Consider the following 54,559-nt stretch of genomic DNA (forward strand, 5'->3'; position numbering starts at 1 on the left):
GGTTAAACTCTTACCCGAAATTAAAATCTGCTGCCTCTTGCTGTCCGGCAGGCAACCCCTATCACCCAGGCGTTCCGTTTTAAATCTTACTCCACAATAAAACTTTCCGAGGCAAAGTTGCTGTAATACCGGCCTGCTTCCGCTACAAATCTCAGGACACAATAATCAGGATCGGTGACGCCCAACGGATAATACAGCGTATCTCCTTCACGCCAGATCATTGCTTTGACAGCCGCGTCTTCCAGCACTTCCATCTTCCCTTTTAGCATGACGCCGCGAAAAAAACGCCTGTCGCAAAAATACAGGCTGGCTTTTGAATTTTCCCTGTATTGTCGTACCCGTAAGGACGAGGTATTGGTCGTTAAATAGAACTCCCTGATTCCAATCCGCTGGCGGGGTGCCAGCATGGCTTTCATATTGGGAAATCCTTCTTCATCTACCGATCCGATAAAGGCAATACTTTGCTTATCAATCAAATTACCAATCGTTTTTTCCACGTCGCGCACCGTAACCACTCCCACAATATATTGTTACCTTCATTATAGCGTTGTGGACAAGAGTGGTATATTACCCACTTTTTCGTGGGGTAAGCTGCCACATATCCATTCAATATTGACCCGTCCCAGCATAGCGATACAGTAAACATAGAATTTGATACTCAGACTATCGTCAAGCTTTCGGCTCAAAATATTCATAGCAATCTTATTCGAGTCCTCGTAAATCCTCCTGCCTACTTCCACACTATCGCTACATACTCCTGTCTTCCCAAGGCGCACAAAGACAGACAAAAAGTTTGTCAAACTGACAAAATCAGTCATTATTTAACTTATTCTTATTGACTGCAGGGAGTTTATGAATTAAGATTATTTTAAGGTTAAATTTTCCGATATTGCCCTGCATTACCAATATCACCTAACTCTTCATGCATACAACGATGTATCAGCCAAAGCGTTTCGCTTCATTGGATTTGGCTGATTTTTTGTTATATAAGAACCGATCAATTCGTCCGGCCAAACACGCTCTTGGTCTGCTTACCGGCGGTTTACTATAGCAAGGTAATCTATAGGCCAAAATTTATCACTTCAATTCTAGGATTTTAAGAGCTGCCTCGCAGCGGCTCCGGTCTTTTCGCACAAGGGATATGAAGCGCTTTATGATTTTATATTCATCATCAAAGGCTCGTATCATGTGTATGCCACGCTGCTTGCTTTCTCCGGGCATGAGCTTCGGCCTGCCGCTTCCTTTGCGATGGCCGCCATTGTTTTTCCGTCCGTCAACCTTCTCCAAATTATCGCCTCCCGAAAACGCTTTACGGTATATTATATCATAAAATGTTCTCAAGTCCACCGTAATCATACCATTCAGCCGTCGAGAGCATTAAAATTCTTGCCACCGTCGTAAAGCTCGTATTCCTTGACCTCCTGATCTGTCAGGTCGCGGTCATAATCGACGTGCCCATAGTATGTGATCCCATTCGGGAGTTCCCCGGGATCGTCGCTGAAAGAGAAAAAGCCTTTAGGCTGCGTCCCAATAGATACGGGGCGCTGCGTCAGATAGTATCGGTGCAACATCAAATCTCCTCCATTTCTGCCAGCTGCTTCTTCACCTGTCCGGCAGCGTAAATCCCGTTCCCAGTCGCCTGCCGCACCCACGCTTTACGTGACGGCGACCACTTGAAAGAGTGTCGCTTCAAAATCCCAATCACCGCTGGCTCTGGCTTGCCGTCAAACAGGAACTGGCAGCGATTGTCGTAAATGCTATATGTGTATAAGTCTGTCTCCTCGTCAGGCGTTTCCTGAACCTCCTGAAGCTTTTTTAGATTCTCGATACGCTTCTTCACGTTGCTGATGTTCGCATTGTTATTTGACAGCTGATAAGGCGCATATCCAATACGACCAAAGCAGCTCGGCGTTCTCAAGCCTTCGATTTCTTTGTCAGTGTAGCCCTGCTCCCGGAGCTGTGCATCGCCTTTTTCAGTGTCCTTCAATCGGATTGAGCGGTTGGCCGCTTTCATATTGCTCTGCAGTGTCTCGAGCTTTTCCAGCTTTTCTTCCAGCTTCTTGATCGCGTCGGGATCGTCGGCGCTGATTCCGCCCCGTCCGGTAGCCTCCGCTTTTTCTTCGTAGTAGTCGGCCTTCTTTCCAGCCTCGTAAGCCTTTTCACCGGTCTTGAAAATCCTGTCACGATAGGCCCGGTCGGCGCGCTCTGAATGATGGCCAACCAATATCGGCTGACCAAACGGGATTCGGCTTGCCATCTTGCGTGATTCATCCCAGCGGGCGCTGCTCTCGGCCCTAGCTGCTGCCGCCTTCTTTTCATAGTATTCCTTACGGGCCTCCACCTTTTCCTCATAAGCATTCATATTATCTTCCTCCTTAAATTTTGCGTGCCTGCCGGGCTTGTGACCGGCTCGCCGCATTAACGGCCCCGAAAAGCCGCCACTCTGCGATAAGCGTTCACTCCTCAATCTTGAACGTAACTTCATGTCCGATATTCTCTTTCACGAGAACCTTCTTCATGTCTGCCACCATCATGTTGTTGTCCAGCGCCGCCTGAATTACCTCCACCAATTTCTTACCGTCCAAGTACGCCCACAAAACTCTCTTTTTCATCCTCATTTCAATCATCCTTTCTTGTTCCCTTTTCTTGTTCTCTTTCGATAAATCAATTATAGCTCGCATTCAATTATTTGTAAAGTGTTTAATCAATAAATATAATAATTATTTTTAGTGTTATACAGGCATTATAAAAGAGACATAGCGTATTTAATGTATTTGAAATAATAATTTACACAAATAAAAATAGCCGAGGCATAAAGCCCCGGCTATCCGCAGTAATTCGTACTACCACTAAAATGGTTCACCACTCAACCACATTGTAAAGAATCGTTACTCCGTCTGGGCGGCAGCCGTCGAAGTGTACCAAACCTTCGGCACGCCCTTGCTCGTAGCCAATCGTTGGATATGCTCTGCCGTCAACCGCTGTTACTCCGGCCTTTATTCGGTGATCTTTGCGCAGGTTGATTTTGTATACGTCAACTTTTTGTTGGTCTGCCGGAAGCGCCTGCCCGGTCTCGTCCTGCGTTATCGGCGTTACAACTGTCCTGTCAGTCTGTTCAATCGCTGCTGCCGGAAGCGTCGTGTCTCCGGCAGTGATCCGCTGTTGCACATCATCCGCCGCTGCCTGCACTGTCGGGGCTGTTACGTGGAACGTGATGCTTGGCTTAACCGTGCTACCTGCTGCTTGAATCTGACCAATCTTGTCAGCAAGCATCGTAGCGTTATCGGTGCTGATCTGTAGCTTGTCCTGCAATCCTTTGATACTCTGCTCCTGCTCCTGTGTCACCTGCTGGGCTTCGTGCAGTATCTCCTGCTGCCGCTGCTGCCAACGGAAAAACCATAATGCCCCGCCGATAACAAGCAGGGTAACAATGAGTAGCGTCAGCAATTTCTTCCAATTCTTTTCTATGTATTCCATTTCATCCTCCCTCATCATACAGAAAAAATCCCCAGCGCCTCAAAAGAAGCACCGGGGATTCATCATAAAACAATCAAGCCGTAACCTGCTCCGGCGTTGTAGCGGCTGCGTCCTGCGTATCAGCAGGAATGGCCGCCGTTTCTTTTTCTGCCATCTTATCAATCAGCTTTTCAGATACCCAGAAAGCGATGCTGATTACGCCCGGAATGAATACGCCATCGCGGAACTTAACCCAGCCGGATTCTGCTGCTGCGTCCTCTTTCAGCTTCGCCGTGAATGGGTCAGCTACTTCTTTCAATGCTGGCAGAACAACATCACGAATACCCGTGATGATTGCGTCCTTCACATCACCGCTCAAGAGTTCCTCCGCTGCTGCCTGTACCTGATTTTTAAATTCTTCCATAGTCATTTGAAATTCCTCCATTTCATTTTCTCAATTAACATTTTACAAACAAGTCAAATCCCAATTTCACATTTTAGATTCTCACTTATTATCTTCCTGCTGCCTGTACCAATTTGCTTTCCCGCGGATGATGTCGCCGCCCCGGCTGCCGTCGGTCGCGTCCGGGTTGTAGGACGGGCTTTCGTCGGTGCCGAGATACTCAAGGTCTCCCCGCGTGTCTCCGTCGCCGTAACTGTCATTCCACCAAGCATAGGGATTGTGGTAGCCGGTCTCGCCGTCCTCATTGTTCGCGGCTTCGCCGTGCGTCAAAACGCATTCCTTGCTGATCGTCAGCCACAAGCCATCTGCCAAGGCACAAACAACCTGTGCCATAGCCTCAATCTGTGCAGCCGTCGGCGGTTCGTTGCCAAGGGACTGTGATCCCGAACCTACCCCGCAAGCCAAGGCAACGCCAATAGCTCCGGTGTTACGCTTCCACGTATGGTTCTTGACTTCGCTCAAATCGTCGGTACTAACATAGATGCTGCCGTCAGCGTCGATATTGACGTGATAATCAGAAAAAAACTGGCCGTAATGACCGGCGCTCCAATGCAGATAAATCTTTGGCACGCGGTCGTATGATCCGGCTGCGTCCCAAATAGACTGCCGGGCCTGCTCTGCCATAGATTTTAATTCTGCAATCGTAACTTTCCTCATTCGGATTCCCCCTCCTTAGTCTTTCGCTTTTCGGGCAGGTGCTTCCCACCCATATAGCCGACTAAGCCGCTTCCCAGTGACATAGCCAACTCGTTCATCCCAAGAAATATAGCAGATACTAGGGCTATCACAAGCCCCAATCCTACTATCATCTCCGTATTGATTATTCTCTCCAACATAATCACCTCAACAAAGCCACGCCAGCGCTAATGATGGCAGATACAATCGTAGCCATAATAGCTGCCTTCTGCATCGCTCGCCTATCACGCTCTTTCTCTCGCTCGTCTATGCTATCAAGACGGTGGGTATTACTTTTTGAGCGGCTGTCTACAGCAGCCAACCGCTCGCCGAACTGGCGAATGTAGTCGATGGACTGTTGGATATACTGGATCTGCGTCTCAATCTTTGATAGCCTCTCTGAAAGAGAAACGCGAAATTCTTGATCGTCCATCGTGCTTCCTCCCCGCATCAGATGTATCTGTAGTAATCGCTGTAGTGCTGCCCGTAGTTGTCTGCCAGCTTGTCTCCCATGAAGTCCTGCACGTCTGTACGGTACTTCTCCGGCACGGATTCAACCGTGCGGCTGCCTCTCGTAATGACCGCAGCGTAAATGCGGAGCAAAGGCCAATTACGCGTGGTAGTGGTTGTGGTTGTGGTAGTAGTCGTTTCTGCCATTATTTTGCACCCCCTTCCATGAGACTAAGAACCTGCGCCTGCAGGTCTTCAATCTCCTGATCTTTCTTATTGACCTTTTCGGTCAGAGCAACAATAGTATCTTGAGCGTCAGAAAGATTCCTAGTAGTGTCTTTCTTCTCCTGCTTCGCCCGGCGGCGGACGGCGTTGCTGTTCTGTGTAAACATATCAATTCCCCCTTATTCATTGAAGATGCAGGCCAAAGATTCGAGGTAATTCGTCCGTGCTGCCCAATCGTAAGATACGGCCAGCGAATCGCCTTTAGAACCAGTAACCAGAAGCACATCGGTGTTATCCTTGTACTTCCATACGGCCGTTGCCGGTGTAACAACAATCGTTTCCGGCTTCGCGTGGTGCGCCAGCTTAAAGCTCTGCTGCTCACCGGTTGCCGTGCCAAGAGCAACATTTTTTTCAGTGCCGGTATTCTGCTTGAGCGATACCTTGACTGTCCCTACGCTGCCCTTCGGATCTGCGTCCTTCGTGGCGACGTAGTCGTACTGATCGTCAACCAAAGAATTATCGTTCTTGTCCGGGTACTGCGTATCATGTGTCATAGGCACAAAGGTTTCGGCGCTCCAACCGTGGATATAGTCCGTCGTAACTGTCTCGCCCTTCGGTGCGGTGTAAGTTACCTGTCCGTCGGTCGGGCTGTATGAGTAGTCAGCGGCGTTCTGCACCGTGCCGTCAAAGTAAAGCGCGAACCCATGAGAAGCAAGGTTATCTGTATGCGCCAGTTTGACTGTATGCTGCGCTCCGTCGCCGGTACCCAGCACTTCGCCTGTCACGTAGGAAGGCGGCTCCCGCAGCGATACAAAGGCCGAAATCTCCGTATCTTGCACAATCGGGTGCTTAACCATCAGATGAGCGCGGCCAATCGTATTGACGAAATCATAGGTCTTGGTGATACATACGCCGGTACCCTCACTGAATACCGCCACGTTATCAGTCCGGTGCTTGATGCTGACGCTGTTTATCTTCGCGATACTGGTTCCGGGCGTAGGTGCATTCAGAACCGCCTTGAACTTGACCGCTTTTGCGGTTGCCGCCGGGCTGGTGACAAACTTCGTATAGTCTGCATAGGCTCCCCACGTTCCGCCTGCGTCCTGAATAGATGCAAGCAGAGAAACGGTGCCACCTGATACCTCGGTCTTGCTTACGTCAATACTCAATATTTCCACGGCTCCGTCGCTCTCTGAAAGAGTGATCGCGTCGCTCTCCACTGTTTCCTGCGTTACCGTGCTGCCGGTCGCGCCGGAAATCTTGATGGACGTGATGGAAGGCGAAGCCGTGGCCGTGTCCCCCATCGAAATAGCTACGGCGAAATTGACCGTATTCCCCGCCATCGGTGCCAGTGCCGTGCTGGTGAGTGCCTCCAATTCAGCCTTCGTGTTTCCCTCCGTCAGAAGCGTTGCCGCCGTCATATCCTGCGTGGTGAGGTCTTTCCATGCGCTGGTGCTGGTATCGTACTTTTTGTACGTCCCATCATCAACCTTCACCCCGAATCGCATATCGCAGCCGGTTGGAATGTCTGCCGTTATCGCGATCCCCGTTACCGTGGAAAAAGACGAGCAATCGCGCTGACTGGCAGTCGTAGTCTTGATAAGTGCTGTTCTTGCCATTTATTTATTCCCCTTTCTTAGCACAAGCCAGCGCAGCGTAGAGGCCGCTGTCTTATGTGCTTTACAGTGTTTTGTGTAACCCAAAAAGGACGCTACGCGGGAGCGCACGTCCTCAATACTGGCCTTTCCGTGCCTGTACTTATAAGACAGGCCTTTGAATCTGATCTTCGCTGCTTTGATGTTCCTTTTTCGCGGCAGTATACGGGACTTGAAAGTCCTGTAGCCGGCAAAATCAACTCCATGATTGGCCGGGAAAATAGCTGTTTTGGGATTGAGCTTCAGCTTAAGATGGCATTCAATGAACCACTTCACATCAGCAAGAATGCTTTTCAGCTCCGCCTTATTCGTCGAAACAAATATGAAATCGTCCATGTATCGCAGGTACATCTTCGCCCGTATGCACTCTTTCGCAAAGTGATCGAGCGGGTCAAGATATATGTTGGCGCATAGCTGGCTCGTTAGCGCTCCTATTGGCAACCCCTTTTCAGTATCGCCATTGAAACCGTCAATAAGTCTGTCCCATGCCTCCAGCAATCTCTTGTCGCTTATCGTCCTCCTGATCTGCCGCTTTAGCACATCATGGTCGATGGATGGATAGTATTTCGATATATCGCATTGAAGAACATAAACATGGTCGCCTTGCCTCGCTGCCCGTCGGATGAACCGTTGTAGACGTGCCACCGCTTTATGAGTTCCTTTGCCATCTCGGCAAGCGTAACTGTCATAGATGAATTTCTTCTCAAAAAGTGGTTTCACGATGCGCACCAGTGCATGATGAAATACCCGGTCTCGGAAGGTCGGCGCGTTTATGATCCTGCGTTTTACCTCCGTCCGGCACTCGAACTCATAATACTGTTGCGGCCGCCATTCTCCGGTGTTCAGCTCGAAAATCATCTGAAAGATGATCCTCTCAATCCGGCTACCTATGCTCATGATCTCCGCTTTATACCGTCGTCCTTTCCTTGCTTCAAGATACCCGCTGTAGATATTGTCGAAGTTGACAACCTTCTCCCAAAGATTATTGTATCTAACCAAATTGAATCCCCATTATAAAAATATTCCGTGCCGCCGCTTTTCATAGAGGCGCGGTTTTGGCTGTTATTTTCCCTTTTGTAGGATGGACGGCACTCCCAAATAAATAGGCGCTGGATGGAGGGCCGTAACCCTTCCACCTTCTGGCCGTGCGATTATTTGCGACGCGAAGGCCGATGTTCGTGTTGGAGTTCGACGACGTATTGTTGACGTTGAACACAAAAGCCCCATTCTGCGAGCCGTTGTCCCAGTTGCCGTTGAAAAAGTACCGCCCAAAATCATTATTTTTTTGCTGCTTTCTCTTTGTAGTATTTGACGAGGCCGCCAATGATGCGGCCTGCTTCGTCAAGACTTCTCATCCATTCGCCCAATTTTCCGTTGGATATGTACCCGAAGGTGTTTGCCTCTCGTACCAGCGTCCGTAGATATTCAACCTCAATGTCAATATCCTGCAACGTGGTCTTTTTGAAAAACTTCAATCGCAATCGGATGATATTGTGCATGGTTTCGTCAACAGCATTCTTGATCTCGGCGCACAACAAAAACCGCTCTTTTTTCGGAAATTGCATGAGCGCGTTGTGCGTGTATTGCTGTATCTCCTCAAATTTTGTCTGCAAAATAAGAGGGTTTCTTGCTCTGTCAAAATTGGTATGTTGCACCGCGATTTCCTTTCAGGCCGCCGCTATCGCGGCAGCCGCCAGCGTTCAGATTGTCAGGTTTCAGTCTCCATACTTTGCGACGCGAAGGCCGAGGCCCGCGTCGGGGTACGACGACGTATTGTAGACGCCGAACACAAAAGCCCCACACCGCGAGCCGTTGCCCCAGCAGCCGCTCTGATAAAGCACACAGTTAGCAGCTACCCAGCAATAATCGCTGAACGTACCATTACTCTCTGTGCCATCAGAAGAAACAGGAATGAAAACATCGTTGAGGTCAAAGTTGGTTCCACTGGCCTCCGAAACTTTCTTTATCCATCCGGCAGAAGGAACAACGCCAGTGCTTACATAGGTGCCGTCGCCGTTCTTTGAGAAGATCTGCAATATGGAGCTGGCATCCGTTCTGGCTCCGTCGGTATGTTCCCATACGTTTCCCCAGAACTCATGAATACCATGCCACTTTGCGGCCGTGTTGCCGGTGGCCACAGCGGCGCTGCTCGAAACATTGCCAGCGGCGATTGCTGTCTGCACATTCGGCGTGCCAAGCTCAATCATCATAAGCATAGAAATAGCTGCACGCTCATAGATCGTCTGCAGGTGCCAGCCGTACTGCTCGCTGCCGCTTGCTCCCGTGTTACGCGCTGCACAAGCAGAAATGGCGGCCGGATTGTCAATGCTCACCCAAGGTGTCTGTCCCGACTTGCTGCCAGCCTTGCCGCTACCTGCATTGTATGCCTCGTATGCTCCAATATAGAAACATGACATTTCAGCGCCATTATGGACGAACGCCGGGTGAACATGATAGCCAGTGCGCTGCCGGTCTGAAATCCACCAGCACTTTTTCCCGGCCTGTACTGCTCCTGCCGGTGCCAGCCCTACTTTGACGTAAAACTTAGGAATCTTAACCATTTCCTGACCGTCAATAGTGACTGTCTCAATCCCGGAGTACGGATAAATCTTTGCAAAATCAGTTGTCATTATAAGTTATCCCCTTCCTCGTCAACCTGCTTCCAAGTGCCGCTGCCGCCGCCCTCGGCTACGAGTGCGATACCTACAACCGCAGTACCAAGCACGAACTTGCCGTTCTCAAGGTCGGCACCGTCCACAGTGAAAGCATCAGCGTTATCAAAGGTAAGCGTGGTATCTAAATTCTTCGACGTATTGCTGCCGCTGAAACTATGGTTTGAATCCCATTCATCTGTCCGAACGTTGCCACCGCCATACGCTCTGCCGTTGTATATGGCCACGGATGAGCGATAGAGCTTTGCCCGGCCATCTGTGTACTGATTCTTGACCGTGCCGGTCAAAATAACGCGCTTTATGCTGCCGGAAACATTCAGGCTCTTGACCTGAACCTCCTCAATTTTCTCACCGTCTGTCAGCTGGTAGTGAGCGCCAATAATAAGGCCCTCGGCGCTGGTTACGTCGATAGAATCATCGCCGGAGACAACGGAAGTAACCGTGGCAACCGCCTGATCTATCTCATCAGCGCTGCCGTTGAACGTTTCAGCAATCATACCGTCATAGCCCTCCGGGGCCATGTTCTGTGCCTCAAGAGACAGCATGACGTTTGCCGTCAATCGTTCAAGATGATTGATCCGCGCTACGCTCTTTGAGAAATCAAGGCTTTTGATCTCCGCGATGAGCTTTTCATATTCATCAGTCCCCGGCTGTGCTGCCCGCAAAGCATCTACCATCTGCTTTAGGTATGCCGTCCGGTTTGTCAGCTCCTGCAGCGGCAGGTTAAGCACACCGCTAGGACCGCCAATAGCAAAATCGTTTGTCTCAAGCTGATATATTTTATCAGCATATTCGGCCGTCTCGGTCAGATGATTGATGTCATGCTGCACCGTACTCCCTTTCACGATTGGGCCGAATCCAATATAGCTGCCCTCATTCAATGCCATTAAATAACCCTCCTCTAAAAATGTAAAATCCAATATCCCTTGAGCTGTATATCGTTCTCTTTCTCAATCACGCCAGCCCTTACGCGGTGTGAGAACATAGTGCCGTCGGAACAGAACAACCCGAACTCATGAACCTTGAGGCCGTTGGCCTCATCTGTGTCTATGAAGAAATCGAATCGCACGTCCCGGCCGGTTACTGTCACATTTGAAAGCGGCAGTAAAATCTGATCTGTCAACGCAATGTCGGAAGCGTCCTCCGTCTCTGATCCGGAGCCAAGGCCAATCTGTGTGATGTGCTTGTTTGCCTTCGTACCCGCTGCCAGCTCGGCAAGACGAATCCTCCCAACATCTACGACCAGATTATGATCGTGAATTTCATCAATCAACCGGCCGCCTTTCAGCACATCAATATGGAACTCGCCCTTACAGGGTGCCACTGCATCTTGAAATTGAAGCAAGCTGAATCCCTCCTTCTATCTGTTTTGAGCCATCAAGCTGCCAAGAGCCGTCCAGCGAATTATTGAATCCGCCGCCTAGCTGCCAGCTGCCGTCCAGCTTGTGAACCTCGATTATTTCTATCCGGCCTCCAGCGTCCAGTGGGAAGTAATTTTCCTGCATCTGCCAAGAACCGTCAAGCGGCATAGAGCCGTCCAGCTTTGCGACGAAATGAGCTGCATCATCCTCAAACCCGCCAACAGAAACAGCTGCCGTCAGCCCTTCGCCCGGTGGTGATACGGTATCGTATAATGCTGGATGCGTTATGTCGTAAGGCGCATTCTTTTTCGGCCGCCGGTAGGAAAGTGACCCTTTCAAGCTGTCCGTATAGGTCTGCGTATGCAGTCTGATTCCTCCGCCGGAAAGGTCAAAATCTCCATTGAGCTGCATGGATCCGTCAAGAATATTGATGTCCCCACCGTCCAGCTGCCAAGAGCCATCCAGCTGATGGACAACATCAATCTCAATGCCACCGCCAAGGTCAACCGGTGCGGGCGCTTCCCCGAGTTGGTATTCACCATCAAGGGCAAAGCTGCCGTTGAGCTGTAAGGCCGTCGTGATCGGTTCCTCAAAACCTTTCGCGATATTTACCTCAACCGGCCCCAGCTCGTCAAAGTCATTGTCCAGCTGTACCGCATCAAGCGGTATGCCATTGAGCCTAAGAGAGCCGTCCAGCTGCCACGTCCCATCTAAGCAGACCGGCCCGGAAAGCTGCCAGCTTCCGTCCAATGTTTTGTGCCGTCCGTTATCTCCTAGCGGTACCGTGTCCTCAAAAATAAAGGTTGCGGATACGCTCATGTCCGCCAAATCATCATCGGTAAGCAGGTATGTATCGTCCAGCTCCCCGTTCATCAGCGTGTAGCGTATTGAGTAGCCAAGGTGCGCTGGCTTCGCCTCCTCCAACGCCTGCCGCATCTCTGCGCTCCATATCAAATCACCAAAAGGTATATCAATACGGAAATGGTACGTCCCCGGCAGTTCAATCACCCGGGCCGTCCGGTTATCTACAAATAGATTGATGATTGACTGAATCTGCAAAGGTGTCATTATGGCCGGTCGCTGCAGCTTCGCCTTGATCTGCGCTTTTCGCAGTGCCAGCGTGGCCCCTTCCTTCGGTGTCAGCCCTAGTTCCTGTTCCCAAAGCACTATGCCATCGGCACTGGCCGTATCGACGTAAAACTGCTGCAATATGTGTAGGATCGTTGCCCGAACCGCCACGACCTCATCGCTTTGCGAATTGATTATGTCGTTCATGATCTTGCTGTCCTGATAGTACCAAGGCAGCATTGCCATCATTTCAGCGCCGCGCTCATTCAGCATGGAGCGTCACCGTCCCCACTATGGCGACCTCATCCTCTTTCAAGGCAAGATTGCCTGTCTGCCCGTTGATTGTAAGCGAGCTATAATCTACTACGCCGGTCTGGTCTAGTATGATTGCTCCAATCCGCGAGTATCGTATTGTGCTGGTCTGAAAGGCCATCTTAGATAGATATGCTTCCAGCGCCGCCGCCAAGCTCTCCTGTATAGCAGATAGAGCCACACCGGCGCTCGTATTCATAACGATTGTCGCTTCAAGGTTCATGCTGACTGTTGAAGCCGGAACCACGGTAACGGTAGCTCCAATCGGTGCCATTCGGTCTCCGGTCGCTGCCGTCTCATTGATATAGGCCTGTACTGCCGCGACAATATCTACCGCTGCTGGCTTCTTGTCGGCCCCGAGGACAACAACTTTTACTGTTCCCTCACCATTCCATAGCGGTATGACATGGGCCTCTCCTACGCCATTTACGGAGGTCGCCCACTGCTTGTAGTCTGCCTTGTTCCCGGAAGTACCCGGATTCCTGACCTTCTCAAGGTATCGAGATAATAATGATTCAAGGCTTTCATCATCGGTTCCCCCCGTCGTTGCTGCCGGATTTGTCAAGCTGTAGACGTTCTTCCTTGCCGTTGCCAGCAATACAATACTTCCCGCTGAAACGTCTCCGGCCGCCCCGGCCGCCAATGCCTTGATTGGTATGTCGGTCTCGCCGCCGTCCGGGATAGTGATTGATTCGGTCGTCAGAAAGAATATTGACTTGATCCCCAAGTCTGCATCTGCCTCTGTCGCCAGCTTTAAGCCGCTGGGAACGACGGTCTTAGGCTTGCCGGTGATGTGTATGCTGCCCGTGGCGTATGTGGCCGCTTTACGGTATACGCCGTGTTCCTCCGCTCTCATCACGAGATAGTCAATATTTTCAGCATCAACTGTCTGCGCGAATCCGAGCTTCAAGGCTTTCTGCAGTGCCATCCGGATAAATACCATCTCAATAGCCACTGGGGAAAGGCTGTCCCAAACGTAGCTTCCTTCGGACTTGTCAACGGTATCAGTTACCTTTGCAAGCATTCTGCCCCGGATCGCCGCTTCCTGCGTGTCCGCATCTTTCAGATAATCAGGGTCGCTCATCATCTCACCACCTTCCGCCATATCGTCATGGCTTCACCAATCGTATTTGTAACCCGGCAAGAAAACATGATCCCGTCGGTCAACCACTGAAATTCAAATTCATCCACGTTGGCTGTCCGGGCATCGCACATCAGGCAGTCCTTCGTCATGCGCTTAATCTCTGATTCAATGACTGCGTGGGGCCTGCTCTTGCCTATCAAGGTATCAAGCTCCTCCCCGTAGTTATCACTGTATACCAGATAATTGAAGCGCTCTGTGCAAAGTGCCTTGACGCACCATTCTCCCCAAGCATCAGCGCCGGTTACGGTTTTCTGTTTGCCGGTCGGCGACAATATAAATTCGTGCTTCTCAAAGTCAAATTGTACCGTGCTGCCGTAGGTCGTCGCGTCGGACGCTGCTGTGTCTGTGTATGTCGCGTCTGCAACTCCCGTCGTCGGGAATAGTTCAGCCATCAGCCACCACCCCCGGGAACCACACGGCCAATCACGATAAAGCTCTGCCCGTGGTTTACCGGCGATACCAGAACCCTGTCCCCAACGTGCAGAGGCAGGAGCTGAACCGGTGTAATTACCGGGTGATTATGGCTGGCAAATTCAGCGTCTCCGCCGCCACCAGCCACATTTTCCGTATTCACGAAATCCGGTTCTGCCAATGTCAGATAGTGAAGGACACCGTATTGATGTATTACTGGCCCAAAATTATCGAGCTTCAACCCATCAGCAACGATAGTCCCCATTTCATTCTCTGCCCAAGACTGGGTTACGGCTTGCGCGGCGCGTTTTTGGGCTTGATCGTCCAATATTCCGGCCAATGCTTTATACGGATTTTTCTGCATGGTAAAACTTCCTTTTGATGTACTCAAGGGAAGCAAGCTCCATTTGCATCTTTCCCGGGCTGCCGCAAGTGTGCCGCACGCTTATGACGTACAGGCCATCCGGCCATCCCTCTACTAGAACCTTGTCTCCATTGCGTATCGTATTGATGTCAATGCTCTCGACCGTGACGGTCTCTTGTATGCCGCCGAGCATATTATTCGCTTTCTTGCTTGTCGTATCTGCGTCGGTGCCTTTTTTGTATTGCACGACTTTTTGTATCGTACCGTACTTATCGGTATCGGCGCTGGTCTCTGATTCTACCGGTGCCAGCTCACCTTCCGAGCCTTTGCCAAGGACTTTGACCTTTGTCACGGCACCATCAAGGGTTTGCTTTTGCGACACCGAAACCAGATTTACAGGGAACTCAAATACCCAAGGGTCCTTATTTGAACCAATCTCGAATAGCTCCAGACCGTCCGGCTGCATTCGTATCGTGTACAGCTTCCCGTCTTTTTCTGCCGTCTCTTTCAGCTGATCCTGCATGATGCTCCAAATAGATTTTGCCCGCACAACATCACGAGCAAGCCCCACTCCGGTATCAGGAATGCTCAACACAGGTATATTCCAGTCAGAGCATATCTGCTCTATGCGGCTGGCCGCTGTACTGCCCTCCTCAAAGAGGTACTGATCGTCTGATTTAGCCAAATAAATAAGGCGGTCGTATATGGTTAAATCCCAATTACGGCGCGCCTTATTGTCAATATTGAATGTCCAAACCACACCGGGCTGTATGAGGTAGGAATACTTGCTTTCCCCAAACCGGGTACCGCTTACCCTTATCTCCATTCCCGGCGTTATGACCGGCAGGCCGGTAAATTGGTTCCCCGGCACTGCCAGCTTGCACTTTGCGCAATATGCAATCTCACTAAGCCTATCCTCAAGGGACAAGCTCTGTATGCACTCACGCAAGAAATACTTATTCTGCAAAATCACATCGTACTTGCAAACTCCCGGCGTAATCATGGCAGTCTCACCGTCCCAGATGAAAGCCCGCTTTTCAGGTTGGCCGTAGCAATGGATCGCCAGCTTTCACCGTCTCCATAATGCTGCTTCGCAATCTTCCAAAGTCCTTCCTGCCCGCCGAATATTCCGGTTGAGGCAGGTACCTTTACCAAGCGCGGCCGCACCTTCAAATTTACCCGGCTGGCCGTCTTTTCCTCCGATTCCTTCCGTACTGCAATCTCGCGCCACTCTCGCAGCGTTACGCTGTAGTATATGTCGCCCGGTTCTCCACCGTGCTCATTGGATTCGTAGGAAGTAACAATAGCATTCATGTTGATGTCTTGCGCCCCAGTGATGATAAGCTGTATCGGGTCTTTCAACCCCTTTACAGGGTCATTGAATCGGCTCTGCCAAGCATTCATCACCGCATTAGCGCTGTCCGGCGTAACCATATTTGAGGTCGTACAGAACGTCGGCACATATTCAGCCGGGAAGAATGAAGAAAAGGAAACCTCTTTGAGCTTGTCGCCCGTCGTGAAGTCCAGTTCTCCAAGGTTTAAGATGTTCACTGTCTCCATCTTACGCCCCCATTTTACAGTGATTTTCTCCGGGTTGACCGGCAGCTGCAGGTCTGTACCGGTCTGCTGATCTGAAAGAAAGCAGAATACGGTATTTACCATAGTATCAATGCCAAGAGCCTCGTTTAGAAGTCCCCCGGCAATCTTCTCAAGGCTGCTGCCTTTTGACAGGCCGTCCAGTAATGCTGTTTTGGCCTGATATGTCGATATGCCAATTCCGCCAAACATATTTGCATCACTCCCTGTTCTCAAAGCTCTGGTGAATCTCTGCAAGGATTCTCCGGCCGATAGAAAGCGCCATTTCATCCTCGCTCTTATTGTTACCAATATTTATATTCATGCCATTGAAATTGAAATTGCTGCCGCTTCCTCCGCCGTCGCTGTCTGAACCACCACCGGCTGTTGCCATTGCTGGCTGATAACCAGTTCCCATCATTCCAGAGAACAAGTCAGCATTTACGCCAAGCATCTGCCCGGCCTGCTGCCAAACAGAAAGGCCCTGCGTCCGCATGGAATTGTCCAGAGGTACAACAGCCTCTGCCTTGCCACCTTCGGCGAATCTCGCAATATGCTCCTGATTGAATATGCCGCCTTCAGCATGGCCGCCAAGGGCAGCCGCCGATCCGGCGTTCAATCCAATCTTGAAATCAGACCAAAGTCCTCCCGCCTTGCTCTTAACCGTGGCAATAGCGCTGTCAAAGTAGCCACCGATTATACCCGGTATCTGGCTGAACCAGTTCTGTATTCCAGCTATCGTATTACTGCACCAGTTCTCAACCGCATTGCATACCTCCGACCATTTCTGATCCGCAATTGTCGGTAGGTCTGAAAAGAATTGGGAAACGTCCTGCACTATGCTGCTGCCAAAAGCCTCTGCATCCGCTACAGTCTGTTCCCACCAAGCAGCTATCCTGCCCGGCAATTCGCTCATGTAAGCCTCCGCATCATCAACCAGCTGCCCGAAGTATGTAGAAGCCTCTCCCGGCAATTCCTCCAATGAAGTAACAGCGTAGCCAACAGCATAGCCAAGTTTCTCCGGCAGGGAATCAAACCACTGCCCGGCAGCGTATGCGATTTCATCCTTTTCAGCGATAATCTTCTCTTTGATCGGCCCGAAATCAAGAGCGGCCGCTGCCTGCCCCATCATTGTACCGATTTTATCGCCAGCAAAGAATCCACCAAGGCCGCCAAGCAATCCACCAATAGCGGCTCCCGGCGCTGCCCCTACACCAGCAAATCCAGCGCCTATCGCAGCGCCTCCGGCTGCTCCTGCCTTTGCTCCTAACGCCATACCGCCCCAACGTCCGGCCATACCGCCAATAGCAGCGCCCTTATTGCCAGAGTTGTATACGCCGTAAGCATCAATCGCCATACCAACTGGGGCCGCGAATTTAGTGATCCCCTTTACAATCGGCGATTTAGCAAGAGTGGCCAAGCCGCCAAGGGCTTTGCTTCCAAACATTTCAGCCGTAAAGCCTGCGCCTTTTATTCGCGACATAAGGCCACCGCTGCCGCCTTCACTTGCAAGACCTTTCGCAGCCTCATAAGTTCCGGCTACCCGCTGGCCCATAGAAGTACCAGCTGCCAGTCTCCCGGCTCCCTTCGCCAAGCTGTACCCACCCTTTAGGACGGTTCCAGCCCCGAGGAAAGAAGCACCCATAGCAAGCCCGGCTGCCCCGGCAAGGTTCCCGTGCATCAGGGCATTGAGTGAACCTTTCATCAATCCCAGCAAGGCAGCCAAGAAGGCCCGCATACCTATTTCGGCGAGCTTCGTCATTACCTTGCCAAATTGCTCGCCACCCGGGCCGCTTGCCCATTTGTCGATTGCCTCCATCATCCGGTCAAGGACGTAAACAATCTTATCGCCCCAGTCCATCTGCTGAAATTCCTCGTTATTCTCAAGGCATTCCATCAGGTACAGAATATTGTCGGCAAAATCTTTCACGCGGTTTGAAGCTCCGTCAGCGTCATTGTTAAACAGCGCGTCCAGCGATTCTGCAATCTTCGCAATCACCGGCTCCATTGGTGCAAGCGCCTCGATTTGGAAGTTCTCAAAACTGCCTTTCATGCGCTCAACAGCGCCTTTTGCGTTATTCATCTTCTCGATTGCTACATCAGAAGCGGTATAATGCGTCATATTTTCAAACATTTTCTTGACACCATCTGCACCTTCGCGCATCAGTATCATGCCGCCACGGATGGCATCGGAACCAAACATTTCATAAAGTAGCTTCTGCTGCTCCTCGTTCGTCAACCCGCCGAGCTTTGTTTTCAGCAAGTCGGCGATTTCAGCCAAGGACCGTAGCTTCCCTTCCTGATCGTAAAAGGCACTTGTACCCTTTTCCGTAATCAGTCCGAGCTGCTCAAAGGCCCCGTACTGGGTTTTCGTCATAGGCTCCAACCGGGACAACATTGTTTTCAGTGATGTGCCAGCATCGGAACCTTTCAACCCATTCTGCGCGAATACGGCCAAGGCTGTATTCGTGTCCTCAAAGCTCATTCCTACGCCTGCCGCCACGGCAGAACACATAGAGAGAGCATATCGCAACTCGTGTACGTCGGTAGCAGAAGCGTTTGCCGCGCCTGCCAAAATATCCGCCGCGTGAGCTGCGTCTCTCATGTGGAACGCATTCATGGCCGTTGACATAATCTCTGCCGCCTCCGGCAATTCAAGCCCACCAGCGGTAGCAAGGTCGAGCATGGCCTGCGAAGCCCCGCCCATTACGTCTTCAACGTCTACACCTGCTTTGAGCAGCTCCGTCATGCCCTGTGCTGCCTGCAAGGTGCTGAATTGCGTGTCCTTGCCTAACTGCATGGCCTTTGCGCGTATCTTGTCTATCTGGTCTTGTGGCAACTGCGTCAGGGCCTTGATATTGCTGATCTCGGCGCTGAAATTCATTGCCTCATTGGCAGAATCGGCAACCAGTGAACCAATACCCATGGTCGCCATACCCACGCCAAGCATTCCCATCGGGGAAGAAAGCGCATTCCTCATGCTTCCTAGCTTCCCGGAAACCTCATCCTTAATACCTACAGTCACCCGCCAAGCTCTGCTCGTCAGCCGCCGCAACCGGCTCTGTATCGCCGTAACCTTTGGTGCTGTCTTGTCCTCCGCCTCCACCCGGGGCTTTGCGATCTTTTTGGCAATCTGTTCCAAGAGCTTATTTGTCTTGTTCAGCTGGGCCTCGGCCTTAGATGTATCGACATTTACCTTCGGTTCCGCATGGCTGCCGCCGAGCTTATCGACGGTTTTCTGCGTTTTGGATAGATTGCTGTTGAATTTTGCAACCTTTCCATCCACTTTTGACATTGCGCTTGAAAGCCTATCGTCCATCTTCAAAACGAGGTTCAGCCTATAAAATTCGTTATTATCCGCCATTTCTTTCCGCCTCTATTTTCTTCATCTGGGCATCGTCAGCCTCAAGCTCCGCCATGATGGAAGCAACCATAAATCTCTGCTCCATCATCGGCATTGCAAAAAATTGTCCGGGCGTGATCTTGCGCCTTGCACTAAGCTGGTGCAGGACAGTCAAGAACGTATGCCCGGACGTTATGAGTTTTTTACATCGTCAAGGTCTACATTGTATCCCGAAACATCAAGCACCGCCTCACCCAGCAGGGAAATTTCCCCGCCAAGCAAAAGGCGCTTGATAACCTCATCTCCGCTCGAAGAATGGAACTTCTCAATGAGCTTCGGATCTCCCCAATCTGGCTTTACCGTAGAGAGGGAAATAAGGCCAATCATGAATCCCTCATTGTCCACTTTTTCCTTCGGCCCCTGCTTAGTCTTGATCGTCGTCGTATTGTGATCGCGGCATCGGGAAACCTGCTTACCAGTCAGGGCTTTCAGCGTCACCGGCACGCCAAGGCGCTTCAGTGGGATTGTCATTGTCGGTACTTCCTCCGCGCTGGCCGCCAAAAGGCGGGTAATGATGTCGCTTTCTTCCATGTCCTCTTTGATTTCCAGCTCTTTATTCGTAGCCATTTATATATCCTCCTTATGATTCTTCAATCGGGTCAAGCAGCTCGTAGCCTTCAAAGGTGAACGGCCATTCTTCCTCAATTTCCTTCGAGTGTTCCCAGTTCGCAAGGTCAATCTTATCGAACATGACGTTCTGCAGTCGTATCCTCTCTGCCCCGAACGCTTCCGGGTCGTCCAGCTTAAAGATAAGCTCTGTACGCATGGAAGGCTTATCACTATGAGCAACTACTCCAACCTCCTGTAACAGCTCATCCGTAACCTTGTAGCCACTGATGCTGCCCGTGCCTTTCAGCGAAATGACTTTGTGGCGTACCCAGCGGTCGCCAGCAGGCTTGATTTCAGCCTTGCCAATATCGACACTGGCCTTCGCCTTATTGTACTGTGAAAGCCATTTGCCCTCTTTATAGATAAATCCAAACGTACCAACGACGGCACGCACACTATCAAAAGACATTATTCATTCTCCCCTTTCCTTATTCGCAGATGAAGTCAGAGAAAATCTGCTCAATGACATCTGTGATCTGCGCATTCCATTTCAGGAATACCTGATTCGGCTCCGCCTTGATCGTCGCGCTGGCCCCATGATAAGTAGGATTCAGCACAACATCATAGGTACCCGGCTCAATAATACCGCCTTGAGCGCATACCTCCATGTACTGCTTGCAAGCCCCTACCAATGCCAACTTGCCTTCCTGCGTGTTGTTGATCTTTCCGATGTAGTTTGCTTCTGCCGTGGCCTGCATATCACTGTCGATAGCGTCCATCGTGCGTATTGAGCGGATCTTCTTGAATGCGTTGTTCTGGCTCTGCCGTAATGTAATCAACGTGTTGATGCCGATTAACGGTTTGACGATCTTTCCGTCATAGATAAACAAGAACACGCCGCCTTTTACGGCCGCTTCCTGCTCGCTGCTGCGCCCGCCTCTCCACCTGCGCGTTACATCGTCAAAAGAGGTCGATGCGTATGTCGTGGATTCGGAAAGTTTCTGTCCCGCAATGAGGCCGGCAACGAACGGCGCTACTTCTGCGGACGAGTACGAAACGCCGTCAAGAATAACGCCGGTGCCAACATTTACAATTCCTTCATGGTTGAAACCAGCAGATCTGGCAACCGCCTTGTCTACTGCGTCGTCGGCAACGTCGTCGGCAGCCGTACCACCCATGATGCAGACGATCTTCTTGCCGTTCTTGCGCATATTGATTACCCAAGAGGCAATGGACGTCTGAATGGCCGGGTCTGTAACACCATCCAATGAGAGGTAATTGAAACTTTCCGTCTCAAGAACGTTCAACATTTCGATGTAGTCCTTTGCCGCAATGCCTTCGATGCCGCTGTCGCCGCCGGTAAGAGGCGTAGAGGTAATAGACTTGAAATCCTTGCCTGTAACGTCCGTATCTGCTGCAACTTTCGCCGCCAAAACATAAGTGTTTGCCGTATTAACCACGTTGATAAGCTCTGCCCAGGTCTGGAACGAATACGTTTTGAGCAGTGTCGTGTCCTCGTAGAGCTTCATCGTGTAATACCCTGTGGCGGTAAGCGACGGTGCAATCGTGATCTTGAATCCGTTGCCGCGCTCGCCCTTATATTTGGCTGTCAGCTTTACAATATCCTTATCCGCCGCGCTTTTCAGTGTCAGCGTCGCTTCTGCTGCCTTGCTGGTAGCAAGACGATACCCAAGGATTTTCTTTGCTCCGCCCAATACGCACATGCGCAACGTTTTGTAGAACGTAGATCCATTGCTATCTTCCAGTGCTCCGAACGTGTTGAGAATGTCGGTTTCACGGTACAGATCCGTAAATCCTCCGACCTTGCCCCAATGAGCTTTATACGGAAGGACCACCGTGCCGCGGTCGCCTGTCGTTACTGCTGCCAAGGCTGCCGCCTTGAAGTTCATATACAGACCAGGCAACACGGGAAGGTCTGTAATTTCCCACTCACCACCTGCCATTACTTTTCACCATCCTTTTCAACTGCCGGGCGCTTCAAAAATTCCTCAATGAGCGCCTTCATTTCATTTACCGTGTATGGCGTTTCGCTTTTCCCATAGGTCGCACCGTCAATGACCTCCGGTCCGTAACCGAACTGCTTCTTGGCTGCGGCTTTGAGTTCATCGACTGTGTATTTCGCATCTGCGGCCACGTCCTGCGTGGTAGCCGGTGCTGCTTTTACTTCATCAGCCATTTATACCCCTTCTTCCTGGTTCTGTTCAATATGACCGTCCGTGCTTACGCTGCCAATAATGGCAACCTCCTCACGCGGCCTTCTCGTTCTACGCGCCACAGTTGCCCGTATATGGCCTTGTTTGAGCGCGTCCGTATAGACGTTACCCTTTATATCCCTAATCGTCATGTAGCGGCGCTCTGCCGCTGATATAGGTATCTTCACCGCGTTGCCCATCTCTTCGATAAGCTTCACGGCAATATTGGCCTCCTCTACCGCATTACGCCCAAACACATGACAAGCGACCCTTTTCACTACGTCAAAAGCCAGTGATCCGCAATCCTCAATGTTGATATTGTCCAGTCGCCAAAGCACCGCGGGCCGTTTATAGCCCACGGAAAGCTGGCCGCCCTGAACCTCATACCCATCACCAAGAATCGCCTTAGACCACACAACCAGTGCATCAATCCATGGGTCATTATTTAATGGCCCCGGAACGTCAGAAGGCTGCAATGCCAGCACATAGAAATTAACACACCGGGTAAGGGCCTGCCACTCTGTATCTGCCACGTCCTCCAACATTCCGTCGGAAATGCAGGTCACGGCTTCCCCATCGTCGCCCGTCAGGAGCTGCATATTGAGCGTTGCAGCAACCTTTTTTGCCAGTGCGTCTACCTCTGTATAGCTGCTCTCCTCAACGTATGGCCATACCTCGATTCGCCCGCGGAAGCCAGCCCATTCAGTATTATCCTGCTCGGCGTTCTCCTTGACGATAAGATACGGCTTTTCGGTGTCAGCGCTGGCCGTGTGCGGCTCAAATATCCGCCCTCCGACCTCTGGCACCCCGCTGATAAGGGCGTTTCGTATTGCGTCCCTCATTGCACTACCTCCATAACTGCATCACTGATTCTTTTAGCTTGACCTTTCCGGCCTCTGCCGCTGGTAAAACAGCAGGCATGGCCTTTGTTCCCGGGTGATGTATGGGATTCTTGCTGATCGGGTGCGGCAGCCCCGCCCACATGAACGCTTTCGCGTTTTTCAGGTGTATGTCATGGGCCGCTGTCCCTTCCTCCAAAAATCTGCCATACTTCACGCCGTGTGATACGTGCATGATAACTGCATTCCCAATCTTTTCAGCGTTGGCGTTGATACTCTGCCGGGCGTGTGATGTTCTGTCAGTCCAAGGTGCTTTACTTTTTGCCGTCGCTTCCATGTGTGCTGCCACGTTTTGGCAGACTAGGAAGGTTGCGGCCTTATTCCTGCTCAAATAGGCTCTCGCCTTATCGCAAAACATCAGTCAATCGCCTCCAATGAGCCGTCAATGCTCGTAAGCTCTCCAAGGAAATAGCGGTGTATGGCATCAGTGACGCGGAACCGCTGCCCATAGGCGGTGAACTCATCCGTAATGCTTGGAGTGCATCGTATATCAACCTCTGCCCCTGCCAAGAATGCGTATGATTGGTCTTTCTGCATCACGCCCGCCGTCGTATTTGATACGTTCACCGCTATCTGCTTGCTTTTCTGGTTGAAAATGCGTATAGAAAAAGGACCCAAGGTTGTATTTTCAATCTTGTGCCCTCCGCCTTTTGGTACCTTCGCTTTCCGGGAAATTGTTACCTGCACCGGATTCGCGGCAATCGTCGCTGCCACGTCCGCTTTTCGCTGATCTGCGAAACTCATGTAACATCAGGCCTCCTCACTGTAAGAATTCGGCTGCCTGCTGCCGTGTCAGCCTTCTCGGCCATGCCGTCGTACATCTTCGCCATCTCAAGACAATAGCTCGCGTAATCGCTGGCCGTCGTCTTTTCGTATGTCTCCTGCCCAATACTGTACTTTTTCACCTGGCCGGCCGTAGATGGAGAGGAAGCAGCTTTCAGCCTCCACCCTTGCGCTGCCGCAGCATAAATGCTATCGGCATCAGTGAGAATGTCCGTCACATCATTCTCGCTGAAAGAAGTATCTGCCGCGCTGCCGCCGGTTGGTATGCTTTCATTCACATAGCGCCGGAGCTTTCGCACCAGTTCATCCGTTGGCAACATGATCCGTCACTCCTTAAACAATCGTCAATTCCTGTACGTTCTCCTCTACCGCCGCGAATACGCCACGATAAGCATAGCCGACCAGCTGCTGCTCTACGAGACGGGTCAAGTCGCCGGTGTTGGCCTCAATGCGCAAATCCTGCTTGATAAGTTCTTTGAATCCGCGCTTCGGGCGAATCAGGTAGATTTTATCTGTCGGGCAGCCTGCGTAAGAGGTCTTTTTCTTGCCAACCGTTTCATCCCAGCCATCGTAATAGATGATCGTGTTGATTCCGGACAGGGCAGGATAGGACGTGCCGTTGATCTGGTAACCGCCGCGCATAGCCATCTCAATATCAATCTGATTGGCCTTGCTTGCCAGCATGACCGTGGCCGGACGCTTCTTAACGACCGTCTGTTTGATGCCCTCTTTGATGGTCTCATAGAGGCGTACCCAAGGCTGATCTGCGGCCGCTCCCTTGTATGCCGTCTTATTCGCCGTCTTGTAGTCAAAATCAAGAATTGGGGCGAAATGGAGATGATTGCAAAGTGCGTTGTACGCTTCGCCCATAGCCTTATTCAGCATCTCCACCTGAAACGACTGGTTGAAGTCAACAATCTGCTTTGTGTATTCAAATCCAGCGGTATAGGTATTGATACGTGCCGTCGGGCCGTACTCTGCCTGCAACGTGCCAAATTTGACCTCTGAACCCTCAAAGGACTGCGCAAATACGCAAGCACCACGCAGCGCCCACTTTGCGTCCAAAACCTCCGGAAGATTGCTGTCGCTTATCGTGTCGTAAATCGGCTTGTATAGCACCTGCACTTCTTCGCGGCCAAGTTCTACGTCCAGCACAACCTTACGCAGCAACTCTTTTGATACGTTGCTGCCGCCGTAGGTAATCATCTCGCCCAACGGCTTCGCGAATTGCATCGTTTCCATCTCACCATTGGTGATCTTCTTCGTTGCAAAATCGACTTCACTGCCGATTCTGAACGGTACCTGCGATTCTCCGGTGTATTTACGCCGGGCCGCAAGCATTGTTTCCTGTGATACGATATTCATTCAGATTCCCCTCCCTTATGCCTTTGCCTGTGGATATAAGATAAATTGAATCGTTTTCTCTGCCGATTTGGCTTCAGAAACACGGCCCACCATGAAAGCGCCAATTACCGTGCTATCGTCCGTGAATACGCTCTTTGCCGGATCGAAATACAGCGTCGCGCCCTTTTTGAAGGTTTTGGCCGTATCAATCTGATCTGTCACGTACTCTGCCTGCTCAATCTGCAATGCAATCGTAGCTCCGGCGGTGTTCTCCGCTGCAACAATCGTCTGCAAAGCCAAACCAAAGAACCCATCCAGCACGCAGAAAGCACCTGCCACTGTCCCGGCTGCTGCTGGTACGGTAACATCTACACTCTTGCCATCACTGACCTTCAACTGTCCAATATCTACTAAGGTACTCGGTACCGGCTGTCCAATGTATGCCATTTTCTATTCCCCCTTTTTTAGATCGCGCTCTTGCGCGTAACAAACAAATCAGAACTCATCTCACCAGAAGGCGTGCCAGCAGGCGGTGTCTTGTCGGTATGCGCCTGTGCCAGCACGGCCTTGACCGTATCGTCTGCAAGCAGGCTGTCAATTTCACCGCTGATCTGCTCTTTCGTCGGATTCTCCGGCAGGTGCATCATCTTTTTGACAAGGTTCTGCGCCATCTCACCGCTGACCTTCTCTTTCAGAGCGTCGTCAATAAGGCTGTCACTGGTCTTTGCTGCCACCTTATTCGCAGTATCATAAGCGCCTTTGATCGCGGTCATGAGGTCGTCGCCAGTCTTGCCGCCGAACATCTCACCGCAAGCCTTCATAAATTCGCTCTCCTGCGTTTTTTCTTCGCTCCCCTTATCAGCCTTAGGCAATGTGATTTTCATTTCACCACAGGCCGCTCCCAGCTCGTCAGCGGTAATCTTTCCCGCATCAAGCAGGGCTTTCAATTCCTTATTCATGCTTTTTACCCCTTTCATTTCCCCAACCGGCTCCCAAGATTCCTTGCGCTGAACCTCTGTAGGTTCGCCAAGCAAAATCCCGCTGCCGTCCGGGCTTTTTGTATACCCGAACCTATAGTATTTCGTGGTGTCACTCCCTGCATCATAGCTCGCAATGAAACTATCATCGTATACAGAGTTCACGCTCACATAGGCCCGGCTGTCATTCGTCGTGTTGAGCTTCGTATAAGCAGCTCCCCGTAACGCCTCACGCAGGGCCTCATGGCTACTGTCTGCCGGTTCCGCGATTGTGTCCATCTCTCCTGACATCGCCGCTACGCTCGTAGGCATTCCAGCCCGATTGAGCGGTGTCCAGTCAATCGACATACCTTTATAGTCCACAACATCGGTCTCGCCGGTCAAGGTGTTCTGCTCCAATTTCGGCATCCCAAAAATGGATACTTGAGAGACAGCTTTACCCCGAATCCAGCGCTTGAGGTCAGGAGCGCTCTTATCAATCAGACCACGGAAATAAGCTGTGCCACCTTGCATCTTAGCCCCCACCCAATGAGTTACGGGCTGTGGAAACTCCGTCGCCACGTTCTCCGCTTTCTGGTGACCAAGGAACCCCGGCAGTCCCACTGAATTGACCTCGCCAACAATGCTTGACAGGGCGCTTTCCTTGTAGTTCCATCCTCGTGTACTCTTTCCCGCCGGTACGGCCATCACAACCTCCAACGGGTCGTCGTCGCCATCCGTCAGCGCTTTTGTGTCGGCCCACTTCGCAACTGGGACATCAGCTACAGCCATTTCGCCATTTATCCGGGCCATCAGCGCCATAAATCTACTATTTGGCATTCTTTCTCACCCCCTTTCGGTGCTATTCAAACATTCGGTAGTTCTGCTGGTACCATGATTCAATATCCGGCTGTGATCCGGGCGCTGCCCTCCATTGTTTCAACCTCTTAATCAGGTCTCCGGTGTCCTCCGGCTCCGGCTGCAACGTACATAGGCAGTTCGGGTGTGCTGGATAAGGCGGGCAATCATCAACGCTATATACCCCGTGACCCTCGCCGCCCTCTGCGTATGTGTCGCATATATCCGGGCGCGGGTGAGAACTCGAAAGCACCCATCGTACCTTGCCAATCGCCGGTGATGCCTTCGCCCCTGCCAGCGTACCTTCTCCATAAGCGGCCGTCAGCTCCGTGCGTGCCAGCCGCAAGGCGTTGTAGTCGAGGTTCAGCGGTATGCGGCTCCCCATACGCTTAATCATCCCCGGGTATTCAGCCGCCATCCGGGTGCTGCCGCTCTTGACGTAGGTCTGCAAGGCCTTCGCCACATTGACTGCGTCCTCGCCAATCCCTGCCCGCACTATGTCAGAAATCACCTGCTTGTTACCCTCGGTGATGTTCCATATCCTTTCAGACAGCTTTAACCCGTCCTTGTAGGCCCGGGCGTAGCTTATGGCCACGGCCCGCTTACGCTGAAAAGCATAGGCCCGTATCATCGGCTCTGTCTGCATATCGGCCTTTCGTAGTACGTCCAGTGAGACCGCAAGGCTAAAGGTCAACCCGGCCTCCGCTCCGTTTCCTATGGCCTTGTCAATCTTATTTCCCAAGTCCAAATTCAGCTTCTTCACATCGTCCCCGATTACCTCAAGCAGGTAACGCAATCCCTTATTTCGTCCGCTCCTGTACTCCGTCAATATGCGGCGCACAGAGGCAAGATAAAGGTCAGCTATAGTCTTATCGGTCTGCTGTAGCAGTAGTAGGTAGCGCTTGCGGGCCTGTAAAGCCCATCGGTAATAGCTGCCCGCTGCCGCCCTGATCTCATCAAGGTCTCTGCTCATTCATTCTCACCGCCCGAATCCGTGCCGCCTCCTGCCCCTTTGTTCAGTTCCTCGTCAATGCTCTTGATCTGCTGATCCTGCGTATAGCTTTCTTCAACCGGCATATTCAATAGGCGTGTCTGCTCAATGCGTTCCTTCTCGCCCTCCTTGCCATCCTCGCCCTCCCAAGTCTCCATTGTGTCAATGTACCGCCCCAAGAAGTCAACGGCCGATTGCAAGGAAATAGAATTGCTCGAAAGCGCCAATGAAAGCGCCTGCGTCACGCTATATAGTGTCTGGGCTGCTGCCTGCTCGTCTCTATCCATGACCGCGTCCCAAGTAACCTCGGTCGCATAAGATTTATGGGCCTTGCCCGTTATCCTCGAAAGCATAGCCAGCGCCATCCTCGCAAACAGCTTCCACGAATCCTCCACCTGCTCCCGCTTACGGGATATGCGGCGGATGAGGATAGGCGACTGCTCCTTTGTGCTGGCCTGACTGCTTGATATATGCACTCCGAATGCGAACTCCGGTACCTCCGACGTATCAATGATGCAGTAAAAAATGAATTGCAATAGCGTGGCCGTGTCGCCAATAGCCGAAGCGCACTCAATGAATCCAGCATCTTCATCATTCTTGAGCAGGAATAATTCCTTGCCCTGTAGGTCAATGCTCGCCTGCTTTCCCTCTTTCAGGTCCTTGAATGCTTGCGGGAAATTATTCTGCATGAACTTCGCCACGTCAGAGACCTTGAAAGCCACTTTCGGCGTGCTGTGCATCTTACTTCCGCTGATCGCGTGTATCATCACGTCATGGTACGCCTTTAAGAATGGCTCGATTGGCTCCAGCTCGCTATAGCCGTGCAGCTCCGTTTCGTCCGGCTCATTGCGGAAATGCACAATCGGGATGAATCCCCACGGGTTAGCCTCCTGCGAACTCTCTAAGCCCTCCGGGGCCTTCCCATCCACGGTCGTAACAATCTCATCCGGCGTGATTCGCTGCCGGAACGTGTACTCCTGCTTGTCGCCGCTCTGGTCAATCCACTTATTCTTCGTCAGGATCGTGACTGCCGTATATTCATGCGTAACCGGGTCATATTCAAGGCCGCCGGTCGGTATCTGCTCCGGTGGGATGATGGCGCAGGACAGTCGGGTCTGTGTCTTGTTCTCCGGGTAAAGCGTCGTATCAGCTTTGAGATTCACCAGCCGCAAGAATACCTCACCATCCACAAGATTCTTCTGATGCACCCGCTGCATGATACTGATAAGACCGCTCGTGAAGGCATCGAAATCCTCCTGCGCCCCCTCATCATCACAGGTGAACGTAGGCGTACCCATGAAGCCGGAAAGCGTATTCACAATCGGTTTCGCGAAGCCTGCCCCCAGCTTGTAGCTGTCGTCCCGGTTGTAGTAGAGGTCTCGCGCCCGCCTGTAGTCCACGTGTCCCTCTATATGCAGCGAATACGGGGCCGAATACATATTATGCACATTGAAAAACCAGCTCGCCATTCGCAGCCTGCTCATTTCCCCCTGTGCCTTATTCATCCAATAGCTAATCTTACCCATAAAGTTTCGCCCCTCCTAGAGCTGCTGCCAGCCCGAAATCAACCTCACCACTGCCCGCAAAGGCCAGCACCAGCGCATCGGCTCTATCTGGTGACCGGTGTATGCGCTTCTTGTAGGTTTTCTTGTCCTCCAAAATAATCTGATCCCGACTATTCAGCAGGTATTTCCTCGTCGATAGCTGCGCAGCCAGCTCATCATCTTGCGGTAGCTGCAGGTCTCCATCGGATAGCCGCTGCCGAATACCGCACCATTGCTCCGTTACCCAATTCGCATAGTGTTCCTTATCCTCTGGGCTGCCGCCATTATGGCAGGCAACAACCTCAACATTGAGGCCCTTCTCCATGATTACCTCGCGCAGACGGTCTGTTACGCCGCCGCCCACACCATCATCATCGACCTTGATCGTCGCGTATGGCTTGCTGTAGTCGGCCATCATACCCGTAACTATGCCAACCAACTTGCCTACCGTCGTCATGGTGTCCTGCTTGGTGTAGTGGAACATTCCCAGCACCTTGCCCGCGATCCTCGGCACGAATATAGTCTCATCGTCGCCGAACCGGGCTATATCAGCGCCAATCTCCAACATGGCATCGTGATCGTCCGGCAGCTCTCGCATCATTGCTGCCTCGACCAGCTCCAGCGGTATCAAGCCGTCTGGCTCTGCCTTTGGAAACTCTCCCAGCACGCGCACCCGCACTACATCGGAATCAAGGCCGTACTGCTTTATGAGGCGCTGGCTGTATTGGTCTGCTACACGGTGAGTGTCCATGCAAGATACTTTCGCCGTGTAGTATAGCTCCCTGTCCTCAAAAAAAGAACGCTTGAATACGCCGCTGTTCTTTGTCGGGTTGCCGCATAGCAGCAGCTTCGCGTCCTCCGTCGTCAACGCACCCTCAATGGTCTCGTAGATGGAATCGTCTATGCCGCTGGCCTCGTCGCAGATGAAAAGCAGATGCTCCTCATGGAAGCCTGCCATATTCTCCGACTTGCTGGCCGTGCGGGCCGTGGCGAACCAGCGCTCCGGGAAGCACTTATTCGTGATCTTTGTTTTCTGCCACTCGAATAGGTCATTCAGCAGTGGCGAACGCTTCAACCACTTTGAAATCTCCGGCCATAGAATGTCAAATAGCTGCTGCTGCGTCGGGGCTGTGCATGGTATCTTCGGGTAAGGCCTCGTGAAAAGGAACCAGCATACCGCCCATGCCTCCAGCGCCGTCTTTCCTACGCCGTGGCCTGAACGTATTGAAACTCGCGCATTACTGCCAAGGCCACGCAGAGCGTCTACCTGCCAATCATCCGGGCTTACGTCCAACACGTTACGCACAAAAGGCACCGGATCGTCAACATATTGCTTCATGGCTGCCGCCATCTCCTCAATGCTGCTCATTATCCGCCGCCTCCTCATCTTGCGTCTTCCATACCTTCTCAAGCACCTTCGCCAGCAAATCAGCAGACCCTAGTTTCTCACCTGTCTGCTCCTGCTCCGCTGCGTCCCTTGTCAGGCGTTCAATCTTCACACCCTGCACAATCATAGTGACAATGTCTTTTAAGCCCGCCTCGTCCACGTCAGCGTGTTTCAGGGCCTCTACCGCTTTAGACTGTAGCGCCATCGCCACTCCTATATGGCGTTTCACCATTTTCTTGCGCTCTTTGATCGCCGCTTTCCGCTCCGCCTCCATGACCGTCTTATCCCATGCAAGGCACCGGTCTCCCCAATGATGCCTGCTCTTCCAACCAGTCAATAGCTGTCTACTCTTCGACAATCTCCTAGCAAGCTCGGAAAGATTACGCTCTCCGCCGTCTGCCGACATATCCAGATACGCTTTAAATGCAGCATAGGCCTTTTCGGTCTCCCTCGGCTGCCTGTCCCACGGCCTTAAATCGTCATAGCTCATCATCCTCCCTCATTTCTGCTTTGCTGTCCCCGGCTCCGCGCCGGTTATCCAAATAAGAACCTTACCGCCCGTTATACCGCTTCCCTTTAGCCACTGCATCATCTTAGCTTCATAGTGAGGATGGAAAGCGATTCCGCCAAAGCTGGCCTGCACTGGCCGCTCGTATGAGAACCCCGGCTGTGAAAACAGACTGTGATAGATGAAATCCCGGTCTGCTCCGTACTGCTGCAGATTGCCATGGATGAAAGTCTGCCTGTCTGGGGCCGTTGCCACGAGATGAACCCGCCGCACTCGCTTCCCATATTGCTTCAAGCCAACCATTACCCCGGTCGAAGTGATGCCGCTGCCGCAAACCATTATGAGGTCGTCTATCTGATCCGGTATGTTCTCCACCTGCCGGGCTACGGCCTGCAACAATACGTCCCGGTAGTCCATGATGTTGATGCCGTACTGCACGATAAAAGCGCCGGTCTTTTCGGCTATCGCTCTTGCTCTCGCGTATAGGATATTGTGGCGGCCGCTTCTGGCTGCGATATGAATCCTCGCACCGTACTTCATGCAAAGCCTCGGCATAGGTAGCCTTGCCAGTGTCCCCGGCTTAGTACCGCCATAAACCACTTCGCACGGCAGGCCCTTGCTCAATGAAACAGCAGCCGTAATTGGTGCTTGCGGTGAATGTATGCTACAGTACGTCAAAAGGCCACTGTACGGCACGTGAAGGCCATTCACAAGCATTATGCACTGACGCAACTTGCCCCCGTTGACCTGTCCCCGTCCGAAAGGCTGAAACAAATCATCACGCTTGAACCAAAAGCCGCCTATTCTCTGAACCGGCGTAAGGCTGTACTCATTCATCGAATCCAAAGGTCTTTTTGTAGTAGGCCTTTTTCTCCGCTAAATCCTTCTGCATCATCCCGGCAAACGAAGTGTTTTTCAGCCGCCGCCCAACGCCCGCTGTCTGATTCAGGGACTTGAAACAGTCTGCCGTTCCCGGCTGCTGCATGATCTCCGTAGGATCCGGCGCTTTGCCATTCAGCATCATGCAGATATTGTACGGATTGCCCTTGAACCCTTCCAGTCCATCAATTCCGCAACAGGTCATTCCGTCGCCCATTGCCCGCAACCGATTCTCGCCGGAAAAGAACTTCATGCCGTGCTTGTGGCATTGCTCCCGCAACCGCGTAAAGTGTGAACGCAGCAGCGGCAGCGGATAGCAGCAATCGCCGCCTACCTTCACCATGCCCGGCTTGCTCTTGTAGAACTTCATCCCCTCGAAGGTAACGCCATATACGCCTGCGTCTGCCAGTCTCGGAATGTTCTTCATCACGTCGTCGAATACCTCAAGCATATAAGGCTGTACCCGCACAATGAGGCGCTTTACCTTTGGCGCGATCTTCCTGCACATGTTCAAGCGCTCCTCGTATGTCGGCGCTCCCTTTTCCAGCTGGTCGTACTTACTGCATACCATGCTTATCTGCAACACAACATTGCATTTAGACAGTAGCTCCAAATATTCATCATCTGCCGCCAGCGCTCCCTTGGTACTCACGACAAAAGGATATTTTGTTTCAGCCAGTATCTTCAAGCAATCGTATGAGTAGCGTTTCAGCTTCTCAATCGGCTGAAATGGGTCGCTCATGCCGCCCCAATGAAGCGGTATATCCCAGTCACACCATTTTGTTTCCGTCGAGCGCTGCCCGCTGATGAACGCTCGCAGGCTCTCTGCCCCTTCGCCGCGCTCTATGGTCTGTATGCTTGTTTTCTTCTGCACAAAACAGTACCGGCACCCATGAGAGCAACCGATATATGTATCAAATCGTACTGGCAGGTTGCAAAGCACAACCTGTGATCCGCATTTTGGCATCTGTCATTCCTCCCCTTTCACCGTATCTATGATGAGCTGTACCGCCGCCGGTTTTCCAACGTCCTTTACCCACTGTTGCACCAGTTCCTCTTTGTCAGCCGGGAATGTCAGTGTCAGGTTGAAGGTCTCCGGTACCTTGCTCTCCTCATTCTCTATCAGCTCATGGTCTATATAGTCGTCAATGCTGTTCTCCATGGCTGCCAGCTCTGCATCAGAAAAGCCCGCTTCCTTAGCTGCGTCCTCTCCGATTTCATCCAGCAATGATTTCAGCTTGACTTCATCCCATTCGCCCTCAACCTTATTCAACGCTATATTCAAGGCTTTTTCGTCCTTAATTTCAAGGTCAACGACCGTCACCGGCACCTTTTCAATGCCGTGATCCCGCGCCACTGTGATACGCTGGTGTCCTCCAACAACGGTATTTGTCCGCCTATTCCATATCACCGGCACCACAAATCCGAATGTATCAATGCTATGCCAAAGACGCTGGTATTCTTCCATGTCCGGCGTGAGCGTGATCCGCGGATTGTAAGCCGCCAAATTCATGTCGCTTATTTTCTTCTCAATCAGCTTCAACCGTATCACCTGCCTCTGTAATAATGGTCTCTGCCAGCGCGTCCTTGCCATGGTCTGTGCAGAAATCCTTCACGGCCTGCTCCGCTTCCGCTGGTAGCGTGAACGTCATATTGAAAGTGTCCTTCGGCTTTTCGGCCGCGCTGTCAACGCCGCTGAAATCATCCTCCATCAAGTCGCTGATGTGGTCGTAATCGGTGAGCAGCGTCTTGATCTCAAAATCATCAAACCCGGTATCATCCAAATCCGCACCAGCTGCCTGTAGCTCCTGCAATATGCCGGTCAATTTGTCGTAGTCCCAATCGCCCTTGATCTTGTTGAGCGACAAATTAAGTACCTTCTCCTGCGTGTCGTCAAGCTTCAATACCAGCGCATCCACCGTGGTTTTGCCCTGCTCTTTCAGTATTGACAACCGCTGATGCCCGGAAACCAGTGTCCCGGTCTCGCCGTTGATTATAACCGGTTCCAGCATACCGAACCTTTGCAGCGATCCTGCAATCTTCTCCCAAGCCACATCACCCGGCTTCAAGGTCTGCCGGGGATTGTATTCCGCTGTCCTGATCTCCGATATTTTCACTTTTTCAACCTTCAACGCAACGCCCTCCCCAATAAAAAAGCCCCGCATCAGCGGAGCCTGTATATTTTATGGAACCGCTGTACAGGCTCTGCCCCTGTCTGCTCTGCCTATGCCCGGCAAAGTGTCTCTCACTGACACGCGGTATATAAAAGCCGGTAGAGGGAACCGGGCTTGCAGCCTGCCGCCCGTGGTCTTGTCTCCCTGCCAACTTTTGATGTTACTATTATCGCACATTTCAAAAGCAAAAAACGCACCATGAAGCCTGCAATTTAGCGGGTTTGTGGTACATTTAAACCGCCTTGAAAGTAAGGCTTATGCCCGTTATTTTTGGTCCGTAGTTATCCACAAAAAAGAGGAGCTGAAAAGCTCCTCTTTTTATATCGAAAATATGAATAGTGATTGCTGATCTGGCGGCATGGCCTTGATTCCGAATATCATCTTAGCCATTTCTTTTACCGCCTTGTTCCCGCGATCCCGCGCCCATTTTTCAGTGAGATATACCTCGTTGCTTATGTCGCGCCAGCTCTTACGGTCTATGTAATGGTCTCGGATGAGCTTACCATCATCTTTTGGCAGCCCGTCTATTGTCCGATTTATCGTCCGCAGTATACGCTCAATCTCGTCTATCGTGCTCTGGGCCTCGGCTATCCGCTGATTTAGGTACTCGTGGCGTGTTGCTGCCGCTTCCACGGTATTCAGCTCGGATGTTCCTCCTCCCGGCTCATCACCATATTTGGCACATGGCGCAGAAACGTCGGCTTCCATGATTTTTTTGTTTGCCGCAATTTCGTCCCGCATATTTTCAACCGTAATCGCGAATTGATTATAACGCTTCAACCAGCCCCGCGTCGTATTCACATAATCATTGTAGCCGCTCAAACTTTTCAACGCCAAATCCTCCTCACAATCTCTCCATCATTGGTAATATCTTTTTCTACAATGGCCTCATCTATCCTCTTTTTTGGTTATTTTTAGCCCGCTTTCTCATATAGACAAGAGCCTTCGCGATATGGTCTATAGCGCGCTCCTGCGCTATAGAACGCGGGTCTGCTTTTTCCTCATCGTCCATGGCCGGCACTTGTAATGGCGCAAAATGCAAGTGTAGCAGTTCATGCACCAATATCACTTCCGGCTGATAGGGGAACGGAGTTTGCAGCTTTTTAAATCCCGCCAAAGTTATAATTTTGATAATAGCCTGCTCATTTGAAAGGCTCCAATTCGCGTTTCCTTGGGTGTTCTCCGGCATATCATCTACGAGCTTTAATACGACTTCCCAGTCATTCAGATATAGTCGCTGCTGCCAAAATTCCATGAGGTTCTTCAGCTGGCGTTTTGTAAGTACATCATTCATCATAGTATCGCTCCTATTCCATAAATTAGCAGAAACCGTGTCAGCTAAACGTGCCAAAAGAGCGGTGATTTGCCGCTCTTTTTTGATGCCTTTTATCCGAACAAATTCATCTCCCGAGTACACGCCGCATTCAAGTATAAAACCTCCGTGGCGGTCCCGGCACAATTGGTCTGTGTCGTCATGCTGCGCTTGCCCCGTCCAGACAGCTCCTCGTTATACAGCGCATTATCATAGCTGCTGACGATACAAGGCCCTGTGTGTTCCCTGCAGAGCTACAAGAGTCGCTTATGCTGCTCGGGCCGCGCAAACTCGCATTCGTAATGCAGCTGCGTTCGTGAACTTCGCGGATATGGTGGATTAACATAAAGCAATGTTCCAGACCGGTTGTACATTGGGATCGTTTTCATTTCCATTGATTATCCCCCTCACTTGTTATGCCTTTGTAGCTCCGCTTGGAGCACTATTTCAAATTGTACTTCACGTGTCCTTACTTCCCGACGTCTCCGGCTCCGCTTAAAAATCTGTCTGTATCTTTTCTACAGGCCCCGCGCATATCCTCTTTTTCGGTTATTTTTGGCCGCCTGCCGCGTATAAATCAGCAGTAACCGCGCTCAACGGCCCCTGCTCATATAATCATTACTCAAAATGGTATTTCTTCTTCGGAAACTGCCTGGCCTCCGAATTGACTTGCTGCCCCGGAAGGTGCTGGCTGCTGCCCGTGTCCTGATCCGTCGCCGTCTTTCTTATCCCCCATAAACTCAATATCTCTGACAACAACCTCTGTCACATAGCGCTTGCTGCCGTCCTGTGCCTCGTATGAGCGTGTCTGCAATGGGCCTACAACAAGAGCCTGCTTTCCCTTGCAACAATATCTCCCTATGATCTCCGCCGTTTTTTCCCACGCCACGCAGTTTATGAAATCCGCTGTAGGCTGGCTATCACTCGCGTTTTTCCCTTTTCTCTTGCTGCAAGCCAGTGAAAAGCTGCATACGGCTTTGCCACTCTGCGTTTATTTTATCTCCGGGTCACTAGTAAAGCGCCCGGCTCCAATCCATTTATTCATTTGCCTGTTCCTCCCAGTATCTCCGGCGTATCGTATTTATTCCCGATCACGTAAATATCGTCATAGACGTATTCGCTTAAATTTGCGTTCACCCTAGGCCCGCGTACCACGTACGCCGCTTCATCTTCATCCCATTCGACTACGCCGCGACCGTCGCCGTATTTAGTCCCATTGTCGTCTCCGTGGATAATATCGCCTTCGTAAATTTCTTTCTCTGTATAATCTTTCAGTCCCGTGTACTGTCCCACCGTCTCCGGCTTAACGCCATACATGAATGGGTTGCCTGATATTCTGATGCACGGCGAATGTTTTTTTCCCGCGTGGGCAAGGTCACCATGTACCCATTTGCCATTGTCTGGGTCAACCAGCTTCCCTCTAAATTTTATCTCACGCATTTCTTTTCCCCCTTATCATGTGTCCACTGCCCCTGTCCGCACCGGGGACAGCGAACCTTATACATCTTGATGGGCTTGCCATCAGATACACAGCCAGTCTCTATGACTGACATCTCGGATATGAGACCACAATATACGCAATGGACTTTTCGCGTGTTATTCATTCCTCAACCCTCCGATTCCATTTTGCTACGGCGACTTCTTTCGTGTCTGCCGATATTCCGCAAGCGCAATTCGTGCATTCCACAAAGCACTCTCCTGTATAATCTGGCATCCACGTAGCTATTTCATGCGTATGTGGCTCTATCTCATATATAATTGCCTCGCCGCCACAGAACGGGCACGGTTTTAGTTTAACGTTCATTGCCGCAATCAGCAGATTCTTATTCGTTTCCATCGTCATTTACCTCCCAATGCTTGCAACTGCATTCCAGCTCACTCACGAAATCCGCGCAATTATCGCTCCTATCGCAAGTGCAAACAAAATCCACTAACCATTTGCAGCTTTTACACTTATGGAACGTCTTATACTTTTTGCACGATCCGTCGCTTTTCCTGCCGCTGCCGTCAAGGTCGCATATCCCCGTTTCGGCTAACTCTCCGAACTCTCCGTCACGGTCGAACCAATGGCACGTATCACATGATCTTTTCATTTTCTGCCGCCTCCTGATTTTCCTGCAAAAATTATTCCACTTTTCCTGCAAAAAATATTCTTATTTGTCGCGCCCCCTGCTCCGCTCTGCGCTGAATCCGTCTGGGAACCTAAGCTTCAGCTTTTCGATATTACCCCGCATCACATCGGCCATTGAGAATCCGCCACATTTGCAGGCCAGCGCCACATACCATAGCACATCGCCAAGCTCCTCTTTCATGTGTGGAAGGTCAAGCGTATGCCCCTGATACAGGTGTTTCTTGATCGCGTCAGCAACCTCCCCGGATTCTCCTGCCAAGCCAAGGCCAACATTTCCCCAGTCCACACCGTCCGCTGCTGTCCTCATAGCAAGACGCTGGTATTCCTCCGGGCTGATTCCGTCGCTGCTGAAATACTCCGTCGCACTGTCCAAGGCTGCCTGAAATTCGTCCATATCGCTTTGAGGAAATACGCCCTGCCTGGCCAGCCCTTTCAAGCTCAACTTGATAACCTTCAATGTCTGTGCCTTTTTCTCATCAATCATTTTTCTGATCCTCCTCTTTCTGCTTCTCCACAACATCATTAATATCCTGAACTATATATTTCATGCCGCCATCCATGTGCAACATCGCCCCAATAGACCTGTTGCCGCAAGCATTCGTCACCTGCATGACCTCAACCTCACCGTAAGTATTTCGCACGTCCTCCAGAAAGGCTATTACCTCCGTAACAAGCATCATGATCTCACCGCCTCTCGGCTCCTGCTGGCAACCATATCCTCAAACAAGCCAGCGCACTTGCTGCAAAGGCAGATTATATTGGTTTCGCTCCGTCCCTGCATACCAATCTCGTAGGCCCTGATCTGCTCCATGCTGCCACAGTTTTTACAGAAAATCTCTGGCCCATCATAGGCCGTATTCGGTGTTCCGCTCATTTCTCTGCCCCCTCAAAATAAAGTCTGCTGGGAAGAATATATCTTCTTTCCGCCGTTCAGAAGTGTATCGAACATACTCTCGAATATTGGCACCGGAATGCTGTTTCCGGCCTGCTTGTATAGCGCTCTCCGACTATTCACCGTTGCCGCCGCATCGAAATCTTCGTCTGAATACCCTTGTAGTCTCCAGCATTCGCGCTCGGTCAGGTATCTGTATTTCCCGTTACCTATCGGCAGGCAACCGCATCCCGGTGCTCTGTCTGGCCGCTCGGTTATCGTGTAGCAAAAATCCTTGATGATTGTGATCCTTTGCAACACTCCTGTTTTCCCTATGCAAGAAACCATGCTCGGCGCGGTGATCGTGTACCAATCATCCACCGCTGGCTGCAAAAACGCTTCCAGATTTTCAACCGGCCGTTTCTCCATTTCTGAAAAGTCGAACTCACCACCAAGCATCGAAACGGTAAACACTCTTTCCCGCTTTTGCGGCAGTCCGAAATCCATAGCGTTCAGAACTTTGAAATTGCTCGTATACCCCATGCTGTCCATCTCCGAAATGTACTTTCGGAAATTCTTGTTCATACGCTTAGAAAGAACGTTTTTCACATTCTCCCAGACAACCACTTTCGGCCGCCAGGCTCCCATGTTCCGTATAATGTTGATAGTCTCCCACATTAGGCTCGAACGTGTACCGCTCCCTCGGTCTGCTCCCCTACCGTAGTTTATGCGCCCATCGTCTTTTGTTTGTCTCCCTTGATGCCCGGCAATGCTGAAATCCTGACACGGGCTGCCGTGGATTAGAATGTCCGGCCGCAGATTCCACCCGCATACGTCCTGCGTCTTGTAAGGAAGCTCACCGGTGAACATGGCATTGTAGCTCCTGACCGCCTTTTCGTCTATCTCCACATAGTCAATCGACTTGACCGGTATTCCCATGTTTCGTAGTGCTATGCGTGGACTGCCGATCCCGCCGAAAAGCTCTAATATTTGCAACATCACTGCACCTTCTCAATCATCGTCAGCGTGATATAACCCTCGGACGGGTGTTTCCGATTTTGATCCTGTATCTTTTTTCTCCGTCTGTATGCCGGTGTCAGGAAGAATTTCACGGATTTTTCTTTGATGTCTCTGGCCCGGGCGATCTCCGGTATCGTCCCGTCCATGATGTATTGGTCGCCTTTATACACGGCGTAGATGTTTCGGTTCGTATTTATCGCCATTTTTAATGGCCTCCTTCAAAATGTTTTCAAACAAGCCTTTCTCATGCTTTTTCTCGGCTGGCTTCCGATGATCTTTTTCCCAGCTCTGGTTCAGAAAAGCTGGTTGCACACCTAAAATCTTTTCAATCATCGTAAAACCACCATAAACTTTCTTCATAGATTCGCCGCATTTGGGCCTGACGTCGCTCGTAAGAGCTTTTTGCACTATCGCCTATACAAGTTTACCTAAAGTTATTTTAAAACGCTTGTGGGCGAAATTAACGCTATCTGAATATTTTTCTGCTGCGAAGGTCAATAAGGGTAATCCTGTCCGCCGTATCGAACCCGTATTCATGTAGCGCGGCCCGGGCGGCTTTGAGCGCTGCCTTTAGCCGCCGTGTCTCCTCTGTCTCTACCTTGTGTATGGCCTGCCGGGCGGTCTCGTCTCTGTACCCCTCGTTATTGTACTTTAGGCTGTCCATGCAGCTGCCCTCCCAACACGGCGGGCAGCTCTTTCAGTCCTAAGAAGTCAAGCCCGCACTCATCTTTCAATGCCTGCTGCATATCTTCCAACGTAACCTTCGTTCCGTCGTATTTCATGCAACCAGCGAGGCGTGCCAGCGCCTTATAAAATTTCGTCAGCTTCCCAAGCGGCTGCCCTTTGGCATCAGTTCCCGGTCGGTTACCAAAGCCGAAATCATTATGAAGCACCCACATAACCATCGTTGAGAACGCCATCACTGTATCTTGTTCGATCTTCGGCTGCAGCTCGGCAATGGTCTTTTCCGTTCCTGCTATCTGTATCAGTGCATCAGCTGCCTTACCACTCTTATCCACGTTGGACAAGGCCCTTCTCATGGCCCGCCGCTGCTTTCTTGCTATACTGCTCATTCTCTTTCCCCTCCTCTGGGAATAGCTTCCCTTGATTCTTCTCCTCCACGGCCCGCCGTATGTACGGGTCAGTCTCTGCTTTTAGGTCCAGTGGCAGCGGTATGATGATGATTTCTGCCCTTGGGTTCTTCCGGTCGACTGATACCCGCGTTCCATCCCAATTTTTGATGATCCGGTCGTCAGCCAGTAGCCACGGGCAGACCAGCCGCCGCTTATGCTCAATGGTCTTGTATTCGTCGCTTATTATGTCTGCCGTGGCTTGCATGAGGCCGACCGCGTCCGGGTAATGTGCCTCACTCTCGAGGAAATAATGCACCTGCAACCGTACAGGCCACAGAAAATGCGGCAGTTTCATCTTGTACCGCAGCATATTGATTGCCTCCCGGCAGTGCTTCTCGTATCGTCGATACGCTTTGCTCGGCAACAGGCAGGCATGATTTCGTAGCATCGTCGCGCTGTTCTTCTTTGTCGCTGGCTGCCCGAATATCGTAAATCCGAAGGGCCTCATGCCATTGTTCAATCGGTTCATACTGCCATCCCCCGTGTCCGGTAGTCGTCTCCGTAAAGCCCGACGCGCTCGCACATGCCATAAATCCTGCTCATTATCCGCTGCCCGGGAAGGTCGTCCATATCTCCGTCCTTTCCCCTGATTGACATACGCTCCATCAGCTCGTGTGGAGTGTAATTTGTCGTTATGATTGTCTGCAAGCACTCATTGTAGCGGTAGTTGATGATTGAGAAAAGCTGCTCGCTTACCCATTCTGACATGCGCTCCGCTCCCAAGTCGTCCAGCACCAAGCATGGAGCCTCTCTGACCGTCTGTAATATAGCAGCTGTCCTGCCGCCGTCGAACGTGGCCCGTATGTCTGAAAGTAGGTCAGGTACGGATGAGAATAGAACCGGTTGACCGGCTTTCGCTTTTTCATTCGCGATGATCGCGGCCAGCTTCGTCTTTCCTGTCCCGCGTGGCCCCTCGATAAACAAGCCCCGTCTATCATCTCCTATCAGCCAATGGGCGGCTTTTACTGCCGCCGCGTTATCAGCTGTTACTGTGTAATCAGAAAAAGTATCACGGGAATAAGCCGCCGGCACCTTCGCCGATTTCATGAGACGGTCGATTCTCTCCTGCTGCCTCCGGTGCTGCTCATGTCTGCAAATCCGAACTCCTTCATAAGCCATACCGTTAGATACCTCAATGACTGGTATCATGCCCCGCGCCGTCTGGCGGCACTCTTTGCCGTTGCAGCCCCGGCATATATCTTGCTGGGCCTCAACATCAAGTATCTTTTCCCGGCTCCGCTCCAGCTCCGTCTCCGTCAGCTGGTAAGTCCCACGGATGGACCTGCCTTCTGTCCGCTTCCTCAAAGTCTGCGTATTTATCGTCACGTTCCTTTTTTGAGCGATTGCGGCTATCATTTCCGCGATTCCGTCCATACTGTCTGCCTCCTTTTTGCTTTTCTGCCTTAAATCCGTTCCGCTCCCAATTCATAAGAATGGATGAAATATATTTGACTGACATACCATGCCTTTCAGCCGCCTCTGTGATTGCTGCCAACGTCCACTCTTTTCCGTAGTGATCTAGAAAATCTGAAAGCTGATTCATTTCAATCTCACCAGATAAAGGGTGGATATTGTTTGAGAAAAGGTTGATTACCTCGGAAAAATCTCCGTTGATCTCCTCCCCATCATTTTCCTTGTCCCCCTTAACAACAACAACATTATTTACTTTACTTTCCTTTACTTTACTTTGTGTACTTTCTGTAGCGTTTAAAGTAGTTTCTGTTTGGTTATTGCTTACATTAACTTGGTTATTGCTTACATTAATTGAGTAGATGCTTATATTCCCCATTTTTGAGCTTTCTTCCGGTGAAAACAGGCAATACTCTCTTGCTACCCGTACCTGCGCACGCCTCCCTACCGCTTGCAAATAGCGGATTTGTATCCCGTGAGAAGTAAGAACGCCGTATTTTTCGTATATGTTTTTGTCGAAAAAACCTTCGTTAATGTATGCGGAAACAACTGTTTTTGCATACTCACTGTCTACATTGAGCTTGAAACTAAATAGATATTGTTGACGTTCTGTCCACATCATGTAATATCCATCATGATAAATATTCATCAATATTTTTATGAGCAACCCGAACGCTTGAAACCCATATCTTGATATGACATAGGCAACTTTTTCATCATTGTCTATGTCAACATCAAGCGGGAAATATTCAAGGCCGCTCTTTTGTGGCCTTGCCATAAACGGTCACCCCTTACCGCTGTGCGGCGTATTGGCTGATGTCAGTGACGTTTGAGGCTGCTACCTCCGGCGGCATTGCCGCTGCCCCGTCAACATCTTCTTGCTGCTGATCTGCGAGTTCGTCTGCTTCATCCTGCTGCTGATCCGCTTCCAGCGGTTCGCCATTCCCACCGAAAAGTGATAACTGATTACGTTTGCCGCTTAAATACTTACGGGTCTCTGATTCCAGCTGCCATAAATACTTCGCAGCGGATTCCGTGAAATATTTGCCGGGTGCTTCTTCACTATCGTCTGGCGCGCATTTACGCATCGGAGTATTTATAACGACCTCTGTTCCGGCCTCCGGCAGCGACAACTTGCAGTTGATGATCGCGCCCATCGTGCCATCTTTCGAGTAGTTGAAGGTAACGCCGTAAGGCTTGATACGGGTGTCCGCATATTTCAACGACTTCATCTCGAGGATATTCACCGCCGGAATGATGAGCCTTTCGAACGCCGTGTAAAACTCCGGTGCTGCCTCCTCGGGGAAAATTCCGCTCATCTCATCCTGCGATTCACCGTGTAACATCTGATAGTCAATCTTGATCTTGCCTGTACTCTCGATAACCTTTACCTTTTTGATTCTCAATCCATCTGCCATTGCTTGTATCCTCCTCAAATAATTTTCAAGTCCCACTTGATTGATTGGTATGCGTCCCGCAACTTCGGCAAGTCAATTTTCGGCTTGCCAATCTTTGGGAGCCGTGAAAGAGCAATGAAGAACTTCACCATGCCCAACTCCTGATCCGTGATTTCCTTTGCCATCCTATCCGCCTCCTCTTGCGATATAAACCGGCTTGCCAGTGGCCGCCGCCACCAGTCGCTTAAATTCGACCGGGTCTGCATTGCCAGCCGAAAGGTGTATCAACCAAATTTCCTTCAGCATCGAAAGGTCGTTTATCGCCAAGAAGTCCAACACATTCTCAACACTGAAATGGCTCTTTATCAGCCGTCGTTCCTGCGCCGGGTGTAGTCGTCCAGCCCGTACATTTTCGGCCAATATCTTGTAGCTGTGGTTGGCCTCAATCATGATCTTTGTCAGCCCGGGGAATTGGTACTTGAGATAGTAAGTGTCTGTTGCATATAGCACCTTGTCGTCACTGTCCTGCACGATAAAGCCGCAAGGCTCTCGTACGTCGTGCTGTGTCTTGAATACGCTGGCCGTGATCCTGTCTGTCAGCCGGTAACTGTGATTGTACTCAACAATCTTTGTCCGGTGTCCCAGCGCCCCGATTGCCTCCGCCGTCCCCTGCGTCATGTAGGCATCAACTCCAAGCCGCTGTAGCCCCGTGACTGCGTGAGAATGGTCTCCATGTTCATGTGTCACTAGCAAAGCATTTGGCAGCCTGAACCCGGTGAGCTGCTGTATCTTCCTGGCAGGCAGGCCACAATCTAACATGATCGTGGCCGTTCCATCGGAAAGCGTGTATAGGTTGCCGGTACTGCCGGAAGCATACGCTTTGATGTTCAGCATCAGAATGCCGGGCCTGCTGGGGCCGCCTTTTTTGCTGGCACCTTTTCGGCTTCCTTCGGTGCTTCCTGCTTTACCGGTGCCACCTTTACTGCCGCTGGCTGCTTCTCAATGGCCTTCGGCTCTGCTGGTGCCGGATCGAATACCTCGGCGTTGGCTTGCTCTTTAATCTCGCGGCGTGCAGCATTGATCGGCTTCTGCTCCGGCGTGATGTCAATGATTTCATCATCTGTCTGATAGCCCATTGAAAGCTCCGGCGCTGTCGTCCGAATAAGGAAGGCCGCTGCCCTGTATCTAAGCATCTGCTCCGGCATCGTCTTCCATTTGCTGCCGCTCTTTTTGCTCCACCCCTCTGCATCAGCCATCCCGATTGTGATCTCCGGCCCGGTGATGATTTCCCCAGTGGTCTTCTCTGTCGTGTATGCCACGCAGCCTTGCGAAGATGTCCCCTTTTTGCCGGTTTCTTTGTACTTGATTGACGTATAGCGGCCGCAAGCATTGAAAGTTGAAATGAGGAACTTGCTGCTGAACGCTGGGTTGCCATAGACGATATACATATTCTGCATCAGCATCAGTGGGCTTACGTGCATCCGGGTTGCCATCTCGATTGCGATTACGCAGTTACCAAAATTCTGCTCCCCGCGAAAAGTTTCCGGCACGATTGCCGAATAGCAGAAAACCTTTGCCATGCGCTGCATGAGAGTGAACCCTGCCAGCGACGTAAACCCTGGCGTTACCATTGCCTCCGGGTCTGTATCCACCATTGCCTGATCTTTTACTGCTTGTACTTCATTTGCCATTTTTACTCAACCTCCACATTTAATTTTGTATATTCCTTATCGGCTATGAGCTTAATTAGCTGGCTCTTAACCGGAATCAGGCTTGTATAGCTCTCGCAGTCGTCGATGAATACCGGCAGGCTGTGTTTGTAGTAGCCGCTCAAAGCGTTCAGAATGTCGATAGCGGCTTTCATGCGATTGCCCTTGTTCAGACCGTCGCTGAACGGTACACCGTCAATCAGTGGCTCACAGCATTCCTCCAAGGCTCCGTTGATTTTCTCACTGAACATCTTGAATCTGACATACTTAAAATGGCTGTTGATCGTATCCTCCGTGGCCGTTACCTTTGCCCGCATAAATTCTTCGGTCAAGAAAAGCTGCCGTTGCAGGTCGCTGTATATGCTCCCCAATTCTTTTTCACGGGCTTCCAACTCGGCGATCCGCTTCTTCATGCTGGCTGTCTGGTCGATGGCCGCAATCTTTTTCCGGCGGGCCTCAATGTCCGGGTCAAATAGCGCCGCTTCCTGCTGGGCCTTCTGCAGTGCTGCTTTACTTTCTTCCTGCAAGGCTCCAATTGACAGTTGTATCTGGTGCAGTTCGCTCTTGAGCGACAACCATTGCGGCTGCTCCTCAATGTCTGGCTTTTCCACAGCTTCAACCTTTTTCTGGGCCTCTGCCAGCTGGTCTGCGAGGTCTCCGACGCGGGCCGTCTTGCCCTCGATGTCTGTGTTAAATCCTTTCAGCATCTCGGAATCGCGGTTCCGCTGCTCCATGATCTTCATGCCGTCGGCATTGATTGATTCCAGCTCTTGAGATTTTCTGACGTTGAAATTATCCAAAGCCTTTTTCCGGGTTGCTTCCACTCTTTCCGGCGGAAGCTTCTGTCCGCAGCAAGGGCAGGTGTCGGATATTTCGCCGTCGCTGAACTCCTCATCATTTATCTTCGTCCATCTTGCTCGGAGAGCATCGGCCTTCTTGTCTGCCGTCTCAATGGCACCAGCAAGGATTTTCTTCCGCCCTTCGATGGCTTCAATCTCTTTCCCGATACGCTCAATCTCTGACCGTAAATTCTTTGCGGTGTTGGCATCGCCGGAAACCTGCGTTGAATATTGTGCTTCAAATTCTGCCCGGAACTTAGTCATTCTGGCCTCTACACCGGCGGCCATCTTCTGATTCTCTGCAACCTCGCCGCCGTTCTCAATCCGCAGGATCTGCTTCTGCTTATCGGCCTTCTGCTTCTCAAGACTGGCAAGCTCTGTTTCCAGTGATTCCCGTGCCTGCCCGGCATCCTCCGGTATTGCGTTCGTCAGCTCATCAATGCGGGCCGGGATGGACTTCATTTCCTCGTTGGCCTTCTTGATCTTCGCTGCAATCACTTTGCGCAGGTCTGAAACTGTCCTGCCTTCCAGTAACTTAGTGAGCGGTGCCAGCTGCTCTGTTCCGGCGATAATGTCCTCATCCGATACCGTGCCGCACATATCCATAAGCACCTTGCGGCGCTCCTTCCAGTTCAGGTTGGTGCAAAAATGCAATGGCATTGAAAGGAGTTTAAAAGCATCTTCGGAACAAATCATTGCGATCTGGCGGTCAAAATCCTTCTTCATCATCGGAACGCCGTCGATACTGTAATTGGTCGTATGACCGGCGAACTCGCTCTCTGCTGTCCCGCGCTTCTTCTCCCACTTCTCGACGTATTCCCGGTGGATAGTGATTGGCCGCCCGTCGTCGCGTTCCATCTCTACCTCAACAACGTGCTGCACACCGCCATCGTTTGGAGTGTTGCCATTTTCGTCACGCTTCTTGATCTGTGCATCTACCTGCTTACCGTCGAACCCCTTACCCATCAGCGCCCATGAGTACGCATCAGCAACGGTCGTCTTGCCGGTTCCATTCTCCCCACGGATTGTTACATCTTTGCCAGCGGCATTGATTTCCAGCTTGTCAATGCCCTTAAAATGCTCAATCACGATTCTGTTAAGTCTCATTTTCTTTCCCTCTTTCTTGTGATATAATATAAGTGTTTTCAAAAAGTCTTTCTTGTGGAATCCGCTTTGGTGCCAGCCAAGGCGGATTTTTTTGTGCCTAAAATCTCCATTCCCATGCAGGCTGCTGCCAGCTCCCGCAAGGAGTTGATGCAGGCCGATAACGGCGTTTCTTCATCCTCCGCTATCACATCATCCCGGCAAATATCTTCCAGCCTCTCCTGCGCCTGTAGGGCGTTTCGCAGGCTTACTCTCATCTGCAAGGCCCCATTGGAAACCCCCAGCACATTGACCTTCGGCAACAATATCCTGCCAGTATAAAGCTCATTGCTCAACCAGTAATAGCCAGCTCCGGGCGCTGCGTAAGCATCAACCATCATTGCAACAATACGATCCGGCACCTGCCGCCCTGCCTCGTAGTATGTGAGCGTCCTCGGTGAGATATTGAGCATCTCCGCTGCCCGCTCTCTTGTATATCCGGCACATTGCCGGGCTTGAAACATCACATCTGCGAACCTTCCGTTCATTGTCCGTACCCCCATTCAATGTGATAATTAAAACAGATGGTAACGGTGCTGCATCTTGCGTACCTTCTTCATTTTTCCGTGGCCCTTTGGCACGCAGCTCCTATCGTCTCTGCAAACCGGAACCATCATCCCATGCCAGAACATCAATTCGTATTCTTCCCCGGATGTGAATGTTCTTCCACATAAGCAGCAATAAGTTTTTCTCTTTCTCCTCTCACGCATTGAAGCAAGCCCCCGCCGCAAAAGTCGCCAGCAACAAAGCCCCTCCTATGCACTTCCAGCCAAAGCTACTGAAAAATGGTAACCGCTTAATCTTCATCCGCTTCACCACCCTTGACCCAATAGTTGATTCTGATCTTGTCACCCGGATGAATGATTACGTTCCCTCCCTGCAACCAAGGGTTCAGCTCCTTGATACCGGATTCAAACTCCAAGATGTAGCGCCGCCCGCCGGTATTCTTTTCCAAGTATTCCTCCGATATGTCCCGCAGCGTATCACCTTTCTTGACCGTGTAAGTCTCCTCGACAAGCACCTGATCTCCGTCGTAGTAGCCGGTCGAAAGGAACGCTGCCCCAATCACCGCTCCGCAGATGATTGTCTTTTTAATTGCCAGCTCAACGAATCTTTTACGCCGACGCTGTTTCTCCACCATCTCCATAAAGTCGTCCATCTCTCTTGTCAACCTCCTTCAATGCTGCCTCTATTGATTCCCAAGATTGCTCAACCAGTGATCCGGCCATCTCTCCTATCGTTCTGTCTGCGTCCTCTCTGTGGAACTTCCTAGAAATCAGCTCACCTTTTCTGTCCAGCGTGACCGTAACCAGCTTTCTCATCTCCTTTCGTTATTTTCTGCCATTGTCGGTTAAAAATAACCTTTAGTAGTTAAAAATTAACTGGCCATGACGAGCTTTGCACCAATAAAGCTCAAAATCTTTTGTGTCTCCCCAATGGAGAAGTTGTTTTTCCGGAGCTTCTTGTAGAATGTTGATTCCGGGATTCCTACGTTATTCGCAACGTACTTGTACTTGTAATTGTGCCGCGCTATCTCTGCCTTGATCGAGATTTCCATCTTATCGCCTCCGTTCTTTTTGTCCCGATGTGGTTATTTTTAACCTCAAGTCTATTATGCTCCTTCGCAGCAGAGAAGGCAAGTTATTTTTTACCTTTTTTGGCTTTTTTTAATCTTTATAGGTCTTTTTTAACCAATGTAGTATAATGTTAGCGAGGTGTTTTTTTATGAGCGCAGAATACTCGTCCAAGTTCCAAGCCCGTATGAATGAGCTGTTTCGCAAGGCTCAAGATGAAGATCCCAAACTCACAAAAGGTCAATATGCATCCAAAATTGGCACTACCTTAAATTCCTTGCGCGGTTGGTTACGCGGCTCTGGACAGCCGGACGCTGACGGTCTGGCCCGTATAGCTGCTGCTGAAAATGTATCTGTTGATTGGCTCGTTGGCAAAGCCACTTCCCCTGTGCATAAAAAGTTAGGTCATGAAAAAGAGCAACTTATCAGTCGAATAGCGGATGCTGACCTTGAAACGTTTGACAAAATGGTGCAATTCATGAATTATCTTGAGTACGAAAAGAAGGCAAAGGATATGACCGGTGGAGAAAAGGAATCATCAAATTAACGGTTTTTGCTTCACGATGTCCGTCACTGGATAAAATGGCACAAAATGTAGAGAAGGTGTGAAGATGAATATCGAAGATATGAAGTCTATTCCCGGTATGCGGGTTCGCTGGTGCCTGTCGAATAGCCATGGTGAATCTGATATATGTGACGAATATGCTTCTGGCGGTCAAAACGGTGACGGTATATACGAACCGTCCGAATGTCCAGTTTTTCCTGCTCATGACGGCTGCCGCTGCTACCTGTCCCCGGAACCCATGGAAGCCGGTGCTATGATTGACAGTATCAGGGAATGGAAAAGGAATCCATCATCCCGTCCCGAAATAGAATCATGGTATCAAAATAACAAGGATAAATTTTGACTGGAGGTCATATCATGAATGCTTTTCTGGGATTCGCCATGCTGGCATCTATTATCGCTGGGGCTGCTTCGGTGGCCGGTATTATATTCGCTCTTGTCAAGCACAGACCCAAAAATAAGTGGGCTGTCTGTATGATCTGCAGCGTGATCGTGTTTGCCGCTTCCCTCTGCACATACGAAGTATCTACGCCAAAAGAAAATCGTCCTGCCCCTTCTGCTGCAACTGTTCAGCAAGAAGCTCCGGACAACGGCGAAGGAAGTTCAACTCAAGAAGAACCATCTCCGGCCAAGCAGCAACCTATTTGCCCGGTAGCTGGAATCGGTGATACGGCTGATCTGTTTTCGGATAAATACGGCGAAGGCAAGGATAACGGTATTGGACATAGGTATCAAAATGATAAGATACTCGTTATGGAGGTCAATGGTCTTGCCCGTAATGTAACGGTAAATGAAAAATCCGGTAAGAAAATGGAGCTTGATAGTATATCTGGTTTCCTTCCGTCTGATATGAAGATTGTCAAAGAATACAGGGACGAATCTGAAACATATCCTAAGTTCATATACATTGGTGAATCTGCTGCTTTGCAGAAGGTTTTTCCTGATGATAAAGGCAAATTTGTCGTGATACAAAAAGTATTTGCGAACGAGGGTAAAACTGTATTTATTATCGGCACTGGCGAAAACCCGTGATCCGCTTTCAAAGCTCCGTTGAAAGCAGCATGACAAATTAAAAGAAAAAATGAAAGAGCCGCCTCCTCTGTAAAAAGGAAGCGGCTCTAATCTATGAAAGGGTGCTTGAGAATGAACGCTGTTATATATGCCCGGTACTCATCCGATAACCAGCGCGAAGAATCTATCACCGCGCAGCTCCGTGTCTGCCGGGAATACTGTCGCAAAAAAGGGTATATACTCACGCACGAATACACTGACGAGGCTATGACCGGCACCAACGACGACCGGGCCGGATATATTCAGATGATAAAGGATGCCCAAAAGCATCTATTTGATATTGCCATATTCCACAAAATCGACCGGAACGCCCGCAATGAATACGACTATTACATCAACAAGATGAAGCTGCTCCGGGCTGGAATCCACGTTGAATATGCCAGCCTAGGTTTTGACATTGAAACCCCGGAAGGCCAACTCATGGAAAATCAGCTGGTAGGAATCGCTGCCTATTACTCCCGCAACCTTTCAACCGAAGTACGCAAAGGCCTCAAAGAAAATGCCCTGCAGGCGATTCATTGTGGCGGCCGTCCTCCGTTCGGCTATAAAGTCATAGAAAAGAAATATTATATCGAGGAGCATGAGGCTATGATTGTCCGCTTTATTTTCGATATGTATGTCAAAAACTATACCTATGGCCGTATGGTTGCCGCCTGCCGTGATAAGGGATATAAGACAAGAGCGGGCCGGGACTGGTGCAAAAACTCTTTGCGCGAAATCACCCGGAACAACAAGAAGTATTCCGGCGTATTCATATACGGTCGCGAGAATCAGTCAAAGCTATATCCCGGTCGAAAGAATGAGATAATAGAAGTACCGGGCGGTATGCCAGCAATCATAGATCCTGAAACATATCGCATCGCACATGATCGTGAAAAGAATTTCGTGTTTACCCAAGGGCAACATCATGCCAAAGTGAACTATCTGCTGTCCGGTCTCATCTATTGCGGCGTATGCGGCCGTGCCATGGTCGCCTGCCGGGCAGTGTCAAACGGTAAACGCCCATACGATTATCAATATTACAAGTGCCGTCAGAACGTCGCAGGAGCCGAGCAGTGCAAGGTAAAGACGATACGCAAAGACTTTATCGAAGGTATAGCTAAAAAGTACGTGAAGGGCATCGTAGGCAGTAAGGAAGCCGTCGAAGATATCTGCCACTCCATAAATGAGCGTGTCGAGAAAGAGAACAAGACCGGTTCGAATGAAGTAAGGGCACTTGAGCGTGAGGAACGCAGTCTCAATCGAAAGATGGAAAACTTGCTCAATATAGTCGAAGATGGTGCATTATCTGACGTGATCCGTGGACGCATAAAGACCTTGCATGAACGTCTTAGCCAAATATCGGACCGTATGATTGAGCTTCGGGAAGAAGATAAGCCTAAGCTAGATGCTGATCGCGTGTATGAGGCCATCAAAGTATGGCAGGATGCAGAAGATGATGCTAGCTTAGCATCTATGTTTAAAGCATTCATTAGCCAGATAAGGGTTTTTCCTAAAACGATAGAGATTGATTTCTTCCTCGACATCAACGGAAGAAAATATATCATGAAACAAAAAAAGAGGCCGGTATAAAACCGGCCTCCCCAGCCCGTCAAATATGGCGGGCTTTTTCTTTCTCCATTTCCAACATTCGCTGGCGCTTTTTCTCTTTTGCCAGCTTCTTTTTTGTCCTATTCATGGCCTTACTATAGCAAAGGTTCTATCATAAAAGAGGTGATGATGTCCACTTTTCAGTGAGCAGCTTAGCCAACTATTTTTACGGTATACGTTCCGCAACACAATGACAAATCTTTTTTAGAGGTGAACAATAATGAACGTGAGAAACAAACTCATCCTTGTCTTTTCCTTATTAGCAGCTATCATTTTACTTGTATCGACAGGCGCCGGCTATATTTTCACTAAAGAGCAACTGACTAAAGAAATCTACAGTACCTTAGACAATGTCTCCAAAGCGCAAATACATAAACTGGATGCCTGGCTGGCCAATAAAGCCAGAACGTTGGAAATTACCGAATCCACTATTCAAAAGACCACCAGCGGTAACGTGACACCGGTCCATTTATCGGGCTATAAAACGGTGGACAAAGAACTGTCCGATATGTATATCGGCACGCCTGAAGGCGTTATGATTGACGGCAGCGGCTGGACTCCTCCCGCCGGCTACGACCCCCGGACCCGTTCCTGGTATAAACAGGTCAGTGCCGAAGGGAAACTGGTCTTTACCGACCCCTATCTGGATATGGTAACTAACCAAATGGCCGTATCAGTGGCAATGCCTATTAAAGGAGAGAACGGGCAGCTTAAAGCCATCATGGCCGAAGACATTCTGCTGCAGACTCTGGTGGATATGGTAAAACAAATCAACCTCACCGGCCAGGGCTATGCCTTCCTGCTGGACAGCAAGGGCGTTATGCTGGCCCATCCCGACCCGAACATAGTTTCTAAAAACATTCTTGAGGACAGCCAGTTTAAAGCTTTGTCCGATCTGACGAAAGAGGCCATGGGTAAGAACGATGTCTTTAAGACTTATCAGGAAAATGGACAAAACATGCTGGCAGTCTTCAACACCATTCCCACCACCGGCTGGACTCTTGTCATTAACGTACCGGAAAACTACATCTACCAACCTCTTACTACGCTGCGCTGGCTGTTTATCGGCATTGCCTTTTTATCCATCCTGATTGTTATTGGTGTAACCTTCTTTATTGCCAAACAAATCACCAGGCCGTTGGAAACTTTGGCGGTAAAGTTCGACTTGCTGTCTAAAGGCGACCTGACTGTTCAGACCGAGGTAAAGGGCAGGGATGAATTTGCGATCCTGGCCAAAGGGTTTAATTATATGGTGAATAATCTGCATGATATTATCCGTCAGTTGCGGGCCAACGCCGAAACTGTAGCCTCCTCTTCAGAACAGCTTACAGCCAGTGCCGAGCAATCGGCCCAGGCCTCCTCCCATATTGCTGAAAGCAGCATGAAACTGGCCGAAGGCAGTGAAAAGCAAATCAACAGTATTGATGCGGCAACCACCAGCATCAATGAAATGGCGGCAGGCATTCAGCATATCGCCGCCAATACCCAGTCAGTGACCGCTGCCAGCGAAGCCACCGCCAATGCCGCGCAAAGCGGCGGCAAAACGGTGGAAGCTGCCGTTCAACAAATGGAAATCATCTCTAAGACGGTACTGGAATCGGCCGAGGTGGTCAGCAAATTGGGTGAGCGCTCCAAAGAAATCACCCAGATCGTCGACACCATTTCCAGCATTGCCGGCCAGACCAACCTGCTGGCTCTCAATGCCGCTATTGAAGCCGCCCGGGCCGGTGAGCAGGGCCGCGGCTTTGCCGTAGTAGCCGACGAAGTCCGTAAACTGGCCGAACAGTCCCAGGAATCGGCCAAACAGATCGCCGAGTTGATTACCGAAATTCAACGGGAAACCGATCGGGCCGTACAGGTCATGCAGGACGGCACCCGCGAAGTGAAAAACGGCTCCAAGGCCGTTGATACCGCAGGCCAGTCCTTTAGCGAAATTACCGGTCTGATCAGCCAGGTATCGGCCCAGATCACCGACATGTCGGCTGCCATTCAGCAAATCGCCGCCGGCAGTCAGGAAGTGGTCACCGCCGTGAACCGGATTGACGAAATCGGCAACCAGTCGGTGGAAGAAATCGCCAACGTCTCGGCCGCCGCCCAACAGCAGTCGGCGTCCATGGAAGAAATCGCCTCCTCCAGCAGTCACTTGTCTAAGCTGGCCCATGAGCTCGACCAACTGGTGCATAAATTTAAAATTTAGCCTTAATAAAAATAAGTCCCCGACCGATTGTGGTTGGGGACTTATTTTTATACAAAATTCGACATCATTAATCATAAAATAACATATTTTACCTTGAACATCACTTTTGTAAGAACTATAATAATCCATGCATATGGGCAATAAGTCTATGCTTTGAAATACATTTGCAAAAATAAAAAATATCAGAGGTGACTGTCATGACCGTAAGAACCCGCCTTATTCTTATTTTCTCTCTTTTGTCCGCCGCCATGCTCTTAATTGCCACAAGCACAGGCTAT

The 54,559-nt window shown here is 50.6% G+C and carries 72 protein-coding genes and 1 pseudogene (1 of these 73 running past the window's edge); 6 read left to right on the forward strand and 67 right to left on the reverse strand.

The window, feature by feature from the left end:
• Window positions 1-86 precede the first annotated feature (86 nt).
• The 67 genes and pseudogenes from F3H20_RS09880 to F3H20_RS10200 all read right to left on the reverse strand — a co-directional run bounded on the left by F3H20_RS09880 (window position 87) and on the right by F3H20_RS10200 (window position 48,842).
• Window positions 87-506 carry a pyridoxamine 5'-phosphate oxidase family protein gene (locus F3H20_RS09880; protein WP_149734761.1) on the reverse strand — a complete coding sequence of 140 codons (420 nt, stop codon included), beginning with the start codon at window positions 504-506 and terminating at the stop codon, window positions 87-89.
• A 571-nt stretch (window positions 507-1,077) separates the two neighbouring features.
• Entirely contained in the window at window positions 1,078-1,287 is a 210-nt protein-coding gene (locus F3H20_RS09885; protein WP_149734762.1) for a hypothetical protein, read from the reverse strand.
• A 74-nt stretch (window positions 1,288-1,361) separates the two neighbouring features.
• Window positions 1,362-1,571, reverse strand: coding sequence for a defense against restriction DarA-related protein (locus F3H20_RS09890; protein WP_149734763.1), 210 nt, complete (start codon window positions 1,569-1,571; stop codon window positions 1,362-1,364).
• Window positions 1,571-2,362 (reverse strand): DUF3560 domain-containing protein, encoded by a 792-nt coding sequence (locus tag F3H20_RS09895; protein ID WP_149734764.1) that lies wholly within the window; start codon window positions 2,360-2,362, stop codon window positions 1,571-1,573. The genes F3H20_RS09890 and F3H20_RS09895 overlap by 1 nt, the downstream gene beginning before the upstream one ends.
• Window positions 2,363-2,456: 94 nt before the next feature.
• Window positions 2,457-2,597 carry a hypothetical protein gene (locus F3H20_RS19890; protein ID WP_188128284.1) on the reverse strand — a complete coding sequence of 47 codons (141 nt, stop codon included), beginning with the start codon at window positions 2,595-2,597 and terminating at the stop codon, window positions 2,457-2,459.
• A gap of 262 nt (window positions 2,598-2,859) precedes the next feature.
• Complete coding sequence (locus tag F3H20_RS09900; RefSeq protein ID WP_149734765.1) at window positions 2,860-3,477, reverse strand: glycoprotease; 618 nt, start codon at window positions 3,475-3,477, stop codon at window positions 2,860-2,862.
• Between the two features lie 73 nt (window positions 3,478-3,550).
• Window positions 3,551-3,886 (reverse strand): prevent-host-death protein, encoded by a 336-nt coding sequence (locus tag F3H20_RS09905; protein WP_149734766.1) that lies wholly within the window; start codon window positions 3,884-3,886, stop codon window positions 3,551-3,553.
• A 75-nt stretch (window positions 3,887-3,961) separates the two neighbouring features.
• Complete coding sequence (locus F3H20_RS09910) at window positions 3,962-4,576, reverse strand: peptidoglycan recognition protein family protein (RefSeq protein WP_149734767.1); 615 nt, start codon at window positions 4,574-4,576, stop codon at window positions 3,962-3,964.
• 181 nt (window positions 4,577-4,757) lie between these two features.
• Window positions 4,758-5,027, reverse strand: a complete 270-nt coding sequence (locus F3H20_RS09920; protein WP_149734769.1) for a hypothetical protein — start codon at window positions 5,025-5,027, stop codon at window positions 4,758-4,760.
• Window positions 5,028-5,044: 17 nt separating this feature from the next.
• Window positions 5,045-5,251, reverse strand: a complete 207-nt coding sequence (locus tag F3H20_RS09925; RefSeq protein ID WP_149734770.1) for a CD1375 family protein — start codon at window positions 5,249-5,251, stop codon at window positions 5,045-5,047.
• Window positions 5,251-5,436, reverse strand: coding sequence for a hypothetical protein (locus tag F3H20_RS09930; protein WP_149734771.1), 186 nt, complete (start codon window positions 5,434-5,436; stop codon window positions 5,251-5,253). Before F3H20_RS09930 ends, F3H20_RS09925 begins: the two co-directional genes overlap by 1 nt.
• A 12-nt stretch (window positions 5,437-5,448) precedes the next feature.
• Window positions 5,449-6,888, reverse strand: coding sequence for a hypothetical protein (locus tag F3H20_RS09935; RefSeq protein ID WP_149734772.1), 1,440 nt, complete (start codon window positions 6,886-6,888; stop codon window positions 5,449-5,451).
• Window positions 6,889-7,923 (reverse strand): reverse transcriptase/maturase family protein, encoded by a 1,035-nt coding sequence (locus F3H20_RS09940; protein WP_149734773.1) that lies wholly within the window; start codon window positions 7,921-7,923, stop codon window positions 6,889-6,891.
• A gap of 278 nt (window positions 7,924-8,201) precedes the next feature.
• Entirely contained in the window at window positions 8,202-8,579 is a 378-nt protein-coding gene (avd, locus tag F3H20_RS09945) for a diversity-generating retroelement protein Avd (protein WP_188128269.1), read from the reverse strand.
• A 60-nt stretch (window positions 8,580-8,639) separates the two neighbouring features.
• A complete protein-coding gene (locus tag F3H20_RS09950; RefSeq protein ID WP_149734775.1) occupies window positions 8,640-9,554 on the reverse strand; it encodes a hypothetical protein in 915 nt (304 codons plus the stop codon).
• Window positions 9,554-10,483, reverse strand: coding sequence for a hypothetical protein (locus tag F3H20_RS09955; protein WP_149734776.1), 930 nt, complete (start codon window positions 10,481-10,483; stop codon window positions 9,554-9,556). Before F3H20_RS09955 ends, F3H20_RS09950 begins: the two co-directional genes overlap by 1 nt.
• 14 nt (window positions 10,484-10,497) lie before the next feature.
• Window positions 10,498-10,941 carry a hypothetical protein gene (locus F3H20_RS09960; protein WP_149734777.1) on the reverse strand — a complete coding sequence of 148 codons (444 nt, stop codon included), beginning with the start codon at window positions 10,939-10,941 and terminating at the stop codon, window positions 10,498-10,500.
• On the reverse strand, window positions 10,907-12,298 hold the full coding sequence (locus F3H20_RS09965; protein ID WP_149734778.1) for a putative phage tail protein: 1,392 nt from the start codon (window positions 12,296-12,298) through the stop codon (window positions 10,907-10,909). Before F3H20_RS09965 ends, F3H20_RS09960 begins: the two co-directional genes overlap by 35 nt.
• Window positions 12,288-13,424: a baseplate J/gp47 family protein gene (locus F3H20_RS09970; RefSeq protein WP_188128271.1), complete on the reverse strand. Its 1,137-nt coding sequence runs from the start codon at window positions 13,422-13,424 to the stop codon at window positions 12,288-12,290. The genes F3H20_RS09965 and F3H20_RS09970 overlap by 11 nt, the downstream gene beginning before the upstream one ends.
• Window positions 13,421-13,873 (reverse strand): DUF2634 domain-containing protein, encoded by a 453-nt coding sequence (locus tag F3H20_RS09975; protein ID WP_149734780.1) that lies wholly within the window; start codon window positions 13,871-13,873, stop codon window positions 13,421-13,423. The genes F3H20_RS09970 and F3H20_RS09975 overlap by 4 nt, the downstream gene beginning before the upstream one ends.
• On the reverse strand, window positions 13,873-14,256 hold the full coding sequence (locus tag F3H20_RS09980) for a hypothetical protein (protein WP_149734781.1): 384 nt from the start codon (window positions 14,254-14,256) through the stop codon (window positions 13,873-13,875). The genes F3H20_RS09975 and F3H20_RS09980 overlap by 1 nt, the downstream gene beginning before the upstream one ends.
• Window positions 14,237-15,259, reverse strand: a complete 1,023-nt coding sequence (locus F3H20_RS09985; protein ID WP_149734782.1) for an XkdQ/YqbQ family protein — start codon at window positions 15,257-15,259, stop codon at window positions 14,237-14,239. Before F3H20_RS09985 ends, F3H20_RS09980 begins: the two co-directional genes overlap by 20 nt.
• Window positions 15,256-16,044 carry a hypothetical protein gene (locus tag F3H20_RS09990; RefSeq protein ID WP_149734783.1) on the reverse strand — a complete coding sequence of 263 codons (789 nt, stop codon included), beginning with the start codon at window positions 16,042-16,044 and terminating at the stop codon, window positions 15,256-15,258. The genes F3H20_RS09985 and F3H20_RS09990 overlap by 4 nt, the downstream gene beginning before the upstream one ends.
• Before the next feature lie 7 nt (window positions 16,045-16,051).
• Entirely contained in the window at window positions 16,052-19,195 is a 3,144-nt protein-coding gene (locus F3H20_RS09995) for a phage tail tape measure protein (RefSeq protein WP_149734784.1), read from the reverse strand.
• Window positions 19,196-19,366: 171 nt separating this feature from the next.
• Window positions 19,367-19,801, reverse strand: a complete 435-nt coding sequence (locus tag F3H20_RS10000) for a phage tail assembly chaperone (protein WP_149734785.1) — start codon at window positions 19,799-19,801, stop codon at window positions 19,367-19,369.
• Window positions 19,802-19,814: 13 nt separating this feature from the next.
• A complete protein-coding gene (locus tag F3H20_RS10005) occupies window positions 19,815-20,252 on the reverse strand; it encodes a phage tail tube protein (RefSeq protein WP_149734786.1) in 438 nt (145 codons plus the stop codon).
• A gap of 19 nt (window positions 20,253-20,271) precedes the next feature.
• The gene (locus F3H20_RS10010) at window positions 20,272-21,747 is read right to left on the reverse strand and encodes a phage tail sheath subtilisin-like domain-containing protein (RefSeq protein ID WP_149734787.1); all 1,476 of its coding nucleotides are present in this window, start codon (window positions 21,745-21,747) and stop codon (window positions 20,272-20,274) included.
• A complete protein-coding gene (locus tag F3H20_RS10015) occupies window positions 21,747-21,980 on the reverse strand; it encodes a hypothetical protein (protein WP_149734788.1) in 234 nt (77 codons plus the stop codon). The genes F3H20_RS10010 and F3H20_RS10015 overlap by 1 nt, the downstream gene beginning before the upstream one ends.
• Window positions 21,981-22,838 carry a hypothetical protein gene (locus F3H20_RS10020; RefSeq protein WP_149734789.1) on the reverse strand — a complete coding sequence of 286 codons (858 nt, stop codon included), beginning with the start codon at window positions 22,836-22,838 and terminating at the stop codon, window positions 21,981-21,983.
• Between the two features lie 4 nt (window positions 22,839-22,842).
• Window positions 22,843-23,172 (reverse strand): hypothetical protein, encoded by a 330-nt coding sequence (locus F3H20_RS10025; protein WP_149734790.1) that lies wholly within the window; start codon window positions 23,170-23,172, stop codon window positions 22,843-22,845.
• Window positions 23,173-23,252: 80 nt separating this feature from the next.
• A complete protein-coding gene (locus F3H20_RS10030; RefSeq protein ID WP_149734791.1) occupies window positions 23,253-23,639 on the reverse strand; it encodes a hypothetical protein in 387 nt (128 codons plus the stop codon).
• Entirely contained in the window at window positions 23,636-23,998 is a 363-nt protein-coding gene (locus tag F3H20_RS10035; protein ID WP_149734792.1) for a hypothetical protein, read from the reverse strand. The genes F3H20_RS10030 and F3H20_RS10035 overlap by 4 nt, the downstream gene beginning before the upstream one ends.
• 13 nt (window positions 23,999-24,011) lie before the next feature.
• Window positions 24,012-25,043, reverse strand: coding sequence for a hypothetical protein (locus F3H20_RS10040; protein WP_149734793.1), 1,032 nt, complete (start codon window positions 25,041-25,043; stop codon window positions 24,012-24,014).
• A gap of 15 nt (window positions 25,044-25,058) precedes the next feature.
• Entirely contained in the window at window positions 25,059-25,469 is a 411-nt protein-coding gene (locus tag F3H20_RS10045; RefSeq protein WP_149734794.1) for a capsid cement protein, read from the reverse strand.
• Window positions 25,470-25,486: 17 nt separating this feature from the next.
• Entirely contained in the window at window positions 25,487-26,818 is a 1,332-nt protein-coding gene (locus F3H20_RS10050) for a hypothetical protein (RefSeq protein WP_149734795.1), read from the reverse strand.
• Window positions 26,819-26,840: 22 nt separating this feature from the next.
• A complete protein-coding gene (locus F3H20_RS10055; RefSeq protein WP_149734796.1) occupies window positions 26,841-27,665 on the reverse strand; it encodes a structural protein in 825 nt (274 codons plus the stop codon).
• Window positions 27,666-27,805: 140 nt separating this feature from the next.
• Complete coding sequence (locus tag F3H20_RS10060; RefSeq protein ID WP_149734797.1) at window positions 27,806-29,353, reverse strand: phage portal protein; 1,548 nt, start codon at window positions 29,351-29,353, stop codon at window positions 27,806-27,808.
• Complete coding sequence (locus tag F3H20_RS10065; RefSeq protein WP_149734798.1) at window positions 29,346-30,740, reverse strand: terminase B; 1,395 nt, start codon at window positions 30,738-30,740, stop codon at window positions 29,346-29,348. The genes F3H20_RS10060 and F3H20_RS10065 overlap by 8 nt, the downstream gene beginning before the upstream one ends.
• A complete protein-coding gene (locus F3H20_RS10070) occupies window positions 30,727-31,116 on the reverse strand; it encodes a hypothetical protein (protein ID WP_149734799.1) in 390 nt (129 codons plus the stop codon). Before F3H20_RS10070 ends, F3H20_RS10065 begins: the two co-directional genes overlap by 14 nt.
• 141 nt (window positions 31,117-31,257) lie before the next feature.
• A complete protein-coding gene (locus F3H20_RS10075; protein WP_149734800.1) occupies window positions 31,258-32,103 on the reverse strand; it encodes a pyridoxal-phosphate dependent enzyme in 846 nt (281 codons plus the stop codon).
• A complete protein-coding gene (locus F3H20_RS10080; protein ID WP_149734801.1) occupies window positions 32,096-33,112 on the reverse strand; it encodes a radical SAM family protein in 1,017 nt (338 codons plus the stop codon). The genes F3H20_RS10075 and F3H20_RS10080 overlap by 8 nt, the downstream gene beginning before the upstream one ends.
• Window positions 33,113-33,115: 3 nt before the next feature.
• Window positions 33,116-33,688: a ParB N-terminal domain-containing protein gene (locus F3H20_RS10085; RefSeq protein ID WP_188128272.1), complete on the reverse strand. Its 573-nt coding sequence runs from the start codon at window positions 33,686-33,688 to the stop codon at window positions 33,116-33,118.
• A complete protein-coding gene (locus tag F3H20_RS10090; RefSeq protein WP_188128273.1) occupies window positions 33,675-34,277 on the reverse strand; it encodes a ParB N-terminal domain-containing protein in 603 nt (200 codons plus the stop codon). The genes F3H20_RS10085 and F3H20_RS10090 overlap by 14 nt, the downstream gene beginning before the upstream one ends.
• A 360-nt stretch (window positions 34,278-34,637) precedes the next feature.
• Window positions 34,638-35,150, reverse strand: a complete 513-nt coding sequence (locus tag F3H20_RS10095; RefSeq protein WP_149734804.1) for a hypothetical protein — start codon at window positions 35,148-35,150, stop codon at window positions 34,638-34,640.
• 61 nt (window positions 35,151-35,211) lie between these two features.
• Window positions 35,212-35,616: a hypothetical protein gene (locus tag F3H20_RS10100; RefSeq protein ID WP_149734805.1), complete on the reverse strand. Its 405-nt coding sequence runs from the start codon at window positions 35,614-35,616 to the stop codon at window positions 35,212-35,214.
• A 637-nt stretch (window positions 35,617-36,253) separates the two neighbouring features.
• A pseudogene (locus tag F3H20_RS10105) lies at window positions 36,254-36,610 on the reverse strand (single-stranded DNA-binding protein); the annotation flags it as partial.
• Between the two features lie 62 nt (window positions 36,611-36,672).
• Window positions 36,673-37,071: a YopX family protein gene (locus F3H20_RS10110; RefSeq protein ID WP_149734806.1), complete on the reverse strand. Its 399-nt coding sequence runs from the start codon at window positions 37,069-37,071 to the stop codon at window positions 36,673-36,675.
• 160 nt (window positions 37,072-37,231) lie between these two features.
• Window positions 37,232-37,468, reverse strand: coding sequence for a Lar family restriction alleviation protein (locus tag F3H20_RS10115; protein ID WP_188128274.1), 237 nt, complete (start codon window positions 37,466-37,468; stop codon window positions 37,232-37,234).
• A gap of 316 nt (window positions 37,469-37,784) precedes the next feature.
• A complete protein-coding gene (locus F3H20_RS10120) occupies window positions 37,785-38,246 on the reverse strand; it encodes a nucleoside triphosphate pyrophosphohydrolase family protein (protein WP_223191715.1) in 462 nt (153 codons plus the stop codon).
• Entirely contained in the window at window positions 38,239-38,442 is a 204-nt protein-coding gene (locus F3H20_RS10125; RefSeq protein WP_149734808.1) for a hypothetical protein, read from the reverse strand. The genes F3H20_RS10120 and F3H20_RS10125 overlap by 8 nt, the downstream gene beginning before the upstream one ends.
• A complete protein-coding gene (locus F3H20_RS10130; protein ID WP_149734809.1) occupies window positions 38,439-38,636 on the reverse strand; it encodes a hypothetical protein in 198 nt (65 codons plus the stop codon). Before F3H20_RS10130 ends, F3H20_RS10125 begins: the two co-directional genes overlap by 4 nt.
• Window positions 38,637-38,648: 12 nt before the next feature.
• Entirely contained in the window at window positions 38,649-39,632 is a 984-nt protein-coding gene (locus F3H20_RS10135) for a DNA cytosine methyltransferase (protein WP_149734810.1), read from the reverse strand.
• The gene (locus F3H20_RS10140) at window positions 39,632-39,856 is read right to left on the reverse strand and encodes a hypothetical protein (RefSeq protein ID WP_149734811.1); all 225 of its coding nucleotides are present in this window, start codon (window positions 39,854-39,856) and stop codon (window positions 39,632-39,634) included. Before F3H20_RS10140 ends, F3H20_RS10135 begins: the two co-directional genes overlap by 1 nt.
• Complete coding sequence (locus F3H20_RS19895) at window positions 39,816-39,986, reverse strand: hypothetical protein (RefSeq protein ID WP_188128275.1); 171 nt, start codon at window positions 39,984-39,986, stop codon at window positions 39,816-39,818. Before F3H20_RS19895 ends, F3H20_RS10140 begins: the two co-directional genes overlap by 41 nt.
• Window positions 39,987-40,119: 133 nt before the next feature.
• Window positions 40,120-40,317 (reverse strand): hypothetical protein, encoded by a 198-nt coding sequence (locus F3H20_RS10145; protein WP_149734812.1) that lies wholly within the window; start codon window positions 40,315-40,317, stop codon window positions 40,120-40,122.
• Complete coding sequence (locus F3H20_RS10150) at window positions 40,295-40,726, reverse strand: hypothetical protein (RefSeq protein ID WP_149734813.1); 432 nt, start codon at window positions 40,724-40,726, stop codon at window positions 40,295-40,297. Before F3H20_RS10150 ends, F3H20_RS10145 begins: the two co-directional genes overlap by 23 nt.
• Window positions 40,665-41,174 (reverse strand): hypothetical protein, encoded by a 510-nt coding sequence (locus F3H20_RS10155; RefSeq protein ID WP_188128276.1) that lies wholly within the window; start codon window positions 41,172-41,174, stop codon window positions 40,665-40,667. The genes F3H20_RS10150 and F3H20_RS10155 overlap by 62 nt, the downstream gene beginning before the upstream one ends.
• A gap of 77 nt (window positions 41,175-41,251) precedes the next feature.
• A complete protein-coding gene (locus tag F3H20_RS10160; RefSeq protein ID WP_316843068.1) occupies window positions 41,252-41,935 on the reverse strand; it encodes an ATP-binding protein in 684 nt (227 codons plus the stop codon).
• A 67-nt stretch (window positions 41,936-42,002) separates the two neighbouring features.
• Entirely contained in the window at window positions 42,003-42,974 is a 972-nt protein-coding gene (locus tag F3H20_RS10165) for a Lin1244/Lin1753 domain-containing protein (RefSeq protein WP_149734814.1), read from the reverse strand.
• Between the two features lie 13 nt (window positions 42,975-42,987).
• The gene (locus tag F3H20_RS10170; protein ID WP_149734815.1) at window positions 42,988-43,614 is read right to left on the reverse strand and encodes a hypothetical protein; all 627 of its coding nucleotides are present in this window, start codon (window positions 43,612-43,614) and stop codon (window positions 42,988-42,990) included.
• A 14-nt stretch (window positions 43,615-43,628) separates the two neighbouring features.
• Window positions 43,629-43,778, reverse strand: coding sequence for a hypothetical protein (locus F3H20_RS19900; protein ID WP_188128277.1), 150 nt, complete (start codon window positions 43,776-43,778; stop codon window positions 43,629-43,631).
• 1 nt (window position 43,779) lies between these two features.
• On the reverse strand, window positions 43,780-44,487 hold the full coding sequence (locus F3H20_RS10175) for an MBL fold metallo-hydrolase (protein WP_149734816.1): 708 nt from the start codon (window positions 44,485-44,487) through the stop codon (window positions 43,780-43,782).
• Window positions 44,487-45,284 (reverse strand): hypothetical protein, encoded by a 798-nt coding sequence (locus F3H20_RS10180; RefSeq protein WP_149734817.1) that lies wholly within the window; start codon window positions 45,282-45,284, stop codon window positions 44,487-44,489. Before F3H20_RS10180 ends, F3H20_RS10175 begins: the two co-directional genes overlap by 1 nt.
• A gap of 2 nt (window positions 45,285-45,286) precedes the next feature.
• The gene (locus F3H20_RS10185) at window positions 45,287-47,248 is read right to left on the reverse strand and encodes an ATP-binding protein (RefSeq protein WP_149734818.1); all 1,962 of its coding nucleotides are present in this window, start codon (window positions 47,246-47,248) and stop codon (window positions 45,287-45,289) included.
• A gap of 38 nt (window positions 47,249-47,286) precedes the next feature.
• Window positions 47,287-47,772 (reverse strand): helix-turn-helix domain-containing protein, encoded by a 486-nt coding sequence (locus tag F3H20_RS10190; RefSeq protein ID WP_188128278.1) that lies wholly within the window; start codon window positions 47,770-47,772, stop codon window positions 47,287-47,289.
• Window positions 47,773-48,080: 308 nt separating this feature from the next.
• Window positions 48,081-48,443, reverse strand: coding sequence for a LysM peptidoglycan-binding domain-containing protein (locus F3H20_RS10195; protein WP_223191716.1), 363 nt, complete (start codon window positions 48,441-48,443; stop codon window positions 48,081-48,083).
• Window positions 48,444-48,662: 219 nt separating this feature from the next.
• Window positions 48,663-48,842, reverse strand: a complete 180-nt coding sequence (locus F3H20_RS10200) for a hypothetical protein (protein WP_149734820.1) — start codon at window positions 48,840-48,842, stop codon at window positions 48,663-48,665.
• A 167-nt stretch (window positions 48,843-49,009) separates the two neighbouring features.
• On the opposite strand from F3H20_RS10200, the gene F3H20_RS10205 reads away from it, so the two are divergent.
• The 6 genes from F3H20_RS10205 to F3H20_RS10230 all read left to right on the forward strand — a co-directional run.
• A complete protein-coding gene (locus F3H20_RS10205; RefSeq protein WP_149734821.1) occupies window positions 49,010-49,405 on the forward strand; it encodes a helix-turn-helix domain-containing protein in 396 nt (131 codons plus the stop codon).
• A 64-nt stretch (window positions 49,406-49,469) separates the two neighbouring features.
• On the forward strand, window positions 49,470-49,766 hold the full coding sequence (locus F3H20_RS10210; protein WP_149734822.1) for a hypothetical protein: 297 nt from the start codon (window positions 49,470-49,472) through the stop codon (window positions 49,764-49,766).
• Window positions 49,767-49,780: 14 nt separating this feature from the next.
• Window positions 49,781-50,455 carry a hypothetical protein gene (locus F3H20_RS10215; protein ID WP_149734823.1) on the forward strand — a complete coding sequence of 225 codons (675 nt, stop codon included), beginning with the start codon at window positions 49,781-49,783 and terminating at the stop codon, window positions 50,453-50,455.
• Between the two features lie 111 nt (window positions 50,456-50,566).
• Window positions 50,567-52,066 carry a recombinase family protein gene (locus F3H20_RS10220; protein ID WP_188128279.1) on the forward strand — a complete coding sequence of 500 codons (1,500 nt, stop codon included), beginning with the start codon at window positions 50,567-50,569 and terminating at the stop codon, window positions 52,064-52,066.
• 238 nt (window positions 52,067-52,304) lie between these two features.
• Complete coding sequence (locus F3H20_RS10225; protein ID WP_149734825.1) at window positions 52,305-54,281, forward strand: methyl-accepting chemotaxis protein; 1,977 nt, start codon at window positions 52,305-52,307, stop codon at window positions 54,279-54,281.
• A 197-nt stretch (window positions 54,282-54,478) separates the two neighbouring features.
• A protein-coding gene (locus tag F3H20_RS10230) for a methyl-accepting chemotaxis protein (RefSeq protein ID WP_149734826.1) crosses the window boundary here: on the forward strand, window positions 54,479-54,559 show its 5' portion. The gene runs 1,899 nt beyond the window's last position; 81 of the gene's 1,980 nt are visible here — the first part of the coding sequence; it begins with the start codon at window positions 54,479-54,481; the stop codon falls past the right edge of the window.

The organism is Propionispora hippei DSM 15287, from assembly GCF_900141835.1.
Lineage (GTDB): Bacteria > Bacillota > Negativicutes > Propionisporales > Propionisporaceae > Propionispora > Propionispora hippei.

Coding starts and splice junctions, on each gene's coding strand:
- F3H20_RS10140 (WP_149734811.1), bottom strand. CDS start 39,856: ATGGCGATAAATACGAACCGAAACATCTACGCCGTGTATAAAGGCGAC.
- F3H20_RS09895 (WP_149734764.1), bottom strand. CDS start 2,362: ATGAATGCTTATGAGGAAAAGGTGGAGGCCCGTAAGGAATACTATGAA.
- F3H20_RS10060 (WP_149734797.1), bottom strand. CDS start 29,353: ATGGGTAAGATTAGCTATTGGATGAATAAGGCACAGGGGGAAATGAGC.
- F3H20_RS10030 (WP_149734791.1), bottom strand. CDS start 23,639: ATGAGTTTCGCAGATCAGCGAAAAGCGGACGTGGCAGCGACGATTGCC.
- F3H20_RS10165 (WP_149734814.1), bottom strand. CDS start 42,974: ATGGCAAGGCCACAAAAGAGCGGCCTTGAATATTTCCCGCTTGATGTT.
- F3H20_RS09930 (WP_149734771.1), bottom strand. CDS start 5,436: ATGTTTACACAGAACAGCAACGCCGTCCGCCGCCGGGCGAAGCAGGAG.
- F3H20_RS10115 (WP_188128274.1), bottom strand. CDS start 37,468: ATGGAAACGAATAAGAATCTGCTGATTGCGGCAATGAACGTTAAACTA.
- F3H20_RS19895 (WP_188128275.1), bottom strand. CDS start 39,986: ATGATTGAAAAGATTTTAGGTGTGCAACCAGCTTTTCTGAACCAGAGC.
- F3H20_RS10155 (WP_188128276.1), bottom strand. CDS start 41,174: ATGCTACGAAATCATGCCTGCCTGTTGCCGAGCAAAGCGTATCGACGA.
- F3H20_RS09980 (WP_149734781.1), bottom strand. CDS start 14,256: ATGCAGAAAAATCCGTATAAAGCATTGGCCGGAATATTGGACGATCAA.
- F3H20_RS10020 (WP_149734789.1), bottom strand. CDS start 22,838: ATGAGGGACGCAATACGAAACGCCCTTATCAGCGGGGTGCCAGAGGTC.
- F3H20_RS09975 (WP_149734780.1), bottom strand. CDS start 13,873: ATGGCTGAACTATTCCCGACGACGGGAGTTGCAGACGCGACATACACA.
- F3H20_RS09985 (WP_149734782.1), bottom strand. CDS start 15,259: ATGATTACGCCGGGAGTTTGCAAGTACGATGTGATTTTGCAGAATAAG.
- F3H20_RS10170 (WP_149734815.1), bottom strand. CDS start 43,614: ATGGCAGATGGATTGAGAATCAAAAAGGTAAAGGTTATCGAGAGTACA.
- F3H20_RS10130 (WP_149734809.1), bottom strand. CDS start 38,636: ATGAGCGGAACACCGAATACGGCCTATGATGGGCCAGAGATTTTCTGT.
- F3H20_RS10215 (WP_149734823.1), top strand. CDS start 49,781: ATGAATGCTTTTCTGGGATTCGCCATGCTGGCATCTATTATCGCTGGG.
- F3H20_RS09910 (WP_149734767.1), bottom strand. CDS start 4,576: ATGAGGAAAGTTACGATTGCAGAATTAAAATCTATGGCAGAGCAGGCC.
- F3H20_RS09900 (WP_149734765.1), bottom strand. CDS start 3,477: ATGGAATACATAGAAAAGAATTGGAAGAAATTGCTGACGCTACTCATT.
- F3H20_RS10100 (WP_149734805.1), bottom strand. CDS start 35,616: ATGATGAATGATGTACTTACAAAACGCCAGCTGAAGAACCTCATGGAA.
- F3H20_RS09925 (WP_149734770.1), bottom strand. CDS start 5,251: ATGGCAGAAACGACTACTACCACAACCACAACCACTACCACGCGTAAT.
- F3H20_RS09955 (WP_149734776.1), bottom strand. CDS start 10,483: ATGGCATTGAATGAGGGCAGCTATATTGGATTCGGCCCAATCGTGAAA.
- F3H20_RS10025 (WP_149734790.1), bottom strand. CDS start 23,172: ATGGAAGCGACGGCAAAAAGTAAAGCACCTTGGACTGACAGAACATCA.
- F3H20_RS10080 (WP_149734801.1), bottom strand. CDS start 33,112: ATGCCAAAATGCGGATCACAGGTTGTGCTTTGCAACCTGCCAGTACGA.
- F3H20_RS09920 (WP_149734769.1), bottom strand. CDS start 5,027: ATGGACGATCAAGAATTTCGCGTTTCTCTTTCAGAGAGGCTATCAAAG.
- F3H20_RS10050 (WP_149734795.1), bottom strand. CDS start 26,818: ATGCCAAATAGTAGATTTATGGCGCTGATGGCCCGGATAAATGGCGAA.
- F3H20_RS10220 (WP_188128279.1), top strand. CDS start 50,567: ATGAACGCTGTTATATATGCCCGGTACTCATCCGATAACCAGCGCGAA.
- F3H20_RS09905 (WP_149734766.1), bottom strand. CDS start 3,886: ATGACTATGGAAGAATTTAAAAATCAGGTACAGGCAGCAGCGGAGGAA.
- F3H20_RS10075 (WP_149734800.1), bottom strand. CDS start 32,103: ATGAATGAGTACAGCCTTACGCCGGTTCAGAGAATAGGCGGCTTTTGG.
- F3H20_RS10065 (WP_149734798.1), bottom strand. CDS start 30,740: ATGAGCAGCATTGAGGAGATGGCGGCAGCCATGAAGCAATATGTTGAC.
- F3H20_RS09990 (WP_149734783.1), bottom strand. CDS start 16,044: ATGTTTGGCGGAATTGGCATATCGACATATCAGGCCAAAACAGCATTA.
- F3H20_RS19900 (WP_188128277.1), bottom strand. CDS start 43,778: ATGGCAAAGGAAATCACGGATCAGGAGTTGGGCATGGTGAAGTTCTTC.
- F3H20_RS10035 (WP_149734792.1), bottom strand. CDS start 23,998: ATGTTGCCAACGGATGAACTGGTGCGAAAGCTCCGGCGCTATGTGAAT.
- F3H20_RS10195 (WP_223191716.1), bottom strand. CDS start 48,443: ATGGACGACTTTATGGAGATGGTGGAGAAACAGCGTCGGCGTAAAAGA.
- F3H20_RS10150 (WP_149734813.1), bottom strand. CDS start 40,726: ATGAGCAGTATAGCAAGAAAGCAGCGGCGGGCCATGAGAAGGGCCTTG.
- F3H20_RS10205 (WP_149734821.1), top strand. CDS start 49,010: ATGAGCGCAGAATACTCGTCCAAGTTCCAAGCCCGTATGAATGAGCTG.
- F3H20_RS09890 (WP_149734763.1), bottom strand. CDS start 1,571: ATGTTGCACCGATACTATCTGACGCAGCGCCCCGTATCTATTGGGACG.
- F3H20_RS10185 (WP_149734818.1), bottom strand. CDS start 47,248: ATGAGACTTAACAGAATCGTGATTGAGCATTTTAAGGGCATTGACAAG.
- F3H20_RS10005 (WP_149734786.1), bottom strand. CDS start 20,252: ATGTCTTTTGATAGTGTGCGTGCCGTCGTTGGTACGTTTGGATTTATC.
- F3H20_RS10015 (WP_149734788.1), bottom strand. CDS start 21,980: ATGGCTGATGAAGTAAAAGCAGCACCGGCTACCACGCAGGACGTGGCC.
- F3H20_RS10200 (WP_149734820.1), bottom strand. CDS start 48,842: ATGGAAATCTCGATCAAGGCAGAGATAGCGCGGCACAATTACAAGTAC.
- F3H20_RS10160 (WP_316843068.1), bottom strand. CDS start 41,935: ATGATACCAGTCATTGAGGTATCTAACGGTATGGCTTATGAAGGAGTT.
- F3H20_RS10190 (WP_188128278.1), bottom strand. CDS start 47,772: ATGAACGGAAGGTTCGCAGATGTGATGTTTCAAGCCCGGCAATGTGCC.
- F3H20_RS10225 (WP_149734825.1), top strand. CDS start 52,305: ATGAACGTGAGAAACAAACTCATCCTTGTCTTTTCCTTATTAGCAGCT.
- F3H20_RS10175 (WP_149734816.1), bottom strand. CDS start 44,487: ATGCTGAACATCAAAGCGTATGCTTCCGGCAGTACCGGCAACCTATAC.
- F3H20_RS10110 (WP_149734806.1), bottom strand. CDS start 37,071: ATGCGTGAGATAAAATTTAGAGGGAAGCTGGTTGACCCAGACAATGGC.
- F3H20_RS09970 (WP_188128271.1), bottom strand. CDS start 13,424: ATGATGAGCGACCCTGATTATCTGAAAGATGCGGACACGCAGGAAGCG.
- F3H20_RS10120 (WP_223191715.1), bottom strand. CDS start 38,246: ATGATTGATGAGAAAAAGGCACAGACATTGAAGGTTATCAAGTTGAGC.
- F3H20_RS10210 (WP_149734822.1), top strand. CDS start 49,470: ATGAATATCGAAGATATGAAGTCTATTCCCGGTATGCGGGTTCGCTGG.
- F3H20_RS09950 (WP_149734775.1), bottom strand. CDS start 9,554: ATGACAACTGATTTTGCAAAGATTTATCCGTACTCCGGGATTGAGACA.
- F3H20_RS09965 (WP_149734778.1), bottom strand. CDS start 12,298: ATGCTGAATGAGCGCGGCGCTGAAATGATGGCAATGCTGCCTTGGTAC.
- F3H20_RS10145 (WP_149734812.1), bottom strand. CDS start 40,317: ATGGACAGCCTAAAGTACAATAACGAGGGGTACAGAGACGAGACCGCC.
- F3H20_RS10135 (WP_149734810.1), bottom strand. CDS start 39,632: ATGTTGCAAATATTAGAGCTTTTCGGCGGGATCGGCAGTCCACGCATA.
- F3H20_RS10010 (WP_149734787.1), bottom strand. CDS start 21,747: ATGGCAGGTGGTGAGTGGGAAATTACAGACCTTCCCGTGTTGCCTGGT.
- F3H20_RS10040 (WP_149734793.1), bottom strand. CDS start 25,043: ATGAATATCGTATCACAGGAAACAATGCTTGCGGCCCGGCGTAAATAC.
- F3H20_RS10125 (WP_149734808.1), bottom strand. CDS start 38,442: ATGATGCTTGTTACGGAGGTAATAGCCTTTCTGGAGGACGTGCGAAAT.
- F3H20_RS09995 (WP_149734784.1), bottom strand. CDS start 19,195: ATGGCGGATAATAACGAATTTTATAGGCTGAACCTCGTTTTGAAGATG.
- F3H20_RS09935 (WP_149734772.1), bottom strand. CDS start 6,888: ATGGCAAGAACAGCACTTATCAAGACTACGACTGCCAGTCAGCGCGAT.
- F3H20_RS10180 (WP_149734817.1), bottom strand. CDS start 45,284: ATGGCAAATGAAGTACAAGCAGTAAAAGATCAGGCAATGGTGGATACA.
- F3H20_RS10000 (WP_149734785.1), bottom strand. CDS start 19,801: ATGGCTACGAATAAAGAGCTGGAAATCAAAGAGGACATGGAAGAAAGC.
- F3H20_RS10045 (WP_149734794.1), bottom strand. CDS start 25,469: ATGGCATACATTGGACAGCCGGTACCGAGTACCTTAGTAGATATTGGA.